Origin of the sequence: Streptomyces sp. NPDC101393 (genome assembly GCF_044767385.1) — a bacterium.
GTDB lineage: Bacteria > Actinomycetota > Actinomycetes > Streptomycetales > Streptomycetaceae > Streptomyces.
Window position 1 is genome coordinate 113538 of record NZ_JBIWNU010000011.1, and the last position, 55792, is coordinate 169329.

A 55792-nucleotide genomic window follows, 5' to 3' on the forward strand; every position below is an offset into this window, starting at 1 on the left:
CTGACCTGGGGCATGGCCTTCTTCCTCGTCGCCTCGCTCGTCTTCGGCATCATGGCGCAGGTGCGCGGCGACGAGGCCGAGCGCCGGCGCAAAGAGGCTGACGGGCAACGGCGGTTGGCCACGGTGCGTGCGCTGCTCGCCGAATCGCAGAGCCGTCTGGCGGACGACCCGCGCACCGCCGTCCGGCTCGGCCTGACCGCGTACAGCGTGCGTCCCACCACGGAGACCCGCGCGGCTCTGGTCGACGTCCTGCGGCGCACGCCGTACGCGGGTACGTCCCAAGGGCCGGACGAGAGCGGCATGGTCGTCCGGCGGTTCTCGGACGACGCGGGCGTCCTGGCCACCGCGGAAGAGGGCAAGCTGACGCTCTGGGACGTGTCGCAGCCGGGGCGGCGCCGACTGCTGCACCGCCTCACGCCCCCGCGCGGGGACATCAAGGACGTCACCTTCAGCCGGGACGGCCGTACGCTGTTCGTGGCGGCCACCAAGGGTCATGCCCTGTGGGACATCTCCTCCCCCGGCACGCCGCGGGCCTTGCCGGCCCTGCCCGGAGCGACGGGCCTGGACGGCGGCGGATTCGGCGACGGCGACCGGACGCTGGCGACCGTGCGCGACGGCAAGGGCAGCAGTGGCCGGCTGGACCTGTGGGATGTGGCGGGCCCGGACCGGCCACGTCGCCTCGGCTCGGTGACCGGTATCTACGACGCTGCGGAAGTCCGGATGAGCCCCGACGGCAGGACCGTCGTGAGCGCCACCGGCAAACTCATGGTCGAGGAGGCGGACAGCGGGAAGGTCACCATTGAGCACGGCAGTGGGATGACCGCGTGGGACACCTCCGACCCGACCCGTCCGCGCCGCATGGGGCGTGACACCCCCTGGGGCGGGGTCCTCGACTTCAGTCCCGATGGCCGCACCCTGATCAGCAGTAACACCAGGACCGCCTACGTCTGGCGCATCCGCCCCGGACACGCACCACAACTGCTCAGCAAGCTCCGCGGCCACCGGGGGGTCGTGAACGCGGCCGCCTTCGGGCCCGACGGCACAGCAGCGGTCACGTTCGACGGCAGCGGAGGCGCGGTGCGCTGGGACCTCTCGCGCCCCGGCACACCGCGTGCCCGGGGGAAGCTGCTCGACGGCGAGCTGGGTTCGGGTGAGGATGTCGCCTTCACACCTGACGGACGGCAGATCCAAGAAGTCGACAGCCGCGGCACGGTCGCCAGCTGGCGCATGGACTCCGGACCCGGTCCGTGGCAACGCGCCGAGGCAGCCGCCGACCCGGTGGGCGTGGCAGCCGTGGCCGTCTCCCCGGACGGGCGGACCGCGGCGACCGCAGGGGCACGCGCCTTGGTGCTGTGGGACATCACCGACCCCGACCGGCCACGTCAACTGTCCACTCTGCGCGGCTTCTCCGGGCTCATGACGGACGTGGCGTTCTCCGCTGACGGCCGCTATCTGGCCGGCGGCGACAGCGCCAGCCGGGTCATCCTGTGGGACGCGTCGGAGCGGCGCCACCCCCGCAGGACCGCCACCCTGCGCACCCGGGGCCCGGTGGCATCACTGGCCTTCAGCCCACATTCCCCGCTCCTGGTCACGTCCGGGAACGAGCCCATGCTCACCCAAGGGATCGAAGGCTGGGCGACGTTGTGGAACGTCAAGGGCGGACGGGCCGTGGAGAGCCGCTCATACACCCTCAAGAGCTTCACGCATGCGGGGGCGGTGTCCTTCAGCCCGGACGGCCGCCTGCTCGCCCTTCCGGGGGCGGGCAGTGGCCTGTTCGACATGCGCGACCCGGGCCGGCCCCGTCACCTCAAGTGGGACCCGGTGGCGGTGTTGCAGCAGGACACAGCGTTCAGCGTGAAGCGCGGGCTGCTGGCCGTCGGCGAGAGCATCTACCGGGTCAACGGCACGTCCCTGTCCGATCCCGCCGTCACACTCACCGATCCGCCCGAGCGTGGGGGGCATACGGCCTTTCACCCTGAGAGCAACCTGCTGGCCGAGGCGGACGATCGGGGCACGGCGGTGCTGTGGGACATCGGCGACCTCCAACGCGCCCATATCGCGGGCAAGTTGCCGTCCCTTGACGAGAGCGTCGACGACGTGGCGTTCACCCCCGACGGCCGTACGCTGCTGACGGGCGGCGGCGACGGCAGGCTGCGCCTGTGGGACCTGGGGCCGCTGCCCGCCGCCGCCCGCGACCCGAAGCGCCTGGCCTGCGAGGTAGCGGGCGGCAGCCTGGACCGCACGCAGTGGCTCCTGCACGCGCCGGGGCTGGCCTATCGAGACCTGTGCCGCTGACGGCGTCGAGCATCAGGGACGGCGTGCGGTGCACGGCTTCCGCTCGGTGGACGACCTCAGTGCAAAGGGAGTGCGAACTTGATGCCCAGGTGGTGCTGGAGCCCTTCGCGCTGCTCGGCCGTGGCCAGGACCATGATGTCGTCGTGGGTTCCGAGGGGATCCGTGGAGCCGTGGTCGACGCGGCGGAAGTCGCGAGGGTCGTCGTGGGGGCTGATCGCTTCGATCGCGGCCTGGGCGGCTCCCATGTCCAGGTAGTCGTTCGACTCCTGCTCCACCTGGAAGGACAGGGGCGTGCCGTTGCTTTCGAAGTGCATGACACCCGGTCCGCTGTCCTCGTCGTCCTCGTCCCTCCTCTCGAAGCGGTAGTTGGTGACGGTGACGTGCCCGCCGGTGACGTCGGCTGCCTCACCCAGAAGCCATTCGTAGTGGTCGTCGGCGAAGTCAACGTCGTCGGCGTGGATGGAGACGGCCACGCCAAAGGATTCGAGGGCGGCGGCGACCTCGTGGCCCGGAGCGATCGGCTCGGTCGCGTAGGTGGCGGCCTCCTCCAGTGCGCTCCGGGCCTTCTCTTCGGTGATCATTTTGAGGCCGGTAAGGACTTCGGCTATCCGCACGTACGTGATCGGCTGGGTATGCGACATACGGACATCGTGTCAGGTGGCACGGCGTCGACGGGCGCGATGACGTTCGCTCAGATCTCTGGAGCTGCCCGGTGATCGACCGTCACGGACTCTCGATGAAGCGGACGGACCAGGCATAGCCGCTCAAGCTGTCGTGCGGGACCTTCCTGACCTCTCTGACCTGGCAACCGTCCTGGGCATACTTGCGGGCGAACCGGTCCAGTCGCTGCGCGTCGGTGAGATCCTCCATGGACAACGGCGCTCCGACGACGAGGTCTTCGTGAAGGGCTGTGTCGAGTGCGGCACCGTCCGAGCAGGCTGAGCAATGATGCGTTTGCGGTAGGGCCATACGGTCAGTGTCCTCCTCATCCGGGTTCCCGTCGTTCACCGCGCGCGTTCTCGCGCAAATGGCGGCGCTGCTGAGCGCCTTGGCAAGGGCGGACTGCGTGCGCCTCCTGCCGTCCGCAGCGCAGCGCCTGTGGGCAATCAACCGCAACGGGAGACCGCCCCTCCAGGACCCACGCGTCCTGCGTCTCCCTGACGAAAGGTGAACCCACGGCAAGAAGGCGAACACACGTGGTGATCCGTGAGGGAGTGGGAGCGCCGGTGCGGGCCTGCGGCCGGCCGTCGACGGTCCCGCCGGTTCGACGGGTGCCTGATCGGCGCGGACAATGAGTCGCAGGACAGGCGCGCCGGTGGCGCCCTGCCGGCGAGGTGGTGCCGATGCCGACGTGGCGATTGCGGGACTATCACGACGATGACCTGGACCGGGCCATCCAGATCTGGGATCAGGACCGCCAGGAGGACGACTCGCCTCCTGTCTTCCCCATCTCGGAGGTCGTGGCCGTGGCACGGTCCGGCGGGCCCGCTGTGGTTGCCGTGGTCGGCAAGGAACTCGTCGGCATGGCGGTGGCGCAGGTCCAGGACGAACGAGCCTGGATCACGTTGGTCGCGCTGGCCGGGGCGTGGCGTCATCGCGGGATCGGCAGCGCCTTGATCGGCGAACTCGAACGGCGGTTGCGGGTACGGGGCGTACGCAGGATCAATGCCCTGCTCGCCCCGGGAGCCACGGGTTCCACGGCCCTGGAGAACTCCGGCTACCGGGCGCGGAACGGACTCGTCTTCTACGAGAAGGTCAACCACCTCGCCACCAGCGACGCGGGGCTGCTCGCAGAGCTCGGCGGCCGGGTGTTGCCGCAGGGGCTGTGGGGTGGCGTATCGGGGATGGACGGGGAGAAGGACGCCATCGAGCGTCGGATCGTGCTGCCGTTGGCCGAGCCCGTTCTGGCCGAGAAACACGGAGTGACGCCCCCCAAGGCGGTCATCCTCTTCGGCCCGCCGGGCACCGGCAAGACGAGCTTCGCCAAGGCTGTCGCCTCCCGGCTGGAGTGGCCGTTCGTGGAGCTCTTCCCTTCCCGGCTCGCGGCCGCCGGAGCGGGAGGTCTGGCCGCCTCACTCCGGGACACGTTCGCCGACCTGGCCAACCTGGACACCGTTCTGCTGTTCATCGACGAGGTCGAGGAGATCGCCGGTATCCGGTCCGGCCAGGCCATCGACCCCGGTCACGGGGTCACCAATGAGCTGCTCAAGCTGATTCCCGGCTTCCGCGATGACGACAACCGCCTGTTGATCTGTGCGACGAACTCCGTCCGCTCCCTTGACCCGGCGTTCCTGCGCCCCGGCCGCTTCGACTACGTCATCCCGGTCGGCCCGCCCGACCAAGCCGCCCGTGCGGCTATCTGGCGGCGCTACCTCGGCGCGGTGGCCGGCAGCGTCGAGCTGCCCCGGTTGGTGGCGGCCAGCGAGATGTTCACCCCGGCCGACATCGAGTTCGCGGCACGGAAGGGCGCCCATGCCGCGTTCGAACGCGAGGTCGCCGACCGGCAGGGCGCACCGGCCAACACCGGTGACTACCTGGCCGCCATCGCCGACACCCGCCCCGCACTCACCGACGAGGCGATCACCGCCTTCCGGGAGGACATCGAGCGCTACGCCCGCATGTGACGGCACGGCCTCACGGCGTGGTGACCACACGGGCGTGGTGACCACACGGGCGTGGTGTCCACACGGGCAGTCGGCACCCTGCGAGGCCGGTGGGGCCGTATCCGTCGCAGGGCGCAATCAGTCCTCCTCGTCCCTGGAGCGTCGAGGCATGATCGCTACGGGGCAGTGGGAGTGGTGCAGCAATGCGTGAGGCACGCGCCCCAAGCCCGCACTGCTGCCGGTGAGGGATCGATGCGCGCCCATGATCAGCACATCGGCGTGGCGGCTGGCCTCGACGAGGACGGCGGCGGTGGATCTGCCCGCTACCACGTCCGTGGTGATGTCGAGGCCGGGAAAGTCGGCTCGGACGCGGGACGCGAGAGCCCCTTCGAGGTCTTCCCGTCGGCGCACGATCTCGGGGTCGTCGTCAGGCGTCGGCGCCGCGGAACCGAGATGGGGAAGGCGCTTGCGGACACTCAACAACCGCAGGGATGCCTTGCGTACCTGGGCCTCCTGTGCGGCCCGGACCAGCCAGTCGGCATCGGCCGGGCCGGCTACAGCGGCCGTGACCACTGCCGTCTCCGGCCGCTCGCTCTCGCCGCGCACCACGATGACCGGCACGGCGCTTCCGGTCGCCACGCCGAGACTCACCGAGCCCAGCATGAGCTCGCGGAAGCCACCACGGCCACGGCTGCCGATGACGATGGTGTCCCCTGGTCCGGTCGATGTGTGCAGCGCGGACACAGGTTCCTTGGAGCTGAACTCCCTGGTCATCGTGAGGTGAGGAAACCTCTGCTGTATGACGGCGGTGGTTTCGAGAAGGAGGACACGTCCCGTCTCGCGGAGGTGATCGATCGCCTCGTACGTCGCGAACCGCATCAGTCGATCGAGGTCCGCGCCGAGCACGATCCGCAGCGGCTGACCGTGCCGGTCCGCCTCGGCAGCTGCCCAGAGGGCCGCCGACCTGGCATGTTCCGATTCATCGACGCCTACGACGATCTTCCCGGACTTCGGGCCGTCGGGAGTGTCACTGGTCATGTCTCCTCCTCAGGCCGTTGATCGGTCGTTCCTCACGCTGCCACCGACGGGCGCCGCGGCGGCAGGGCCGCGAAGGTCCCGGATAGGGCCAAAGGACCCTGGTTCCGGCGTGCCGATGCATCGCGCGCGCTGCCTGCACCACGCGGAGAGGGAGGGCAGTGCCTGTACCGCAGCGAACCGGGCACTGTGCCCCGTGCCCCGTGCGAGGCTGGGGCGCATGACAATCGAACGATTTGAAGTACAACGGGAGATCGCGGCGTCCCCTGGCGAGGTGTTCACGATGCTGTGCGACCCCAACGGGCATGTGACGATCGACAGCTCCGGGATGCTTCAGTCAGCCGAAGGCGCGCAGGTGCAGCGCGCGGGCGACGAGTTCGTCGTGCACATGGACCGGGAGGCGCTCAATGACTATCCGATGGGCAAATACAGCGTCACGGTGATCATCACCAAGTTCGAGAAGGACGCACTTATCGAGTGGACCATCTCCGGGACGATCCAGCCCCCGATCAAGCATCTGTACGGCTACCGGCTCCAGCCCAGCGAAACCGGGACCCTCGTGACGTCCTACTACGACTGGAGTCAAGTCGCCGACGCCTACCGGGAAAAGGGCATCTTCCCCGTCATCCCCGAAGCCTCCCTGCGCGCCACCCTCGGCATCCTCGCGCGGAACGTGGAATCCCGGGGAATTGACCCCAATTGGCGTCCCGCGCGCTGCCGTTGACGGTGTGCGCCCTGTCCTCGCATCGACCTCGCACCCGCCTCATATCGGCGTCGGCCATGAGGCCGCCGGTGGTTGATGAGACTCCCCCACGCTTCGCGGGCCTCCCCCAGGCCGCTCCGTGGGCCTCCCCCAGGCCGCTTCGACCGGGAAGGGCCCTCGTCTGTCCGGGAACGTCGACGCGAGGAACAGGGCGCGTACACAGTGTTGTTGACGGGCCGGACACCGGCCGCCACCCACCCTTCGGGGCCCCCGGGTCAGTGACGGATGCCGGCTCCCCTCCGCATCCCGGGCCGGGCCTGCTGCCCGATGCCCGCGAGCCGCCCCGGCCGCCCTCCGCTCGCCGAGCCCTCCCCCGCGTTCCGTGGCCGGCGCCATCGCCGTCGACAGCCCCACCCCTCCCACAATGTGACCCACGTCATAGTGCGGCGGCTCACATCCGCAGGTCATCATATGACCCGATCGCCGCACGGACGCGGAGCCGGGCCACGCCCGGACGGGACAGCGAGACGAGGATCGGCATGAACGACCAGGACAGGGCAGGGCCACCGCGCGTGGGCGTGGTGGGCCTCGGGGCCATGGGGCTCGGCATGGCCCGCAGCCTGCGGAACGCGGGCTTCGACGTGGGTGTCCACGATCTGCGCCCCGAGGTGGCCGCGGCCTTCGCCGAGGACGGTGGCACGGCCTTCGCCTCCGCCGGTGAGCTGGCGGCCGCGGTCGACATCCTGGTCGGTGTCGTGGTCAACGCGGCGCAGGTGGAGTCGGTGCTGTTCGGCACCGAGGGCGCGGCCGGGCGACTGCGTCCGGGCTCCGTCTACGTCATGTGCTCCACGGCCGACCCCAACTGGTCCGCCGAGCTGGAGAAGCGGCTCGCCGAGCAGGGTGTGCTCTATCTGGACGCCCCCATCTCCGGTGGCGCCGCACGCGCCGCGAACGGCGAGCTCACCATGATGACGTCGGGCGCCCCCGCCGCGTACGCGAGCGCCGACCCGGTGCTGGAAGCCATGAGCAGCACGGTCTACCGCCTGGGCGACGAGGCCGGGATCGGCTCCAAGGTCAAGATCGTCAACCAGCTGCTCGCGGGCGTGCACATCGCCGCGGCGGCCGAGGCGATGGCCCTGGGCATCAAGGCGGGCGTGCCCGCCGAGGCGCTCTACGAGGTCATCACGCACAGCGCCGGCACCTCGTGGATGTTCGAGAACCGCATGGCGCATGTGCTCGCCGGGGACTACACGCCGCTGTCGGCGGTCGACATCTTCGTCAAGGACCTGGGACTGGTGCTCGACGCGGCCCGGCCGGAGACGTTCCCGCTCCCGCTGGCGGCCACCGCGCACCAGATGTTCCTGCAGGCGTCGGCGTCCGGCCTGGGAGCCGAGGACGACAGCGCGGTGATCAAGATCTTCCCGGGGATCGAACTCCCCGAGCGGGCCGAGAAGTCGGAGGGCTGACATGGGAATCCGACTCGGCTGCCTCGCCGACGACTTCACCGGCGCCACGGACCTGGCCAACAACCTGGTGCGCGCGGGCATGCGCGTGGTCCAGCTGACCGGTGTACCGCAGGCCGGGACCGAAGGGCCGGTCGACGCGGACGCCGTGGTCATCGCGCTCAAGTCGCGGACCACCCCCGCGGCCGACGCCGTCGCGGCCTCGCTGGAGGCGCTCGACTGGCTGCGGTCCGCGGGCGCGGAGCAGATCTACTTCAAGTACTGCTCGACCTTCGACTCGACGCGGGCCGGCAACATCGGGCCCGTCACCGAGGCCCTGATGGACGCGCTGGGCACGGACTTCACGGTCGCGACACCGGCGTTCCCGGACAACGGGCGCACCGTCTTCAAGGGCCATCTCTTCGTCGGCGACGTGCTGCTCGGCGAGAGCGGTATGCGCCATCATCCGCTGACGCCGATGACCGACTCCAATCTGGTGTCCGTGCTCGGTGCGCAGACCACGCGCCCCGTCGGCCTCATCGACCACACCGTGGTCGCCGCGGGTGCCGAGGCGATCCGGGAGCGCGTCGACGAGCTGCGCAAGGAGGGCGTCGGCGCCGCCATCGTGGACGCCGTCTCCAACGACGACCTCGTACGGCTGGGTGCGGCGGTCAAGGAGCTGCCGCTGGTGACCGCCGGGTCGGGCCTGGCGATCGGTCTGCCCGCGAACTGGGGGTTCGAGCCGTCCCCCGCGGCCGCCCAACTGCCGCTGGCCGGCGGCCATCAGGCCATCGTCTCGGGATCGGTGTCCACCGCCACCAACGGTCAGGTCCAGGAGTTCCTGCGCGGCGGGCGGCCCGCGTTCCGCGTGGATCCGCTGCGGATCGCGGCCGGCGAGGACGTGGCCGGACAGGCCCTGGCCTTCGCCGGCTCCCACCTCGCGAAGGGGCCGGTCCTCGTCTACTCCACCGAGGCGCCTGACGCGGTCAAGGACGTGCAGGGCCGGCTCGGCGCCGCCGCGGCCGGTGAACTCGTCGAGCAGACCCTGGCCCGCGTCGCGCAGGGACTCGTCCAGCTCGGTGTGCGTCAGCTCGTCGTCGGCGGCGGCGAGACCTCGGGCGCCGTCGTCCAGGCGCTCGGCCTCACGGGCCTGCGCATCGGACCGCAGATCGACCCCGGTGTGCCATGGTGCGCGGCGGCCCTCCCCGACGGGGACACGCTCCACATCACGCTGAAGTCCGGCAACTTCGGCAGCCCCGACTTCTTCGCGGCGTCCTTCGCCCACCTCGACCGGGAGACCGCATGAGCCGGCTGCCGACCCCTGCCGCGGGTACGGTCGCTGCCGCGGACGCGCCCCCTGCCGTGGACGACGTGGACACCGCGCGGGCCGATATCGTCCGCGTGGGGACCAGCCTCTTCGCCCGCGGCTACGTCCACGCCAGCGCGGGCAACATCAGCGCGCGGGTCGGCGATTCCCACCTGATCACGCCCACCGACGCCGCTCTGGGCTTCCTCGCCCCCGAGCATCTCGCCCTGGTCGACGCCGGGGGCGAGCACATCGCGGGCGACCGCGCCAGCAAGACCCTGACGCTCCACCGCCGCATCTGTGCCGCCGACCCCACGGCACGGTTCGTCATCCACACCCACTCCACGCATCTCGTCGCGCTCACCCTGGCCGGCGTGTGGACCCAGGGCGATGTGCTTCCGCCCCTCACGCCGTATTACGTCATGAAGGTCGGGCACGTCCCGCTCATCCCCTACCACCGGCCCGGCGATCCGCGCGTGGCCGACCTGGTGACCGCTCATATCGCTGATCGCGCGGCGCGCCACACGCCGATCCGGGCCGTCCTGCTCGACCGGCTCGGCCCCGTGGTCTGGGGCCCCGACGCGGCCACCGCCCTCGCCGTACTCGAAGAACTCGAGGAGACGGCACGTCTCTGGCTCCTGACCGACCGTCGACCCGAGCCGCTCCCCTCCCCCGCTCTCGACGAACTCAAGGCCGCGTTCGGCGCCTCTTGGTGACGCTCACGGCCCGTCCGAGAATCCCCTGAGCCGCAGTAAGGATTCCGCATGCCCACGTCCACCGCGACGGCCGAGACCCCTGACCTCGCCCGTGAGAACGCCGTATTCCGCAAGGTCGTTCTCCGTATCGTCCCCTTTCTGATCCTCTGCTACGTCTTCTCGTACCTGGACCGGGTCAACGTCGGCTTCGCGAAGTTGCAGATGTCCGACGAACTCGGCCTGAGCGAGGCGGCGTACGGCCTCGGCGCCGGCCTGTTCTTCATCGGCTACTTCCTCTTCGAAGTCCCCTCGAACCTGATGCTGCAGCGCGTCGGAGCCCGTACCTGGATCGCCCGGATCATGATCACCTGGGGGCTGGTCTCGGGGGCGTTCAGCTTCGTCACCAGCGAGACGATGTTCTATGTGCTCCGCTTCCTCCTCGGCGCCGCCGAAGCCGGGTTCTACCCGGGCGTGATCCTCTACTGCACGTACTGGTTCCCGTCCCACCGCCGGGCCCGCGTCATCGCGATGTTCATGTCGGCGATCCCCGTGGCGGGCATCTTCGGCAACCCGCTCTCCGGCTGGATCATGGACCGCTTCCACGGGGTCAACGGCTGGCAGGGATGGCAGTGGATGTTCCTGCTCGAAGCGATCCCCGCGCTCCTCATCGGAGTCGCCACGCTCTTCTACCTCGACAACGGCGTCCGCGGTGCCAAGTGGCTCTCCGACGAGGAGAAGAACATCGTCGAGGCGGCCATCGCCCAGGACACCGCGCACCAGAAGCACGGCCGGATCCTGGACGGCTTCCGCGACCCCAAGGTGTGGCTGATGTGCCTCATCTACTTCTGCTTCGTGATGGGCCAGTACGCCCTGACCTTCTGGATGCCCACCTTCGTCAAGTCGACCGGCATCAAGGACAACCTCACAATCGGCGTGCTCAGCGCCGTGCCGTTCCTGTCCGCGCTGGTCGCGATGAACCTCTTCGGACGCTCCGCGGACAAGCGCCGCGAGCGCCGCTGGCACCTGATCGTCCCCAGCCTCATGGGCGCCGTCGGCTTCTCCCTCGCCGCCGGCTGGAGCGGATCCACCGTGCTGTCCCTGATCGCCCTCTCCTTCGCCGCGGCCGGCGTGCTGACCTGCGCCCCGCTGTTCTGGTCGCTGCCCACCGCATTCCTCAGCGGGCCCGCGGCGGCGGCCGGACTCGCCGTGATCAACTCGGTGGGCAACCTCGCCGGCTTCGTCAGCCCGTACATGATCGGCGGGCTCAAGGACGCCACCGGCTCGACCTCCCTCCCGATGTACGTCCTGGCCCTGAGCCTCGTCGTCGGCGCGGGGGCCGTGCTCACCACCAAGAAGCAGGTCGTCAACCGATGACCGGGTCCCGACCGGGCCCGAACACAGGAGCAAGCATGCCGAGGTTCGCCGCGAACCTGTCCATGATGTACACCGAGCACCCCTTCCTCGACCGCTTCGCCGCGGCGTCGGCGGACGGCTTCGAGGCCGTCGAGTACCTCTTCCCGTATGACCACACGGCCGGCGAGCTGCGCCGTCGGCTCGACGACCACGGCCTGCGGCAGGTGCTGTTCAACGCGCCTCCCGGTTCATGGGAGGCCGGGGAGCGGGGCCTGGCCTCGCTCCCCGGCCGCGAGTCCGAGGCCCGCTCCGGAATCGACCGGGCGCTGGAGTACGCCGCGGCGCTCGGCTGCGGCCAGGTGCACGTGATGGCCGGCCTCGTAACGGCGGACGCGACGCCCACCCAGCTCGCCAGGCACCGCGACACCTACCTGGCCAACCTGGCCTGGGCCGCGGCGCGGGCCGCCGCCGTGGACGTCGACCTCCTGATCGAGCCGATCAACGGCCGCGACATGCCGGGCTACTTCCTGCGCCGGCAGGACGAGGCGCACGCCGTCGTGCAAGAGGTGGGTACCCCGCGTCTCAAGGTGCAGCTCGACCTGTACCACTGCCAGATCGTGGAGGGCGACCTCACCACGACGCTGCGCCGGGACCTTCCGACCGGCCGCGTCGGCCATCTGCAGATCGCGGGCGTGCCCGACCGCCACGAACCCGACCGGGGCGAGCTCGATATCCGCCACCTGTTCGGCGTCGTCGACGAGCTGGGCTTCGACGGGTGGATCGGCTGCGAATACCGCCCCCGCGCCGGTACGAGCGAGGGGCTCGGCTGGATCAAGGACTACCGAGGAGAGCGCGCATGAGGATCGTCATCACGGGTGGCTTCGGCTTCCTGGGCCGGCAGGTCGCCGAGGCCTTGCTCACGCGGCGGACCCTGTGCGGTGCGCCCATCGACCGCCTGGTGCTCGCCGACCGGTTCGTCCCGGCCGATGCGCCGGTGACGGCCGACCCGCTGGTGGACGTCGTACGGGGCGATCTGAACGAGCGGCTCGGCGAGATCTTCGCGCAACCGGTGGATGTGGTGATCCACCTGGCCTCCGCGGTCTCGGCCGAGTGCGAGGCCGACTTCGACCTCGGCATGAGCGCCAACCTGGACACCACCCGCGCCCTGCTGGAGGCCGCCCGCGCGCAGTCCGCTGCCGGCGGGCCGCCGCCCCGGGTGGTGTTCTCCAGCAGCGTCGCCGTCTACGGTTCCGACCTCGCGCTGCCACTGCCGCCCGTGGTGAGCGAGTCGACCCTGCCCACCCCGCGGTCGAGTTACGGGACGCAGAAGCGCGTCTGCGAGCAGTTGGTCGCCGAGTACACCCGGCGGGGCTTCCTCGACGGACGCGTCGCGCGCCTGATGACCGTCTCGGTGCGGCCGGGCAAGCCGAACGCGGCCGCCTCCGGCTTCCTGTCCGGCATCATCCGCGAACCGCTCGCGGGCCTGCCTGCCACCTGCCCGGTCCGCCCCGACCTGCGGGTCGCGCTGGCCTCGCCGCGACGCACCGTCGAGGGCATCCTGCGCATCGCCGAGGCCGGGCGCGGCCCCGGCGGACTCGACGGCGATCTTCCCGTCAACCTGCCGGCGCTCACGGTCACGGTCGCCGAGATGCTCGACACGCTGCGCCGGGTGGCCGGCGACGCCGTCGCCGACCTGGTGACCCTCGCGCCGGACCCCACCGTCGAGGCCCTCATGGGCTCTTGGCCCGCCGCCTTCGACAACGCGCGCGCCACGGCGCTCGGCCTCGGGCCCGACGAGAGCTTCGAGTCGGTCGTACGGGCCTACGCCGAGGACCACCCCGAAGCCGTCACGGCCGGTGCGCTGGCCGCGGCCGGTGCGGTCAGGCCCTGACGGATAGACTGACAAGCATGTTCTCCAAGGTGAGTGGTCCTGTTCGGCTCGCGGACCGGGTCGCCGCGATCCTCTCCGAGGAGATCGAGTCCGGGCGTCTGGCCGAGGGCGACAAGCTGCCGACCGAGGTCGAGTTGGTCAAGCAGCTGGGCGTCAGCCGCACCGTGATCCGCGAGGCCGTTTCGCGGCTGCGCAACGCGGGCCTTGTCGAACCGCGCCAGGGCCGGGGCGTCTTCGTCCTGGCCCGGCGCACCCGCCCGCTCGACCTCGAAGCCGAGGCGTCCGACACCAAGGGCAAGGTGCTCCAGATCGTCGAGGTCCGCCGCGCCATGGAAGGCGAAGCGGCCTCGCTCGCCGCCACCCGTGCCACACCGGACGACGTCGCCCGTATGCGGCAGTGCCTGGCCGCGATCGACGAGGCGGTCGCGGCCGGCGGGGACGGCGTGGACGAGGACCTGGCATTCCACCAGTCGATCGCCGAGTCGACCGGGAACGCGGTGATGGTCTCGACCGTGCGCTACCTCGGTGAGGTGCTGCGCAGCGGCATCCGCGTCACGCGGGCCAACGAGGCGCGGCGGAACGACTTCATCGAGGCCGTCCGGGTCGAGCACCACGCGATCCTGGCGGCCATCGAGTCCGGCGACGCCCAGGCGGCCGGCACCGCCGTACGCCGTCATATGAAGCACGCCGCCTCCCGGCTCCAGGACGCGGACGAGGGCTTCTGGACGGACACGGACGACCTCCAGGTGGACTTGGACACGGCGCCCTGACCTGCACGCATACGCCTGGACATGGACCGGGTGGCCACCACGGTCGGAGCGGTCGGGGCACCGGCGTCTTCTTCGCGGGCTGCGGCACCGTCCAGCACACCTGCTCACCGCGGCGATCGCCCTGACAGTGCGGCCGCTGCGTACGTCCCGGCTCTGACGCGCGATACGCGGTCACCGCACGCGGGCACCGCACGTGCCGGCCCACGGCGGCGCCGCCGTGCCGCTGGGGCCCGCCCACGGTCAACCCGGGTTCCTGATCGACCGGTTCCTGATCGACCCGTTCGTCTTCGCGGCACGCGGAGGCACCACCGTGGAGGGTGCCGACCGCAGGCCGCCGGGGAGACCGCGCATCATCGCCAGGGTCGCTGTGACGCGGCGGAGATCAGGAGCCCGGCTTCTCGCCGAAGCCGCCCTCGCGGTACCGCCCTCGCGGTACCGCCCTCGCGGTACCGCCCTCGCGTCGTCGCCCTTCAGGAGGAGACGTGGCGCGAAACGGGACTGGCTGCGGTGAGGGCGCCGGACGGCATCAATGACGCCACACTCGGCACCCGAGTGGCACCTCCGTGACATCACCATGGCGCCACCGCAGCCAAATCCCCCACGCGAACGGCACCACGCCGCGCCAAGAAAGCGAGAAAACTCCAGCTCAGAGGCCCACGCACCACAAAAGCGCCACCATGGCTCGCCATGGCGCCATTGTTGTGCCATGATGGCGTCATGGACCTCACGCCCTACGTGGACCACCTCCGGCAAGAACTCGCCGTCGCAGCGGACGCCGGCGGTGACGAAGCCCGCGCCCTGGCCGAGCGGCTCACCGCCCCCCTGGAGTCCGCCACCCGGCTCACCTTGCTCAACGCGCTGTCCGCAGCCATGGGCGAGGTCACCCGGGACCTGGCACCCGGCTCGGTCGACGTGCGGTTGCGCGGGCTCGACCCCGAGTTCGTGGTGACGCCGCCACCCACACCCGAACCGTTCCAGGAGACGCAGGCACCGAGCGCGGCCCCCGCCGCACCCGCGCCGCCACCGCCGCCCGCGGACGCCGAAGACGGCACCATGGCGCGGATCAACTTCCGCCTCCCCGCGCACCTCAAGGGCCGCGCCGAGAACGCCGCGGCAGCGGAGGGCCTGTCGGTCAACGCCTGGCTGGTGCGGGCCGTGTCCACCGCCCTTGACGGCGGGGAGCGCGCAACCCCGCCGAGCCGCGGCAGGGACTCGGGCGGCCGGGGCTTCACCGGCTGGGTCCGCTAGGGCCGCCGGCCCGGCCCACCACCACTTTCACCGGCGGATCGCCGATCCGGCCGACGTTCACTCCTCACCCGCCTCACCGGCGGGATCACCCACCCGAGCCAAGAGAACGGGACAGCCATGCCTACTTTCGAGACCCCCGAACCGATCTCCGTCACCTTCGAGTTGGAGGTCGGCACCGCCCGCATCACCGCGGGCAAGCGCCTCGACACGGTCGTGGAGGTGCTGCCGCGCAACGGATCCGACGACAACGACGTACGCGCCGTGCAGCAGACCCAGGTCAGCTGCTCGGGCGGCCGCCTGACGGTCAAGACGCCCAAGAAGCGGTCCCTGTTCGGCAAGCCGGGCGCCATCGAGGTGAGCGTCGAACTGCCCGCGGGGTCGGATGTCCGGGGCACCTCGGCCATGGGCAACTTCCTCTGCGAAGGCCGCTTCGGGGAGGTCACACTCAAGACCTCGCTCGGCGACCTCCAGGTGGACGACGTGGCGGGCGGCGGCCTCAAGACCGACCACGGCGACATCCGCCTGACCCGCTCGACCGGCGACATCGAAGTCATCGGCGCGGGCCGGATCGAGATCGGCACGGTCGACGGCGCGGCGACCGTCAAGAACGGCAACGGTACGACCGAGATCGGCGAGGTCACCGGCGGCCTGAAGACCAACGCGGCCAATGGCGACACCTCCGTGGGCATCGCGCACAGCGACGTAGGCGCCAAGTCCGCCAACGGCCGGATCGAGGTCGGCGTCGCCCACGCCGGGGTCGACGCGATGTCTTCCAACGGCCGCATCCGCGTCGGCGACGTGACCCGCGGCCGCATCGACCTGCGCACCTCCGTCGGCGACCTCGAAGTGGGCATCCACGAGGGCACCGCGGCCTGGCTCGACGTGAACACCAAGTACGGCACGGTACGCAACGCGCTCGGCTCCTCCGCGGGCCCGGCGGACTCGGACGAGACCGTCGAGGTGCACGCGCGGACCGCGGCCGGCGACATCATCATCCGCCGCGCCTGACCCGCATACCCCCAACTCGCCATCCTCGAAAGGAAAGCGGCATGACCGCCACCCAGGCATCCGCGCCGATCTCCGCGAACACGACGGCGTCGGCGATCACCGTCACCGGACTGCGCAAGTCCTACGGCGACAAGCTCGTGCTCGACGGCATCGACCTGAACATCGCGGAAGGCACCGTCTTCGCCCTGCTCGGCCCCAACGGCGCCGGCAAGACCACCACGGTGGAGATCCTCTCCACACTCATCGGTGCCGACGCGGGCGAGGCCTGGGTCGCGGGCCGCCATCTGACCCGGGACGCCGACGCGGTGCGCTCCGCGATCGGCGTCACCGGCCAGTTCTCTGCCGTCGACAACTTGCTGACCGCCGAGGAGAACCTTCTCCTCATGGCGGATCTGCACCACCTCGACCGGCGCGAGGGCAAGCGGCGGGCCACGGAGCTGCTGCGCCGCTTCGAGCTGTCCGAGGTGGCGGGCAAGACCGCCGTCACCTTCTCCGGCGGCATGCGGCGCAAGCTCGACCTGGCGATGACCCTGGTCGGCGATCCGCGGATCATCTTCCTCGACGAACCCACCACGGGACTCGACCCACGCAGCCGGCGCACCATGTGGGAGATCATCCGCGCCCTCGTCGCGGACGACGGCGTGACCATCTTCCTGACCACCCAGTACCTCGAAGAGGCCGATCAACTCGCCGACCGCATCGCCGTGTTGGACCACGGCAGGCTGATCGCCGAGGGCACCGCCGACGAGTTGAAGCAGCGCATCCCCGGCGGCCATATCCGGGTGCGGTTCGCCGACGCCCAGGGCCTGGACGCCGCCGCGGGCATCTTCGGCATCGCCACCCGCGACGACGACTCCCTCACTCTGAAGATCCCCAGCGACGGCTCCCTCCCCAACCTGCGGGCCGTCCTCGATGCCCTGGAGGTCACCGCCGTCCAGGCCGAGTCGCTCACCGTGCACACCCCCGACCTCGACGACGTCTTCCTGACCCTCACCGGTCAGCCCCGCCCCGCCGACACCGTCGCCTTGACTGAGGAGAACGCCTGATGGCCACCATGTCCTACGCCGCCAAGGACTCCAGAACGATGCTGCGGCGCAACCTCAAGAAGGCCCTGCGCTACCCGTCCCTGACGGTCACCGTCGTGGCGATGCCCGTGGTGATGCTGCTGATGTTCAACTACGTCTTCGGCAGCGCCCTGGGCACCGGCATCAGCGGACTGCCCACCGGCAGCGGCGACTACATCGACTACTTGGCGCCCGGCATCATCCTGATGGCCGCCACCTCCGGCGCCCTGACCACCGCGATCAGCGTGTGCGTCGACAAGACCGAGGGCATCGTCAACCGTTTCCGTACGATGCCGATCTCCCGGGCCTCGTTCCTGACCGGCCATGTCGTCGGCAGCGTGATCCAGACGATGGCCAGCATCACGCTCGTCATCGGCATCGCCCTCCTGATGGGCTTCCGGCCCAGCGCCACGCCCGTCGAGTGGGTCGCCGCCATCGGCCTGCTCACCCTGCTCACGCTCGCACTCACCTGGCTCTCCGCGGGCATCGGCCTGGTCGCCAAGAACGTGGAGACCGCCAGCAACATCCCGATGCCGCTGACGTTCCTGCCGTTCGTCGGCAGCGCCATCGTGCCGACGGAGTCCATGCCCACCGGCCTGCGCTGGTTCGCCGAGTACCAGCCCTTCACTCCGATCATCGAGACGCTGCGCGGTCTGTGGCTCGGCACCGAGATCGGCTCCAGCGCCTCCATCGGCCTCACCTGGTGCGTGGCACTCTCCCTGGTCGGTTACGTCTGGGCGCGCCGCACCTTCAAGACCGGCACCAAGCGGTAACCACCGCTCCCCCCAGGCCACTTCACCGATGCCCACCCTCCACACCCCGCCCGACTATCACAGGAGGAACCATGTCTGACGACTCGACAGCCGCCGGCGCCACCGCCGACGACACCGTGCCCGATGAGCCGCCCACCCTCCCCACCGACCGGCGTACCGGCTGTCCCTTCGACCCGCCCGCCGAACTCACCGCGCTGAGCGATACGCCGATACGCCGCATGCGCTACGCCGACGGCCACCTGGGCTGGCTGGTCACCGGCCATGCCACGGCCCGCGCGATCCTGGCCGACCCGCGCTTCAGCTCACGCTACGAATTCCTGCATCTGCCGATGCCGATGGAGGGCGTGCCTGGCGAGTTGCTCCCGGCGCCGGTCGGCGACATCATCGGCCTCGACGCCCCCGAGCACACCCGCTACCGGCGCCTGCTCACCGGTAAGTTCACCGTCCGCCGGATGCGTCAACTCGCCGAGCGCGTCGAGCAGTTCACCACCGAGTGCCTGGACGCCATGGAGCAGGCCGGGCCCACGGCCGACCTGGTGGAAGCCTTCGCCCAGCCCGTTCCCGCGCTCATGATCTGCGAGCTGCTCGGCGTGCCGTACACCGACCGGGAGCGCTTCCAGAGCCAGGTGGCGACCCTCTTCGACCAGACGGCGGACATAGGGGCGAAGGGCGAGGCCTATACGGCGCTGCTCCAGTATCTGGGCGAACTCGTCCTCGCCAAGCGCGCCGAGCCCACCGACGACCTGCTCAGCGATCTGACCACCTCCGACCTCACCGAGGAGGAACTTTCCGGAATCGGCGGGATGCTGCTCGCCGCCGGACTCGACACCACCGCGAACATGCTCGGCCTCGGCACCTTCGCCCTGCTCAGCAACCCCGACCAGCTTCAGGCCCTGCGCGCCGACCCAGGCCTCGCCGAGCAGACCGTCGAGGAACTGCTGCGCCACCTCAGCGTGGCCGACCCGCTGCTACGGTCGGCCCTCGAGGACGTCGAGGTGGCGGGCCGGATCATCAGGGCGGGCGAGACGGTGACCGTGTCCGTGCAGGCCGCCAACCGTGACCCGCAGAAGTTCCCCGACCCCGACCGGCTCGACATCCACCGCAAGGCCACCGGGCACCTGTCCTTCGGCCACGGCGCCCACCAGTGCCTGGGCCAGCAGCTCGCCCGCGTCGAAATGACCGTCGCGTTCCCCGCGCTCTTCGCCCGCTTCCCCACCCTGCGCCTCGCGGTGCCGCCGCAGGAAGTACCACTGCGCGACCGCGCCAACATCTACGGCGTGGTCAGCCTGCCCGTCACCTGGGACGAGGAGTAGCCCCATGAGCGACCCACGAGATCCGCTGCGCCTCATCGTCGACCGTGACCGCTGCGCCGGCGCCGGCATGTGCGCCCTGACCGCTCCCGAGGTCTTCGACCAGGACGACGAGGAAGGCCTGGTGATGCTCCTGCACCCCGCGCCGGCCCCCGAGCACCGGGCCGCCGCCCGGATGGCCGTCAACCTCTGCCCCGCCGGAGCCATCTCCCTCAACTCCCCGGATTCCACGGACTCCTAGCGACCCGCGGCACGTCCCGGGCCGAGAACCCGCACCGCACACCGGTGGGGGCTCTCGCGCGTGCGGGCCCCACCCGCCACACGGCCCCCGCCCCGGCCCGCAGACCTACCTCTACAACCTTCACGCTGCTCCGCCACCTCTGTGACGAAGCACCGGCCCAGACGACGGCCGCCCCGTCGGACAGCGCAGCCCCGACAGGCACCTCCTGGCCGCCGGGAACCCAGCAGGCCGGAACGACCACCCGCCACACCCAGGACTACGGCAGGCCCCCGCGTGTCCCAGCCGGCGAGAGGGGGATGGCCTTCCCGCCCGTCGACATGCCCGCCGCGGTAGGTGCCGGCCGGAGTGACCCACCCTCAGTTCCGGCGCCGGCGTGGAGCATCGGCGCGGCATCGACCACTGGCCCATTGGGTGACTCATTGATCTTGGCCCTGTCGCTACCGTCTATATGAAAAACATTCGGTAGGTTCATAGGGCAGGGCCTCCGACCCCGGCAAACCTCCGAGGCCGGGGTCGGAGGTCTACCTGCGCCCCCGGCGTCAGCCCGCAGATGTTCCGAGCGGCGCCAGCGTCGGAAGGGTCAGACGAAGGCGGCAGCGACAGCACCCGGGCGCCGCTTTCCGGACTCCACCCGGACCCCCACGTGGGGCCGGCCGTACCGGACCGGAAGCCCCGACCGCGCGCCTCGTCTCGCGTGGCCGGCGGAGTCCGCCGGTCGTCGGGCGGACCGGGGCTTCTGGCCTCTCCGCCGGTCCCGTGATCCGTCCGTTCGGCGATTAGGATGGGGGTGTCAGACCGTCCAAGACTCTTTTGGACATAGTTGAGTCCCGCGAGGTCTACCTCATGCTTGATTTGCGTCAGCTGCGCTACTTCATCGCCGTGGCCGAGGCCGAACACGTGGGCCGCGCTGCTGAGCAGCTCCAGATCTCGCAATCCCCGCTCAGCCGGCAGATCGCCCAGTTGGAGAAGAAGCTCGGCCTCACGCTGTTCGAGCGCACCCACCAGCGCATCCGCCTGACTCGCGATGGCACGGTGTTCCTGAGCGAGGCCAGGGCGCTCCTGCGGCACGCCGACCGGCTGGAGAATCTGGGCCGCCGCCTGGGCCGCGGAGAAGAAGGCGGCCTGTGCATCGGCTACGTATCCGACGCCATGCACACCGGAGTGCTGCCGAGTGCGCTGCGCCGCCTGCAGGAAGAGCGGCCCGGCATACACGTCGCCCTGTACAGCATGTCCGCGTCGCAGCAGTTCGAGGGTCTGCGTCAGCGCAGCCTGGATATCGCCCTGGTACGGGAACCACCGGACCGCGCCGATCCCGTTCTCCGGGCCGCATCCCTGTTGGAGGACCCGTTGCTGCTCGTCCTCCCCGCCGGCCATCCGCTGGCCGCACAGGACGTGGTCAAGGCGCAGGACCTGGACGGGCAGGCGTGGATCGCGGTCGAGGACGAGGGCGATCCGGCATGGCGAGACGCATTCATCGCCTCATGTGTGGCCTCGGGCTTCACTCCGGACATCCGGCTCGACGCCGCGGAGCCGCTGACCGCGCTGGGACTGGTTGCCTCTGGACTCGGTCTGGCGCTGATTCAGAAGAGCATGTTGCAAGGCGGGAAGGATGGTGTGGTGGTGCGCGAACTGCCGTGGCACGAGGCATCCATTCGCCTGTGGGCCGTCTGGCACCACATCGACCTGCGCCCGATCGTCACCTCGTTCCGTGAGACGGTGCTGTCGGATGAACGGACGCGGAGCGAAGAGGCGTCCCCACGTAGGTCACGTAGGTGACGTCCTCACGTAGGTGACGTCCCCGCATAGGTGACGTGAGAACGGTGACCTGCTGCCCGCCGCGACCCACATATCGGAGCTGGGCCGCAAGCGGGTGAGTGCGCGCTGCCGGGCACGTCCTCTGCGCGGCCTGTGGGCGGTCGCCAGGGGCCTGTTCCTCCTCGGCGAGGCGGCGAAACTGCGGAGTTTGCGCAGGTCAAAGCGGTTGAGACCTCCAGGGACTCAAGTGCGTCCAAATCCGTCTTGGACAGTCTCAAGTTCCGCTTCTAGTGTCGAACTCACGCGGCCGGCAAGTGACGCCTTTGCTCGCATTCCCGGCACGCGCGGCCATCACGGTCCTCACCATCCACCGCACTGCAAGGAACTCCGCCATGAGCATCAAGTCTCTGCTGCCCGGACGTCTCGGCTTCGGCACGGCGCCGCTGGGCAACATGTTCCGTGACATCCCGGAGGAGGAGGCGGCCGCGACCGTCTCCGCTGCCTGGGAGCACGGCATCCGCTACTTCGACAGCGCCCCGTTCTACGGAGCCGGGCTCGCCGAGCTCCGCCTGGGTGAGGTGCTCTCCCAGCACCCGCGCGACGCGTACGTGCTGAGCACCAAGGTCGGCCGGGTCATCCATGACGAGGTCGAGGACCCCACCAGCCGCGATCTCGGCGAGAAGGGCGGGCTGTTCGAGTTCGGCCGCCCCAACAAGATGGTCGACGCCTACACGGCGGACGCCACCCTGCGCTCGATCGAGGACAGCCTCAAGCGGCTCAAGACGGATCGGCTGGACATCGTGTGGGTCCATGACGTCGCGCAGGACTTCCACGGCGACGAGTGGCTGTCCGTCTACGAGTCCGCACGCACGGGGGCGTTCCGCGTGCTGACGAAGCTGCGCGAAGAAGGCGTCATCAAGGCCTGGGGCCTCGGCGTCAACCGCGTGGAGCCCATCGAGCTGACTCTGGATCTGGACGAGCCCCGGCCCGATGCCTTCCTCCTTGCGGGCCGGTACACCCTCCTTGACCACGAACACGCTCTTGAGCGGCTGCTGCCCACGGCCGACCAGCAGGGCGTGGACATGGTCGTCGGCGGACCGTACAGCTCGGGCGTACTGGCCGGCGGCCGGCACTTCGAGTACCAGCAGGCAACACCGGAAATCCTCGCCAAGGTCGAGCGCATCAAGAAGCTCGCCCAGCAGCACGGCATCAGCATCAAGTCCGCGGCGCTGCAATTCGCCCTGGCCCACCCCGCGTCCGCCGCGGTCATACCCGGCGCCACCAAGCCGAGCCGCATCGTCGAGGACGTCGCCGCCCTCGACGAGAAGATCCCCGCCGCGTTCTGGACCGCCCTGCGCGAAGAGAAGCTCATCTCCCCCGTCGCGCCCCTGCCCACCACCTGACCAACTGCCTGACCGGCACCGCACCACCCAGGAGAAGACCATGGCCACCACCGCCGCTCACCTTGACGTTCCGGTCTCCCCCGACCGTGTATGGCAGCTCATCGGCGGCTTCGACTCGCTGCCCGACTGGCTCCCCTACATCCCCGTCAGCACGCTCAGCGAGGGCGGACGCGTCCGCAGCCTCACCAACGAGGACGGCGGCGTCATCGTCGAACGCCTCGAAGCCTTCGACAACAAGGCCCGCTCCTACACCTACTCCATCCTGAGCGCCCCCTTCCCGGTCACCGACTATCTCTCCACGCTCACCGTGCACGGGGTGCCCGGAGAAGGCAGGTCCCGTGTGGAGTGGTCCGGCGCCTTCACCCCGGTCGGTGTCACCGACGACGAGGCCGTGGCGCTGTTCCAGGGCATCTACGCGGACGGTCTCGACGCGCTGAAGCAGGCGCTCGGCGCCTGAGGCTCTCCGGACTTCTGTCCGTTGGCCTCAACGAGTCGGGGGAGACCCGCCCGCAGCCCCGCAGCCCCGCAGCCCGTAGTGGATTTCCCGGACCTCCCGGATCCCCCGGCTTTTCCGGCTCTTCCGGCTCTGCCGGCTTTTCCGGCGCGGGGCTGCCCCGCGCACCGCGGCGCCTCCCGGCAGGGGATTGCCGGCGCCCGTGCGAACAGGGTGCGATGGTTCATCTTCCGCGCCGTGGCGGTCAGTTCGAGCGGACGGCTCAGGCCAGTTCATGGCGGTGAAGCTGCCCCCACCTCCCCCACCTCCCCCCCCCCGGGCCAACGCCCTTTGACGGCACCGCCCTGTGCTGGGCAGTGCCGTCAAAGGGCGTTGGCCCGGGCGAGCGCTCAGCGTGCCGACAAGGCCGGTGCGTCGTCAGGATGCTGGTGGATGGCGCCGATCTCGTTCAGTTCGCTGCCTCGGCGGTCGGGGGCAAACGCGATCGCCGCCATCGCGATCAGCGTCGTCACGATCACGAAACCGATCACCATCCACAAGCTGCCGTCGGCCCAGAGGACCATCGCGCCGGCCAGTGCCGGGGTGAAGCCGGCGAGCAGGATCGAGGCCATCTGGTAGCCGATCGAGATGCCGGAGTACCGCACCGCCGTGGGGAACATCTCGCAGTACAGCGCGGGCAGCGGGGCGTACACCATGGCGTGCCCCAGGGCGAGGAACAGCACCACCCCGCCCACGATCGCCCACAGGTGTCCGGTGTGCACCAGGGCGAAGACGGGCCAAGTGGTGGCCACGATCAACGCGCCGCCGATGAGGAAGGTCCGTACGCGTCCGACGCGGTCGGACATCGCCCCGAATACGGGGATCATCACGATGTTCACGGCCGCGCCGATCATCGACGCGGTCAGACCGTAGCTCTTCGGCGTATGGAGGGTGGTGGTGACGTAGGACAGGATGAAGGTGGTGAACAGGTAGTAGTTCCCGGCCTCGGCGAACCGTCCGAAGACGGTGATGAGCAGCGGCTTGCGGTGATCGCGGAAGAGGATCGCCGCGGGCGCCTTGCGGCGTTCGAGCTCGGCGTCCATCTTGGCCTTCTCGGCGAGGAAGGCCGGGCTTTCGGTGGCGCGCAGCCGGATGAAGAAGCCGATGCCCGCAAGCACGACGCTGAGCAGGAACGGCACCCGCCAGCCCCACTCGTCGAAGGCGTCGCCCGAGATCCACGAGGCGAACGACACGGCGGCCGTGCCCAGCAGCAGTCCCGCGGAGACCCCGATCTGCGGCCAGGAGCCGAAGTATCCGCGCCGGGCCCGCGGCGCGTTCTCCACCGCGACGATGGCCGCCCCGCCCCACTCGCCGCCGACCGCGAAGCCCTGTGCCAGCCGCAGCGCGCACAGCAGCAACGGCGCCGCCACCCCTATCTGGTGATAGGTCGGCACGAAACCGATCGCCGCGGTCGCCACCGTCATGACCGAGAAGGTGAGGATCAGCGTGGACTTGCGTCCGATCCGGTCCCCGAGATGCCCGGCGACGAACGCGCCGATCGGGCGGGCCAGGAAGCCGACGCCGAACGAGGCGAGCGAGGCGAGCGAGACGATCTGGCCGACGCCGGGCGCGAGGTTCGGGAAGAACAGATCCCCGAAGACCAGTGCGGCGGCGACACCGTAAATCGTGTACTCGTACCACTCGACGATCGCGCCGATGGTGCCGGACTGCAGTGATCGGCGACGGATCTGCTCCGGCGTCGGGGTGGCGGCGGTGGGCATGTGATCTCCGTTGATCGGGGCGTGAGGCGGGGCGGTGACGTCAGGCGCGGACGGTCTCGAAGTGGTCCGTCCACGGCAGCGGGACACCGGCGTACTTGGCGGCGCGGACATCGCCCGAGCGGGCATGTCCCTCGAACAGCTCGACGCGGGCCGCCCGGCCGCACAACACCCCGAGGTCGGCCGACGACTTCGGCTCGCGCACCTCCTGGTAAGTGACGGTGCGCAGGTACATGCCCACCCACAGGCCGCCGGTGTAACGGGCCGCACCACGGGTCGGCAGCACGTGGTTGGTGCCGATCACCTTGTCGCCGTACGAGACGCAGGTCCCTTCGCCGAGGAACAGGGCGCCGTAGGCGTGCATCTTGTCCAGCGCTTCACGGGGGTTCCCGGTGAGGATCTGGACGTGCTCGTAGGCGAAGTCGTCGGCGACGCGGTAGGCCTCTTCGAGGTCATCGACCAGGAGGATCTGGCCGTGGTCCCGCCAGGCCTGGCCTGCGATGTCACCGGTCCGCAGGCCGGGCAGGATCGCGTCGATGTGCCGCTGCACCTCACCGGCGACGCGCTCGCTGGTGGTCACCAACACGGCGGGAGAGTCCGGGCCGTGCTCCGCCTGCGAGAGCAGGTCGACGGCGACGACGAACGGATCGGCATCGTCATCGGCCACGATCAGGATCTCCGTGGGGCCGGCGAACAGGTCGATGCCGACCTCACCGAAGAGCTGGCGCTTGGCCTCGGCCACATAGGCGTTGCCCGGACCGGCCAGCATGTCCACCGGCGTCACCGTCTCGGTGCCGACGCTCATCGCGGCGATCGCCTGGACACCGCCCAGGATGTAGATCTCGTCCGCGCCGGCCAGGTGCATCGCGGCGACGGTCGCGGCGGGGATCTTCCCCCGGATCGGCGGTGTGCAGGCGATCACGCGCGGCACGCCGGCGGCCTTGGCGGTCACGATCGTCATGTGCGCGGAGGCGGTCAGCGGGTAGCGGCCGCCTGGGATGTAGGCACCGACGGACTGGATCGGCACGTGGCGGTGGCCGAGGAACACGCCCGGGGCAGTCTCGATTTCCACCTCCGACATCGACTCCCGCTGCGCGTCGGCGAAGCGGCGGACGTTGGCCTGGACCGTCTTGATGTCCTCGATGACCTGGGGGTCGAGCGTGCCGATGATCTCGGCGAGCTCCTCTTCGCCGAGGCGGAAGGACTCCGGCTCCCAGCGGTCGAAACGCGCCGACAGCTCGCGGACTGCTCGGTCGCCACGGCTCCGAACGTCGGCGATCAACTCACGGACGACCTGCCCGACCGTGTCGTTGCCGGACGGCGCGGTGGACGAGGTGGTGGCGGCCTTGAGGGTGCGGGACACGCCCAGCTCCTTTGCTCGCAGAATGGATACGTATCCATTGGATACGTATCCACAGCATGAACAGCGAACGACGGAGCCGTCAAGAGGTGTCTCAGAGGCCGTTCAGAAGCAGGTCGGAAGCAGGCCGGAGGCCGCGCAGGGGTCGGTTCATGCCGGAGCGGTGGTGGAACGGTCGATGAACTCCACCGGCAGGACCTCGTGCCGGAGCGGCGCGTCCGGATTCTCCAGCCGCTCCAGCAGCAGCTCGACGCCGACCTGCGCGATCCGCTCCAGCGGCTGACGCACCGTCGTCAGATCGATGCGCTCCCACGCCGACAGCGGCACATCGTCGCAGCCCACCACGCTCAGCTCGCGCGGCACGGCCACCCCCGCCGCCGCGGCCGCGTTGAGCGCCGCGTACGCCATGACGTCGTTGTGGCAGAACAACGCGGTGGGCGGCTCGGCGCCGGCGAGCAGGGTGCGCACCGCCTCATAGGCGGTGTCGTAGTCGTAGGCTCCGTCGATTTCCGTCACGGTGACGCCTTCGCCCGTTCGCACCCGCTCACGGAATCCGCGGCCGCGCTGTTGCGCCGTGCTCGCCCCGGCCAGACCGCAGACCACCGCGATGCGGCGATGCCCCAGGCTCAGCAGGTGCTCCGCCGCCAGCCGGCCGGCCGTGTCGTTGTCGGCCTCCACCTGGTCGGCCGGGAAGTCTTCGAGAGTGCGGTGACACAGCACCACGGGGATCCCGTGGCCGAGCATGCGATGTGCCAACGGCTCGTCCCGCACCGCCGCGGTGAACACGACCCCGTCCACGCCCTCGCGTCGCAAAAGCGCCAGGCCCTCGTCCGCCGTCATCACGTCCGTGACCAGCGACAGGCGCAGACCCTGCTCGTGCAGCACCCGTTCCATCGCCTTGACCATCACCGGATAGAACGGGTTCGTCAGATCCCGGATGACCACCCCGATGAGCCCCGAGCGAGCGCCCACCAGACTCCGCGCCGCCTGGCTGGGCTGAAAGTCGTACTTGGCAACCGCGTCGAGGACCCGCTGCCGGGTATCGGGGGCCACACTCCCGCCGTTGAGCACACGGGAGACGGTCGACTGCGCCACACCCGCTTCGCGGGCGATCTGCCTGCTCGTGACGGTCGGCCGCCGCGCCATGGGTCCTTACCTCCGGGTCGTATTCGGAGGTAAGGATACGGATCCACGCGGGGCAGGAGGATCCGGTGGACCCGCCGGACCTGGGGGACCCGGTCCGGCGCTACCGAACCGCCGGCGGCCAACGGCCAACTGCCCGCCCAAGACTGGGCCTTCAGGGCTGATGCAGCTCAATCCGTCAGTCGTCGCGGGAGCCTGTCACGCCGCCCTCGGAATCGTCCTGTGCCCGCCAACCGTGGATCAGCAGGTCGAACACTGTCTCCACGGCCGCGCGTGGATCCTCCCGCCCCTTGGCCAGGGTGGGCAGCTCCAGGACGAATCGCGCGAGTGCTGAGCACGCGAGATCGTCCTTCTCCCGGCCGAGTTCCTCCGCGATCACGGCGCCGAGGGCGCCCGCATGGCGCCTCCACATCCGCTCCGCGTACTCGCGCAGCGCGGGCGTTCGGTCCACCAGCGCGGTGAACTGACTCATCCGGGGATCCGACGCGATCGGCACCCAGGAGTTCAACGCGCGGGCGCGGAGCGCCTCGACCACGCTCTGGCCCGTGGGCCGTTCGCGGATGGCGGAGATCAGCTCTGCCTCGACGTCCGCCTCGCGGTCGAAGACCAGCGCCTCTTTGCTCGGGAAGTGCGCGAAGAGGGTCGTCGTCGATACGTCGGCCCGGTCGGCGATGTCACGGACGCTCACGCGGTCGAAATCGTGCTCCAGGAACAGTTCCAGGGCGGCGTCGGCGATGGCCTGCCGCGTCGCGGCCTTCTTGCGCTCGCGACGACCAACGGTCGGAGAGTCGGACATGGCGTCACTGTACCCCATAGCTGGAACGAAGCAGAAACTGGAACTGTTGCACTTTTGGACTCACTTCTGCTTTGGTGGTCTCCGTAGGGGTTGCCGCCCCGTGGGGGTCGCGGCACCGGTCATCGCCGCGCCACGGCGCCGCCGGGAACCCCACCCGACGAAAGGTGTCCACCGTGGACTCTCCGACGCCCGCACATGCGCGGATCGGCATCATCGGCGCCGGCCCGGGAGGCCTCACCTGCGCACGCATCCTGCAGCAGCACGGCATCGCAGTGACGGTGTACGACCGCGATCCGGACGTGCACTCCCGGAACCAGGGAGGCTCGCTCGACCTGCACGAGGACGACGGTCAGCTCGCACTCCGTGAAGCGGGCCTGCTGGAGGAGTTCTTCGCGCTCGCCAGGTCCGAGGGGCAGGAAATGCGCCGGCTGGAACCTGCGGGAAGCGTCCTTGCCCACCACCTGCCGGCCGAGGGCGAAACGGTCAGTCCCGAGATCGACCGCGGGCAGCTTCGCGACCTCCTGCTGCGCTCGCTCACCGCGGGGACGGTTCAGTGGGGACGTACTCTCGCATCGGTGAGCGGACCCGCCAACGGGCCGCGAACGCTGACATTCACCGACGGGACGGCAGTTGAGGCGGATCTCGTGATCGGTGCGGACGGCGCCTTCTCCCGCGTCCGCGCCGCCGTGTCGCCGGCGACACCGCGCTACACCGGGTTCAGCTTCCTCGAGGCCTGGTTCGACGACATGGAGAACGCGCACCCCGAGATTTCCGCACTGGTCGGGAAGGGCAGTGCCCACATCGCCGACGGGAAGCGCGGCCTCTTCGCACAGCGGAACAGCGGCGGCCACATGCGCGTCTACCTGATGCAGCGCGTCCCCGTGGACTGGATCGCGGCGAACGGGCTTCGCCTTGACGACACCGAGGGCATCCGCGCGCATCTGCTCGGCGAGTACGCGACCTGGTCACCGCGGATACTCCGGATGATCACCGACAACGACGGCGCCTACATCGACCGTCCGCTCTTCGCCCTGCCGGTGCCGCACACATGGGAGCACTCGCCCAGCGTGGCGCTCCTGGGAGACGCCGCACACCTCATGCCGCCGCTCGGCGTCGGCGTCAACCTCGCCATGCTCGACGCCTGCGAACTCGCGCTCGCACTCGCCCGCTCCTCCACCATCGACGACGCCGTACACGACTACGAACAGTCGATGCTCCCGCGCTCGGCCGAGATGGCCCGGATGCTCGAAGGCGGCGCCGCGCATCTGCTGTCCGCGCACGACCCGGACGAGTCCGCGCGACGCGAACAGGCCCAGCACTGACATCGCGCACGGCGACGAGATCGGGCCGCGTTCGCTCGCCGGGACCGAGGCAGAAGACGAGGCGTAGCCAGGAGCTGAGGCAGAGGCGGACGCGGACGTAGACGCTGCGCAAGCGGCACCGCCCCGGCCCGAGCAGACCGGACGCCAGGCACCATCATGAAGTTGCCTGGCGTCCGGTCGTCCAGTCGTCCGGTCCTCCGTCGTTGGACCTCCCACGGTGTCGCCTCGGGTTGCCCCGCGTCGGCTCAGGCCTCCGCGAGGAGGCCTTCGCGCAGGGTGGCGTAGGCACCGGAGAGCAGGCGCGAGACGTGCATCTGGGACAGGCCCAACTCCTTGCCGATCTCGGACTGCGTCATCTCCGCACCGAAGCGCAGCTCCAGCAGAGTGCGCTCACGATCGTCGAGCTGCGCCAGGTGCGGCTTGAGGGCCTGCAGATCCTCGGCCAGGGCAAGGGCGGGATCCTCGCTGCCGATCAGGTCGGCGACGAGGCCGGTCTGCTGCTTGCCGCCACCGCCGGCCTCGATGGGCCGGTCAAGGGAGCCGGCGTCATAGCCGTTGCACGCCACCAGACCCTCGACGACCTCGTCCTCCCCCAGCTCCAGGTGCGCCGCGTAGTCAGCGACGGACGGCTCAGGGATGCCGCGTCCTTCCAGCTCCTCGCGGGCGCGTGCGAGGTCCACGCGCAGCTCCTGGAGCCGGCGTGGGACGTGCACGGACCAGGTGGTGTCGCGGAAGAAGCGCTTGATCTCCCCGGTGATGTAGGGGATGGCGAAGGTGGTGAACTCGTTCTCCAGCAGCACATCGAAGCGGTCGATGGCCTTGATCAGACCGATCGTGCCGACCTGCAGGAGGTCTTCCATCTCCTGCCCGCGGCTACGGAAACGGCGCGCCACATAGCGCACCAGCGACAGGTTCATCTCGATGAGCGTGTTGCGCGCGTACTGGTACTCCGCGGTGCCTTCCTCCAGGACAGTCAACCGCTCGAAGAACAGCTTCGACAAACGGCGCGCATCCTGTGGCGTCACGCGATGGGTCTCCTCCACCAGCGGCAGAGAAGCCTGAGCAGGCTCAGGCGTTGCACCCGCGCCCGAGCGGGTCACCGATGTGTGATCCTTCGTCGCTGCCGTCGCCATGACTGCTCCTCCCTGTTCCCCGTCAATCCGTCAATCCGCCGCCTACCCCCTGACCCCTCCCAAAACGTATTCCACGAGGAAACTATTTTCGCGAGGCAACATAGCGCCGGACACCCCTCCCGCAGTCCGCTCGCTCTCCACGGTGCGCAGCCCCCTGGCGGGCCCGGTGAGTGCACAGTGCACGTACCCTGATCGGTCCCCTCCCGCGCCGGCGCGCCCCGCCGTCGGCGCGCAGAAGCCCTTGTCCGTGGTCGGCGCCGGGGCTCAGTCCCGGTGGTGCACGATGTTGACGACGTTGCCGTCAGGTGCCCGGACGAGGAACCGGCGCACGCCCCAGGATTCCGTGGTGAGCGGGCGGACGATCTCGAAGCCCCGTTCCTGTGCCTCCGCATAGGCGGAGTCAACGTCGTCCGTGAGCACGGAGACGACCGAGTCCTCGGATGCGGTGGCGTCCCGCGTGACGAGCTGGATGTTCGCCCCGGTCTCGGGGGAGGTGTAGCGGGCCACCCACCCCATGTTGAACTCCTCGGTACTCAGCCCGAGATAGTCGGCGTAGAAGCTCTTCGCCGCGTCGACGTCGGCCACCCGAAGGTTGGCCATGATGTGGTGGGCGCGCATAAGAGATCTCCACTTTCCTGTCCATGGCGGCCATCGCGAGTGCCGCTTGGCCCGACGGACGGCCGGCAGCACCCGGCCCCCGACTCCAGCGGCCAGGGCCGACCCGGCCTCACCTCTACCAGCTCGGGTCATCTACCAGCTCCGTCCCAGCGGCAGCCAGGGGTGCGCCACTGTGCCCACCGCTCACAGGATGAACGGACAACCAGCGGAGCCCGACTCCATCCGACGGCACTGCCAGCCCCCCGAGAACCGAGCCGAGGCAGGTACAAGGCCTGACAGGTCGTCCCGGCGCAGGCAGCCGCCACGGAGAAAGACGGCTGCCCGCGGGGCCGAGGGACCCAACCCGACTCTGCACGTCTACAGCCCCCACCACCTCGCGCCACCCCGGCGGCGCGACGAAGACGACACGATCAGCACACCGGAGACCGCGAAAAGTCAGGAACATGACACTGGACACAACACCTGTCGACGGGCCGGTCGGCAGCCGCCGCGATGCCGGCGCCGACCTCGGCAATCAGCGTCTGGGCGGCCCGCGTAACGGACAGGTTCACGTGCGAGCTGCAGCCCATCGATTCTCGGTCGAGTTCAGCGTGGCGATCGGAGGAGGCTGGAAACGCCTGGCAGCGGTCCTCGCGGCGGGACCGGCCGGGGTGTTCGCATACCGGCGGGAAGCCCCGGCCCCTCCCCCACGCCGGAGAAGTCGCTGCGGGCTGCGCCGTGCGAGGCACCGCATCGGACGCCGTTCGCGGCCCTCTCGAGGGACCGCGCAGGGCTCAGTATCCGCCGCCGCCGCTACTCTTCGACGGCTGACTCGTGGCCTTGCCGGTGATCTTGTTTCCGGCGGCATCCAGGACATACCACTTGGCGCCGAACTGGTTGAGGCCCTGGCCATTGACGTCGCCGGCCGCGTGGTCGCCCTGGTACGTGTACAAGGGATGGCCGTTGTAGGTGACGATCCTGGTGCCATCGCCGCGGGTGGTGGTTCCCAGCAGACTGCTCTTCACTCCGCTGCCCGCGGCCGCCTTGCCTTTGACGGTCAGGGGCGGCCACGCCTGCGCGCACGCCCCTGAACAGGTCGACTGGCCGGATTTATCCGCCTCGAACAGGTAGAGGGTCCGCCCCTTCCCGTCGACCAAGACCTTCCCGAGAGGGCCGGAGCTGACGGCCACGGCCCCCGCAACGGCTGTGCTCGCCGACGCGGACTTCGAGGGAGCCCCCCCACTACTACTGCTGTCGGAACACCCACCGACGGCCACAGCGCAGAAGCCGGCCACCACCAAAGCAGCGGCGGTTCTGGTGCCAATCCTCATCAAGACCTCCTGCGGTCCGGCCGTATCGGGCAGCACACGACCCGCGCGAGACAGGGCCGCCTGCCCTACTCGACAACAGGCCATCGCATCGGGCCACCCGGCACACCCATCCGGGGGCGCGCCCATGGCGTTCGATCCGCCGCCTGGGATGGCACAGGGAAGCCGCTGTCCCTGCGGCGGCTACGCGGCCCTGGCACTGCCCCTGACGCCGACCAGGGCCGCGTAGCCGCCGTAGGAACCGCCGAAAACGGGCGACGCGGTCCCGGTCCGCGTACCCGTTGCCGACGCCCGGTCGACGGCGTCGATGAGGTCGTCGTGCATCCTTGCCGCAGGTTCGCCGATGCCGGCCGACGGATAGCGCGTGCCCACCCCACACGCCTGGGGCGTCAGCTGCTCCCGACATCGCTGCGCCGGTCGCCACGAATCGGATGCGGCCACGAGGATCGCGGAATCCGGGAATCCAGAGAGACCCGGGAATCAATTACAGAATTCCCTGTCGCCATTCGTGGATCAGGAGGTAGCCGAGATAGACGCCGCCGAGGGCCATCGTGTAAATGCCGACGGGCAAGTCGTCGAAGAGCGGCAGCTGTTGTGAGCACAGGTCCGCGAGGGTCAGGAGAAGTGCGCCGACCAGGGTGGAGAGTGTCAGGTGGGGGCCGGTGCCGCGGGTGATGCGCTTGGCGATCTGAGGGGCGGTGAGGGCGATGAAGGCGATCGGGCCCGCGACGCTGACGGCGCCCGCCGAAAGCACGATCGAGAGGATGACCGCGAAGGTTTTGGTGGCCCGCGGCGCGGAGCCGAGACCTTGGGCGAGGTCGTCGCCCATCTCGCCGATTTCCAGGCGCCGCGCGATGAGCACGGTGAGCGGGACCGTGACGAGGAGGACCAACCAGATAGTGGTGGCGTGGCCCCAATCGCGTGCTGCCAGGCTGCCGTTGACGTAGGCGGTCAGTGCGGTGGCCTTGTCGCGCTCCACGGCGTAGACGACGTACTGGGTGACCGCGGTCGCCATGGCGGCCGTTCCGATGCCGGCGACGACGAGGCGTCCGGGGTTGCGGAATCCGGTGCCGGTGGAGACGTACACCAGGGCCATGGCGAGTACGGCGCCGGCGAGAGCGCCGAGGGACGCCGGGACGGTGTCGGGGAGGAAGAGCGCCACGGCCGCCGCTCCGGCGCCGGCGCCGGAGGCGAGTCCGATCACGTCGGGGCTGCCGAGCGGGTTGCGGGTCACGGACTGGAAGAGCGCCCCGGAGAGGCCAAGGGCGGCGCCGGTGCCGATACCGACGACGAGCCGGGGGCCGCGCAGACGGTTCATCACGAAGGTGTCGGTCCCCTGGCCGTGGCCCGTGATCGCGGGCACGAGGTCGGCCACCGGGATGCCGATCCGGCCGATCGAGAGCGTGGCGACCGCCGCGACCACGATCAGGACCGTCACGACCGCAGCGGCGATGAACGCTACCCGCCGGACGGGGAGCGCCACCGCACTGCCGATAGTGACGAGGTGCCTCTTCGGCGTGTGCGGGGTGGGCAGTTGCCGGGAGGGCAGTTGCCGGGAGGTCATGTGTTTCCCCTCATCTTGCGTACGGCCAGCAGCAGCGCGGGCGCTCCGACGAAGGCGGTCACGACACCGACCATCAGTTCCTGCGGGCGCAGCACGACGCGGCCCCCGACGTCTGCCAGCAGCAGCAACGAGGGCCCGGCCAGGCAGGAGAAGACGATCTGCGACCGGAAGTCGATGCCGACGAGTGCGCGCACCGCGTGCGGGACGGCCAAACCGACGAAGGCGACGGGGCCTACCGCGGCGGTCGCCGCCGCGCTCAGCAGGGTGGCGGCGAGCAGGCCGGTACCGCGTGTCAGGGCGGGCCGCGAACCGAGGGCCGTCGCCTGATCGTCGCCCAGCGCCAGGGCGTTGAGGCCCGGTCCGAGGAGGAGGGCGAGCAGCAGCCCTGTCAGGGCGAACGGCAGCACGGCGTACAGGACGGAGAAATCCCGGCCGCCGAGCGCGCCGACGACCCAGTACCGGTAGCTGTCGAAGACCTGCGGTTTGCTGAGCGTCACGGCCTGGATGTACGCCGTGAGGATCGCCGAGAGGACCGCGCCGGCCAGTACGAGCCGCACCAGGCCCGTGCCGGAGCCGGCCGATCCGATGACGTGGACGAGGAGGCCGGCGAGGAGCGCGCCGGGCAGCGCCCACCAGACGGCATCGGCGGTGCCGGACGCCCCCAGGAAGGCGGTCGCGGTGACGATGCTGGCGGAAGCGCCGGCGTTGATACCGAGCAGCCCCGGGTCGGCCAGGGGGTTGCGGCTGACGCCCTGCATGAGGGTTCCGGCGACGGCCAGGCACACTCCCGCGAGGACGCCCAGTGCCGTTCGGGGGTAGCGGCTCTCGATGATCGTGGTGATGTTCGCGTCGGCGGTGCCGGAGAGCACATCGAGGACGTCACGGAAGGACGTGACCCGGCTGCCGAACATGACGCTCGCGAACAGGGCGAGCGCGAGTACGACGAGGCCGATGAGCAGGCACAGGGCCCACCGGGCGGTACGGACACGCGAGGTGGCCGTACCGCCCGGTCGAGGACGGCTGAGGGTCGTCATGGTGTGCGGTGCCGTCAGCGGTCGGCCTTGGCAAGGGCCTTGTCGATCATCGGCAGATAACGGTCGATGGTCCAGGGGACGGTCAGCGGGTTGATCATCGACGAGGCGGTGACGAACGCGTTGTTGTCACTGGCGACGACCGCACCGCGCTTGATGGCGGGGATCGCCGCATACAGCGGCTGCTTCTCGATCTCCTTGCGGTTCTTCGGGTCGGAGTAGAACGTGAAGGCCAGGTCGCTGTCCTTGAGCTTCTCGGCGTTCTCCAGGCCGATCAGCGCGGAGTCGGTCCCCTTGGTCTCCTTGAACGTCTTCACCACCGGGTCGACGGTCAACCCGAGGGAGCGCACCATCTGCACCCGCTGTTCCTCCGGCTTGAACACGCCGAGCGTGCCCGGCCCGGAGTTGTAGAGGTAGGAGAAGGTGACGTTCTTGTACTTGGGGCGGGACGCGGCGGCCGTGGCGAGCTGCTTCTTGATCTTCGCGATCAGGGTCTTCGCCTTGTCCGGCTGACCGAGCGCCTTGGCGACGATAGTGATCTGCTGGTCCCAGTTCGTGCTCCACGCCTGGTCGGGATAGGCGACGGTCGGTGCGATGTCCGACAGGATGGAGTACTGCTCCTTGGTGATGCCCGACCACGGGGCCAGGATGACGTCCGGCCGGAGTTCGGTGATCGCCTCGAAGTCGATGTCGTCGCCACCGGCGAACTGCTGGGGCAGCTTGCCCCCGGCCTTGGTCACCGCCTCATGGATCCACGGCAGGTAACCGCTCTTGTCGCTGCCCCACTTGTAGCTCTCCATGCCCACCGGGGTGCGGCCGAGGGCGATGGCGGTCTCGGCCGAGCCCTGGCCCAGGGTGACGACTCGTTCGGGGCTCTGGGGGATCTCCGCCGTTCCGAGTGCGCTCTTGATCTTGACGGGGAATCCCTCGCCGCTCTTCCCCGACGCCCCGGACTTCTCTCCCCCGTCCGAGGAGCATCCGCTGAGGGCAAGGGCGAGCGCCGCAACGGCGGCGGAGACAGTGAGGGTTCCACGACGTGCGCGAAGGGACCAGGACGACATCGAATTCCTTTGCTCTGGGGCCGGCGCGGCTTTTCCCACGACCGTGGGCAGGGCGAGACCACAGAGCGGCCCCACGCCGATTCCGCCAGCGATACTTAGGTTAGCCTAAGTTACGTTAATCTCCACTTCAACTGGTTCGGCTGCGGACGGCTCAGGCGTGATGCGCCTCGACCAGGCCGCAGGAAACAGCCGGTTCGATGCCCATGACGTCGATATCGGTGACGACGGCGATGACGGCGATGCGCGATCCGCTCTCGGTGTCGTCGAGGCGGAACCGGAGCCGTCGACATGCACGGACGCGACGGCGTGGCGCAGATGGCGAGGCGTAGATGGCGAGGCGTAGATGAAGCCCGACTCGACCACGACCACCACGACCATGACGACGACCACGACGGCGTCGGCGCAGGCCAGTGTGATGTTCTTGATACGCAGGGCGGCTTCGGGCCGGCCGACGACGAGTGTGCGGCCGACACGGGCCGGCATGAGTGGACTCGGCGCGCAAGGGGTCGAAGTCGTGCGGTCGCCGGGCCACTTCCGCGGTCGGAGGCGGCACTCCACAAAGCCGGCAGGAGCGCACGAGGGAGAAGGGGAGCGCAGTGGGAGCGCAACGACAGGAACAGCGGACGCGGTCGGGAGTCAGGCTGCGCAGGGTCGCCTCGGGTGCCGGGCGGTGGAACTGGCTGTTCCTTCCCGGCGGTCCGGGGCTGGGGTCGCAGTCTCTGCAGAGCCTGGTGGAGGTGGTCCAGGTCCCGGGGTCGGTCTGGCTGGTCGACTTGCCCGGTGACGGTTCCCACCGCGACCTCCCCGGCGTCCCCGACCCCTACGCCCACTGGCCGGATGTGCTGGTGGAAGCCGCGCAGGCCCTGGACGACGTGGTCATGGTCGGCCACTCGACCGGGGGGATGTTCATGCTCTCCGTCCCCGAGCTCGAAGAGCACCTGGCGGGCATGGCCCTGGTCAGCAGCGCTCCGCACGCCGGCTGGCGGACCGCGTTCGCCCGGTACGCCCAGGACCACCCGATCCCCGCCGTCGACACGGCAGCCGAACGCTACGCCGCGCACCCGAACGACCAGAACCTGCGGGATCTGACGCTGGCGGCCGCACCCTGGAACTTCAGCGAGGCGGCCCTCGCCGAGGGCCGGTCCCTCCTGGAGGGACTGCCCTACCACCACGCCGCGGTGGCGTGGGCCGACGCCCACTTCGACGACACCTACCAGGCGCGCTGGAGCCCGCAGGCCCTTCCGACCTTGATCGTCAGTGGCGCCCAGGACCAGGTGGTCACCCAGCACCTCTGGCAGACGGAACCCGCCTTCACCGGCCCGCACATCCTGCGGCGCCGGATCGAAGGCGGCGGCCACTTTCCCTGGATCGAGAACCCGGAAGCGGTCCGGGCATCCTTCACCGACCTGACCGAGCACCTCGACAACGGAACGACGTGACAAAGGCCGGAACGCTTCACGGGGCATGTCGGTCCCCGTGCCACGGTCCAGCCGACGTGCACTACCGCCCCTCCCCGCCCCGGGCACGGGGTTCGCGATGTCCTTGCCCGCTACGCTCGGCCGTGCCGGTACGTCATCACGCACGGAGGGACAGCCACGGCCCAACTCACAACAAAACGACGACTCTTCAGGGAGATTCCCCGGATTCTCCAACGGGTTCCCATTTCCGGCAATCGCCTGATTCCGTACCCCGTCCGACTTTCCGGTGGCTTCACTCAGCACCTGTTCCGTATACGGCGCAGGCGGAAATCAGGCGGAAATTGAGCCCCACCGCGACAGAGGGCCGTTACCGTTCCACCCTTGCGGTCGAGCGAATTCCGGTACCCGTCCGCACCATGTGAGGGTTCGATCCGCACGCTGTCCGGCGTCCTCTCCACCGCCAACTGCCCACCCCCCTCCGAAGGAAGCAGGCCGACGATGACGAACGACGCACCCATACGAGCTTCCGGGAGAAGCCGGAAGCTGCGGCCGATCGGCGCTGCCGCGATGACGGCGGCGGTTGCGGTGTCGTTGCTCGCCGGATGTTCGTCCGGAGGCCAGGACGAGGAGCCGGGCCGGACACCGGCGCCCTCCCCCACCGAGAGTCAGCCCCGCTCCAGCGCACCCCCCACCAAGGCGAGCGAACCCCCCGCTCCGGAACCGCAGGCATTCGCGCCGTACGTGGACACGTCGCTCAAGCCCTCTTACGACCTCCTCCGGGGCGCCCAGGAGACCGGCGTGAAGGAGTACAACCTGGCCTTCGTCTCCCCCGGCGGCGGATGCACGCCCAAGTGGGGCGGCCGGCAGGAGCTGGGCGACAACCCGGTGGCGCGGCAGGCGGACGCGCTGCGCGCCAAGGGTGGCGATGTGCGGGTCTCCTTCGGTGGGCAGAGCGGTCACGAACTGGCCCGGGTCTGCGGCTCGGTGGACCAGCTGGTGCGCGCGTACGCCAAGGTCATCGACGCCTACGACCTGACGAAGGTCGACTTCGACATCGAGGGCCCCGCCCTGACGGACACCAAGGCCAACACTCTCCGCGCCCAGGCGATCGCCCGACTGCAGAAGCAGCACCCTGACCTGGACGTGTCCTTCACCCTCCCGGTGCTCCCCTCGGGCCTGAACCGGCATGCCGTCGCGGTGCTGAAGAACGCGAAAAGCGGCGGCGCCCGGGTCTCCGCCGTGAACATCATGGCCATGGACTTCGGCAGCTACTACGACGGCGACATGGGCGAGTACGCCATCGCTGCCGCCACCGCCACGCAGAAGCAGATCAAGCCCGCGCTCGGCATCCGGCGCGACGCCGAAGCCTGGAAGACCGTCGCCGTCACCCCGATGATCGGCGTGAACGATGTCGAGGTCGAGGTCTTCCGTCCTGCCGACGCCGTCGAGCTCAAGAAGTTCGCCGACAAGAAGGGGATCGGGCGGCTGTCGATGTGGTCGGCCGCCCGGGACAGGCCCTGCCCGGGAGGCGCCAACTCCAAGGCGATGGCTACCTGTTCAAGCACCGACAGGAAGACGAACGAGTTCATGCGGGCCTTCGCCGGCTGAGGCGCCGCTGCTGCGCGCCCGGCGCACCAGAGGGTGCCTCCGATGCCCGCGGGGGCGCACCCCGCCCTGGCGCGAGCGGGCAGAGAACGATGGGGTGAGCTGCGACACCGAACTGCCGGACGCGGGCCCCGTGCCCGGCACCGCCGCGCGGTGGCACCGGAGGGTTCGGACGGGAGCACGGCGGACGGGAGGGGTGTGGGCATGGAGCTGGAGCTTCGGCACCTGAGAGTGCTGTGTGCGATCGCCGATGCCGGGAGCGTGGGCCGGGCCGCCTCGGACCTGGGGTTCTCGCAGCCGGCCATGAGCACCCAACTCCAGCGGATCGAGCAGCACTTAGGCCATCCGCTGTTCGAGCGGAACCCCTCGGGTGTGGAGCTGACGCGGTACGGCACGGAGGTCCTGGCCCAGGCCCGGGACGTGCTGGCCCGTGCGGCTGCGGTCGGGCGCCGGCCGGCCGCGGACGGCGCGGGGCCGCGCGGGCCCCTCCGCCTGGCCGCGACCAACTCGCCGGTCCTGGCCGGCATGCTCATCCGGCTCCGGAGCCGGCTGCCCGATCTCGCGCTGACGGTGAGCAGCGTGTATCCGTCCTCGGAGATCGTCGAACTCCTGGAGCACGGCGAGGTGGACGCCGCGATTGCCGCGGACTACCCCGGGCGTGAGCTGCGGCACTCGGCCGCCGTGGCGCACCGCGGGATCGTCACCGAACCGTCCTTCGTCGCCCTTCCCGCCGGGCACCGGCTCCGGCACTGCGGGGAGGTGGCACTCGCCGATCTGGCCGACGACGCGTGGTTTCTGACTCCGGACGACGGGGCCGGCTGGCCGGGAGTGTTCTACGCCGCCTGCCAGGCTGCCGGATTCACTCCGGCCGCGGTCCATGAATTCCTGGGCGACCAGCAGCAGTTGCAGAACATGATCGCCGAGGGCATCGGGGTCTCCATCGTGCAGGCGACACTCCGGCCGACACCCGATGTCCTCATCAGGCCGCTGGTGGGCGCGCCCCTGTGGTGCCGCTATGTGCTGGCCTGGCGCCGCGAGAGCCTTGCCGACGAGCTGGCGGACACACTCTTCGGCTCGGCGGCCGAGGCATACCGGGCGCTCATCGCGCGGTCTCCGCACTTCCGCACCTGGGCCTCCCGAACGTGGAGCGTCGCCAAGCCGTAGCGAGGGATTCGGCCCCCTCTCTCCCTTTCTGGCCAACTGGGCCGTTCAGGGCGGGCGTTCGGTCATCACGTGCCGTTCACGGCCTTCCGCCGGGATGTTATGGCGCATCCGGTTCAGGTGCTATGTCACACCTCGTTGTCGCGGTCAGCCTGCGCTGAGAAGGTGCCCTTCACGCCTCAGCACGATCCCGAGGCGCATCTGTCCACCAAGGAGCATGGATGCGCTACCGCTTCCCCCTGCCCAGATGCGCGGCCGGACTGGCCGCCTGCGTCGCCACGGTCGGCCTGCTGGCCGCACCGGCGATGGCGGCGCCGCGCCCGTCGGCCGCCGAAAGGACCGTCACCGCGCCCCGGGCCACTCCCCACTCCGTACCACCGACCGGGCCGGCAGTCGGCGCGAACGAAAGGCCCGCGCTGCAGGGCCGACCACTCGGCAGCGCTCAACTTCCCCCGCTCAGCGCGAAGAATCCCCCCATTTCTTCGACGGCGGCGGCACCACATGAGGGCGCGGAGCACGGCGCCGCGGCCTCCTGCACCCCGTCCGACTTCGGCAGCCGGACCGGATCCGAACTGGTCGCGTTCGTCAAAGCGTCCACCACGGACTGTGTGAACACCCTGTTCAGTGTCACCGGGGACGACGCGTACCAGGTCTTCCGCGAGGAACAGATGGTCACCGTTGCCAACGCCTTCCACAGCGGAGCGACGACGTATCCCGGCGACAACGCGGAGAAGGAATGGCAGCTCACGCTGTTCCTGCGCGCCGGCTATTACGCGCAGTTCAACCATCCGGACGACGTCGGCAGCTACGGCCCGGCGCTGGCAACCGCCACCGAAGGCGGACTGGACGCCTTCTTCGCCAACTCGCACTCCAAGGACGTCACTTCGGGCAACGGTGATGTGCTGGGTGAGGTCATCATCCTCACGGACAGCGCCAATGAGCAGGCCCGCTACCTGCGCACCTACCAGCAGGTACTCAGCGGGTACAACAGCTCCTACGACGACATCCCCAGCATGCTGGCCGCCGTGAACGACGTCTACACCCCGCTGTGGCGCGGGAACTGGAACACCGACTACGTCAGCGCGGTGACGGCCGATCCGAGCATCATCGACACCCTCAGCACATTCGCACTCGACCACATGGACCTGCTGGGCACCGACAATTCCTACCTGGACTCCAACGCCGGGATGAACGTCGCGCGGTACGTCGAGCACACGGCCCTCCAGGACAAGGTCCGGCCGCTCATGAAGGGGCTGCTGGACGCCTCGAAGATCAGCGGCCCGACCGCGCCCCTGTGGGTGACCGTCGCGTCGCAGGCCGACTCCTACGACACGGCCAACTGCTCGTACTACGGCGTCTGCGACCTGTCCGACCAGCTGACCAAGGCAGCGCTGCCGATCACGCACACCTGCGACGCCACGCACACGATCAAGGCGCAGTCGCTGACGTCCGAGGAAATCGAGGCCGCCTGCGCCAGCATCCTGGGCCAGGGCGCGTACGTCCACGGCCTGGTGAAGGACGACGGCCCGATCCCCGGCCAATACGAATCGACCGTCCAGCTCGTCGTGTTCGGCAGTCGCCACGACTACCAGACCTACGCCGGGGCCATATTCGGCGTCGACACCAACAACGGCGGCATCACCATGATCGGGGACCCGACCCGTCCCGGCAATCAGCCGATGTCCCTCATGTACCAGCGGAGCGACGACAACGGCTTCCCTGCGCGGATCTGGAACCTCAACCACGAGTACACGCACTACATCGACGCCCGTGACGACATGAAGGGCGACTTCGGACAGCAGACCGCGGTCCCCGACGTCTGGTGGATCGAGGGTCTCGCCGAGTACGTCTCGTACAGCTATCGCGGGATCACCGACGACGAGGCGGTCACCGAGGCCGGCAGGCACACCTACGCGCTGAGCACGCTGTTCCAGACCACCTACGCCAACAGCAACGTGACCCGCACGTACCCCTGGGGCTATCTCGCTGCCCGCTACATGCTGGAGAAGCACCCCGCGGACGTCGCCACCATCCTCGAACACTTCCGGACCGGCGACTACGCGGGCGGCTACGCCGTCTACACCACCGGCATCGGCACGCGCTACGACGCCGACTTCGACTCCTGGCTCACCGCCTGCGCGGACGGCGCCTGCGCCGCCAACCCAGGGCCGGCGACCGCGCCTTCGGCACAGCGGCCTGCGGCCCGGCAGTCCACCTGACCGAAGACAGCTCCACCCGGCTCCTGTGTGCACACGGCCTGGCTCTCCGATCCGCCGGAGAGCCAGGCCGTGTGCGTACGCCCGCGGCGCGTGTGCGCCCACCTTTGTGGTGAGTGGGCAGGTGAACGCCGCCTCGGCGGTGGTGTCACCAGCTGATGGCGTCGTCCATCGACTGCTGCCAGTAGGTGACCTTGAGGGAGTCATCGATGTGGACGCCCTTGGCCGGAAGCGCGGGGCGGGCAGCCGTGCCGACGTTCTCCGTGCCGGAGGGGCCCTGGAAGTAGACCGCCAGGGACTTCTCCGTACGCCCGTGGGAGCCGCTGCCGTCGGCCGCGGACAGGTTCACGGAGGCGTAGCCGGCCTCGCCCGGGGCGAGCGTGACGACGGCCTGCGGATGCGAGTCCTGGATGGCCGGCGGCACGGACTGGGCATCGCCGAAGCGGACGGCAGGGTAGCCGTAGAGGTAGCAGGTGCTGCTGCCGGTGTTGGTGACGGTGAGCAGCAGGTGGTTCACGGGGCGCTTCAGAGGGGCCGCGACCACCTTGGTGTGGGAGCCCTCGCACGTGACGGCCTTGCCGCCGGTGCCGGACTTGCCGTTCCCCGAGGGCGCGTTCGCGGACTGCTTCGAACCGGAGGGCGCGGACTTCGCGTCCTGGGAGGAGGAGCCGGATCCCGACGATGTGGCGGCGGAGGGCGACTCGGTGGCGGAGGCGTTCGTGGGCGCGTCCTCGGCGCGGACACCCGAGCCGTCGTTGCACGCCGTCAGGGACAGGGCGGCGATCACGCCGGCCGCGGCGGCGGTCAGAAGGCGGGTGCGGGAGTTCCGGATACCGGACATGTGGCTGAGCCCCTTCGGTGGTGCGGTGAGTGGGGTGCTTGGATGACCAGAGCTTGTGGGGTGATCCGTCCCAGCCGCCACGCATGTCGGGCAGTTGGGAATGCTGGAACGCGAAAATGGGCTGTGACCAGGGGAATCGCAAGGGGCCTGGGACGCGGGAATGGGACGCGCCCGGCCACATGGGGAGGGGAACAACGGTGTCAGGGGCGAGAGGGGCGACCGGAGCGACGGGGGCCGCCGGGGACGCGGACGCGTTCGCGGAGCTGCTGCGGGGTCTCAAGGAACGCTCAGGGCTGAGCTACGGGGCGCTCGCCAAGCGGCTGCACATGAGCACGTCGACGCTGCACCGCTATTGCAACGGCAGCGCGGTGCCGGCCGACTACGCGCCGGTCGAGCGGCTCGCCCGGGTGTGCCGGGCGAGCTCCGAGGAGCTGGTCGAGCTGCACCGGCGGTGGATTCTGGCAGATGCGGCGCGGGGGCGTAAGGCGTCGGCGTCGGCGTCCTCGGCATCGGCATCGGCATCGGCATCGGCATCGGCATCGGACGGGATGGTGCGCGGCGCCGAGGCCGAGAAGCCCGAGGGGGCGCCGACGTCTGAGGCATCGGCGCCCGGTGCCGAGGGCCGCCTTGCGCACCTTGCCGCCCCGGACCGTCAGGTGCCCAAGGCGGCCGAGGACACTGCCGATTCGGGTGCCGGAGTGCCCGAGGTGAGGGGTGGGACGGACCCGGCGTCCGTGGGCACGACACGCCGCGAACCCGTCGGAAGGGGCGATTCGGTGACCGACGGCAGCGCCCCGTCCGCTCCCGTGCGGCCCCGACGGCGCCGTACCGTGCTGGTCGCCTCCGTCACCGCGGCCGCCTTACTGGGCGCCGTCGTGCTCGCCGTGAATCTGGCGTCCTCCGGAGGCGACAGCAGTGACCGGAAGGCGGCCGGGGCTACCGCTCCGGGCACCCACGCCGGCACCGACGCAGCATCCGGCCGAGCGCACCACAAGCGGCCGTCGGCGTCGGCCTCCCCTTCCCCGTCCCGGAGCGCGAAGACCGCCGAACCCTCCACCTCGGCATCGGAGTCCGCCGCCCACAACGGCGGGGGCGCCGCCGGCCACACCGGCGGCGTACCGGTCAATGTCGCCACCCGCCCCTACGTCTACGACAACCCGTGCAGCCAGCACTTCCTCGTCGACAGCGAGCCCGCACAGGTCGGCCCGCCCGCCGGCGAGCAGGACGCGCCCCGCTGGGCCGCCGCGTACGGTGCAGTCTCCTCGGGAGAGCAGCGTGTCGCCCTCACCGTGCAGGGCACCAGGAAGGAAACCGTCGTCCTGGAGGCGCTGCACGTCCGCGTCATCGCGAAGGGCGCCCCGCCCGCCTGGAACGACTACGCGATGGGCGTCGGCTGCGGCGGCAACGTCGAAACCAAGTCATTCGACATCGACCTCGACAACGGCAGCCCCTCCGTCACCGTCAAGAACGGCCAGCGCGACTTCCCGTACAAGATCAGCGAGTCCGACCCCGAGGTCTTCTACGTCACCGCCCACGCCAAGGCGCACGACGTCCGCTGGGACCTCACCCTGAACTGGTCCAGCGGCAACCGCCGCGGCACCGTGCACATCGACAACAACGGCACCCCGTTCCGTACCAGCGCCGGCGCCGGCCGCCCCGGCTACGACTACCCGCTGGGAGGCAGCGAGTGGATCAAGCGGCAGGAGCAGCAACCGTAAGGACACGCGTCGGCGGTCCGGTGCGGTGATCGGCCGGCACCGAGACGTCCGCTCGTGGTGACTTTGCGGAGCGGTGGGGTGGGGTGGGGTGCGGTGCGGTGCGGTCGGGTGTGATGCGGTGCGGTGCTGAGAGTCCTGTTCCGCACCGCCCCGGCGGGACCGCCTGCCGCGACGCGGCTGGACTCGCTCTCGGATTCCCCGTGCGCCACGACCGTGCGCGTCGCCCCGCTGCCCTGAACGGCGGAGCTGTCGTGGCCAGATGACCGGCAGCTCGCTGCGCCCCTGGATGACACCGGGTGGCGGTTCCTTCAGCCCGGCAGGACCCGGGTAGGAGCGACGGCGTTCGCCGATGGGCCTGGCGAACTCGGAAACCCCCTGCTCAGGGCACACCTCCAACAGGGCGAGCCCAAGCGACAAAACAGCTGAGTGCAGGGGGTGTTGCGTGGGAGTGCGTGGGCGCGGGGGCGTGTGCGCCGGGTATGGGGCGGTTGCGTATATGTCCATGTTTTGTAACACCAAAGTGGATTTCTGGTGTGGGGATGGGGTGGGGCGTCACTGTGTGGGGGCCCGGTCAAACCGGCCGGGTATCCGGTTTTCGGCACCCCCGCGGGGGATGCCTTGTGCAGGAGGTTCGATGTTCCGTAACGCTTCGCGTATCGCCGCAGCCGTGGTCGGCTCCGCGGCCTTGGCGGCCACCGCCGCCCTCCCGGCCGCAGCCGCCGGCCACCACCACCACGCCCCGGCTCCGCACCAGCGGTCCGCGGTGGTGCTGGGCGCGATCCAGTACGACAGCCCCGGACGCGACAACCACTCGAACCGGAGCCTGAACGCGGAGTGGGTCACGGTCAAGAACACCGGGCGCCTGCCCGTCAACCTCAAGGGTTGGACCCTGGCCGACAAGTCCGGCCACTCCTACCGCTTCGGCAACCTCCGCCTGAACGGCCGCCAGTCCGTCCGCGTGCACACCGGCGTCGGCCACGACAACCGGCGCGACGTCTACCAAGACCGCCGCACCTACGTCTGGGACAACAGCGACACCGCCACCCTGCGCAACGACCACCGCCGGGTCGTCGACGTCAAGCACTGGGGCCACCGCCGCTGACCTGACCCGTAAAGACCCGGAGGTCGGTGACCCAAGCCGCCACTGACCGGCCCCCGGACCACGGTGCGCCGCAGGCCCCCAGCCTGCGGCGCACTTCCACGTCCACAGCCTCGCGCGCGCCGACTTCGGGCGGTGGCCGCAGGGCCTTACCGGCTCGTCGCCCTCATGTGGGCGCAGCCGGCGGCGAGTTCGCGCCGTGTACAGCGCTCATCAGCGTCGGTGACCACAGGCCAACGGGGGCTGCGTCCCGCCGCGGCGCCCCGGCGTCCCTCAGAGTTCCGCCAGCGCCGGCAGGAGGCCCTCCGCGACGGTCACCTCCTGCGTCAGCGGGTGATCCTCCTTGATCATCGGCAGGGTCCGCTGCGCCAGCCGCAGCGCGTCCCGCACGGGTGCCTCGGGCAGCTCCGCTCCGCTCATGGTCAGGGCGCGTACGGCTCCGAGCAGCTCGCAGGCCAGGACCGTGCGGTACGACGCGATCGCGGCCGTCGTGGCGTGGGCCGCCTGGGTGGAGAAGCTGGCGTGGTCCTCCAGGCCCCGGGAGATGACGGCCGTGCCGAGTGTGACGGGGGCCGCCGCGTGCCGCATCTGGCTGAGGGCGTCGTGGGCCAGGTACTCCAGGATCATGATGCCGGAGCTGCCTGCCGGGCCGTCCGCGAGGAAGGGCGGCAGTCCGCTCAGGTCGGGTTCGACCAGGTCGCTCAGGCGCGCCGTGGAGAGTTCCGCGACGTGGTGGACGGCGGCCCGCAGGTGGTCCAGGTCGAGGGCGAGGTGGGAGGTGGCGAAGTGGCCGTGGTGGTAGACGTCGCCCGTCTCCACGTCGATGAAGGGGTTCTCCGCCGCCGCGTTGATGTCGACGGTCAGCGCCGTCTCCAGCGCATCGGCCGCCTCCAGCGCCGGCCCCTGGACCTGCGGAAAGGCGCGCAGTCCGAACGGGTCCTGGAGGCGCCGCCCGGGCTCCGGCTCCGTGTCCGCCCAGAGCAGCCTGCGCATCTCCGAGGCGCAGTGCACGGAACCGGGATGCGGGCGCTGGGCATGGACCCGCGCCGCGAAGGCCTCGGGTGATCCGCCCAGGGCGCAGTACGACAGGGCGGTGACGGTGTGGCTGGCGCGCAGCAGCGTCCGCAGGTCGCTCCAGGCGAGGACCGACCGCGCCAGGGTGGCCGCGTTGCTGGAGATGAAGGCGAGCGCGTCTCCGGGGCTGACCGGGACCGGTGCGATTCCGCCCGTGCCCCAGGGCCGCTCGCCCGCGAAGGTCAGCGCTATCTCCGCGAGCTGGCCCAGGTCGCCGGTGCCTATGGAGCCGCGGGTGTGCGTCACCGGTACCGCACCGACGCGCAGTGCCGTGGCGAGCGCCGTCAGCAGGCGCGGGTGGACGCCGCTCCCCGCCGCGGCGAGCTGGTTGAGGCGGATGACCAGGGTCGCCCGCACGAGGTCCTCGTCCGAGGCCTCGCCGGTGGTGCCCGCGTGGCTGCGCAGCAGGCGCAGGCCGTGCTGGTCGGCGGCGTGCGGGTCGACGACCTCGTGCCTGTTCGCCCCAACCCCGGTGGTGCGGCCGTAGACAGCCCGCTTCGTCTGGCTGTCGCGTGCCACCTCGTAGGCGTGCTCCGCCTGCTCCAGCGCCTTGCCGTCCAGCTCCAGGGAGGCCCTGCGCCGGGCCACGCGGACGACGTCGTCGCACCTCAGTCGGGAGCCGTCAATGCGGAGACGGTTGCTGTCGATCGCTGTTCACCCCTTGACACGTTTTCATTCATCGCTGAACCTACATGAAACTTGCTATTCACGGTGTTGGCAAGGGTGCGAAGCGGGTGAGGTCTCCGGCGCTCGCCGGCCCGGACCCTGATCGCACGTGGGCGGACGCCGGTAAAGACAATTTCCACGCGGATGGGACCTTAGTGGGACGATGCCTCAAAATAAGCTAGCCCCTGTTCCGACATCAGAGCCGACGCTCGTCCCCTTTGACGACGCACCCCTCAATAAATTCCACGTCAAGATCACCGCGCTCACCTTCGGGGCCAACTTCTCCGACGGTTATCAACTGGGCGTTATCGGTATCGCGTTGACGCTCATCAGGCCGCAGATGGGATTCGGTGCCGCCTGGGAGGGGCTGCTCGGAGCCTCGGCGCTCATCGGGATCTTCCTGGGCAGCATCACGCTCGGGTGGCTGGCCGACCGCATGGGGCGTCAGCAGCTCTACATGCTGAACTTCGCCCTGATCACCGTCGCATCGATCGCGCAGTTCTGGGTCAGCGGGCCGATGGAACTGTTCATTCTGCGACTCCTCATCGGCATCGGTATCGGCGCCGACTACGCCATCGGCCCGACGCTCGTGGCCGAGTTCTGCCCACGGCGGCACCGCGGCTTCCTGCTGGCCTCGCTCACCGCGATGTGGACGATCGGCTACATCTGCTCCTTCTTCTTCGGCAACTACCTCATCGACCAGGGCGGCGACGCCTGGCGGTGGCTGCTGGCGAGCAGCGCCCTGCCCGCCCTCGTGGTCCTGCTGATGAGAATCGGCACCCCGGAGTCCCCTCGCTGGCTGATCAGCAAGGGGCGGGTCGAAGAGGCCCGCGCCGTCGTGGAGAAGTACATCGGCCGGCACGTGGACTTCGCCTCCATCGCGGCCGAGCCCGGCACGGACAAGGCTCCCTCAGCCTCCTACCGGGGCCTGTTCAGCGCGGAGCAGTGGCGCAAGACCGCCTTCGGCGTCCTCTATTACAACTGTCAAGTCATCCCGTACTTCGCCATTTACACGTTCCTGCCGATCGTCATGGCCAAGTTCGGCTTGAAGGGGGGATTCCTCGGCGACGGAATGCTGAACGTATTCCTTCTGCTCGGCAGCATCGCCGGCCTCTGGTTCGTCTCCCGTTTCTCGCGCCGCGGATTCGTTATCGGATCCTTCGTGGTGATGGCCGTGGCGCTGGGCCCCATGGGCCTCTGGCCCGGTGCGCCGAAGCTTCTGCTCTTCGTTCTTTTCCTGGTCTTCACCTTCACGATGTCGGCCTCGTCCAATCTCGACCAGGTCTATCCGCCCGAGCTTTTCCCGACCGCTCTGCGCAGTTCCGGTGTCGGCCTGCTCAACGGTCTCAGCCGGGTCGGTTCCGCGGTGGGCACCTTCCTGCTGCCGACGAGCATCGACCATCTCGGGTTCTCGCTCTCCATGACGATCCTCAGCGTGTTCCTGGTCCTGGGCGCGGTGGTCTCCTTCGCCTGGGCACCCGAGACCTCCGGGACGACCCTGGACTGAGGGCACCGCGGTCCGGCACTCGGACCGACCGCCCCCCGGCCGGGCAGCGAACGCGTGACGCCACGGCCGGGGGGGGCGGGTCAGGCCTTCCCCTCGCGCGGGCCGACCCCTCCGCGCAGGCCGGCGCCGGCCGTGATCTCCCACCATGCCCGGCACCTCCGGCACCTCCGGCGCACCCGGCCCCTCCGGCACCACCGGCGCACCCGGAGAACGCGCCGTGCGGGGCAGCCCCTCTCCCCCGGCCGCGGGAGCATCTACCCGCCGTGCACGATCTGGATCAGGTTTCCGCAGGTGTCGTCCAGAACCGCAGTGGTGACCGGGCCCATCTCCAGCGGCTCCTGGGTGAAGCGCACACCGAGCTCACGCAGCCGGTTGAACTCCGCGGGTACGTCGTCCACGGCGAAGGCCGTGGCCGGGATGCCGTCCTTGACCAGCGCCGCCTTGAACGGCTTCACCGCCGGATGACCGTCGGGCTCCAGGAGCAGTTCGGTCCCGTCGGGGTCCTCGGGCGAGACCACGGTCAGCCATCGGTCCACACCCAACGGGACATCGGTCTTCTTCACGAAGCCCAATACGTCCGTGTAGAAGCGCAGGGCCTTTTCCTGGTCATCGACGGAGACGCTGGAGAGGTGGATCTTCATGGGGTGTCCTCCGGTGCATCGGGCCTGAGCCATCGGGTCACGATGCGCTCAAGGGGTTCGGCGTTCAGATCGTGGAACTTGTAGCGGCCCTGGCGCCGCGTCAGGACCAGGCCGGCGGATTCCAGTACGGCCAGGTGTTGGCTGACCGCCTGGCGGGACAGCCCCAGGCCGTGTTTGGTCACCAGCCGCGCGCATATCTCGAATAGGGTCTGGCCGTCCCGTTCCACCAGCTCATCAAGGATGCGCCGGCGCGTGGGGTCGGCCAGTGCCTTGAAGACATCCTCTGCCATGACCACACCATAGGCAAGCAAACTCTTGCCTATCAATTCAGGTGCTGCCGTCCCCTGATCGAAGAGAGGCCGCCCCGGTCCCCAAAGGGCCACGGAAATGGGCTGGAGGTACCTGTCTGCTCCGGCCGTGAGCGGAAAGAAGCCCGCTGTGGGCCGCTCTGTTGGTCAACCGCCGAGGCCCACCGCAAAGTTTCGCCGAACGGCACCCGCGCACCGGGCGCCGACCGTCGTGAGTCACATCCCTCTGCAGGAGATCCTCATGGACTACTTCGACCTCGGGACCTTCACCCGGCCGGTGTCGACGCATTCGCCGGAAGCACAGCTCTGGTTCGACCGCGGCCTCGCCTGGAGCTACGCGTTCCACCACGAAGAGGCCGTCACCTGCTTCGAGGCGGCGGCGGCAGCGGATCCCGGCTGCGCCATGGCGTACTGGGGCGTCGCGTACGCCCTGGGCCCCAACTACAACAAGCCCTGGGAGTCCTTCGACGACGCCGATCTGCGGCGCACGGTGGAACGGACGCACACCGCCGTCGAACGCGCCCACGCACTGCGCGACGGGGCCACGCCGACCGAACGCGCGCTCATCGAGGCGCTGCGCGAGCGCTACCCCGCCTCGCACGCCGCGGAGGACCGTGCCGTCTGGAACGCGCCGTATGCCGAGGCCATGCGCGCCGTATACGCACTCGCACCCGACGACCTGGACGTCGCCACCCTCTACGCGGACGCGTTGATGAACCTCACGCCGTGGCAGCTCTGGGACGTGCGCACGGGCGAGCCCGCCGTCGGCGCGCGCACGCTGGAGGCGAAGTCCGTCCTCGACCGCGCGTTGCTGACCGACGCCGGCACCGAGCACCCGGGCGCGCTGCACCTGTACATCCACCTGATGGAGATGTCACCGACGCCGGAGAAGGCCCTTTCGATCGCCGACCGGCTGCGCGGACTGGTCCCCGACGGGGGCCATCTGCAGCACATGCCCTCACATCTCGATGTGCTGTGCGGGGACTACCGGCGGGTCGTGTCGGGCAACAGCGACGCGATCAGGGCCGACGAGAAGTACCTGCGGCGAGCCGGCGCGATGAACTTCTACACGCTGTACCGCTCGCACAACTACCACTTCAAGATCTACGGCGCGATGTTCCTCGGCCAGTCCAGGACGGCACTGGAAACGGCGGCGCAACTTGAGGCGTCCATCCCCGAGGGGCTGCTCCGCGTGGAGAGCCCGCCCATGGCCGACTGGCTGGAGGGTTTCCTCGCCATGCGGGTGCACGTGCTGATCCGCTTCGGCCGGTGGACGGACATCCTCGCGCTGCCGATGCCCTCCGACCCGCAGCTGTACTGCGTCACCACGGCGATGCTGCACTACGCGCGCGCAGTGGCGTACTCCGCCACGGGGGCGATCACCGATGCCGAGGCCGAACGCGAACTGTTCCGCGACGCCGCCGAACGGGTTCCCGGGACGCGGATGCTGTTCAACAACACGTGCCGGGACATCCTGGCGATCGCCTCCGCCATGCTCGACGGCGAGCTCGAATACCGCACGGGCGCATACGACGTGGCGTTCGCCTCGCTGGAGCGCTCCATCGAGCTGGACGACAACCTGCCCTACGACGAACCGTGGGGCTGGATGCAGCCGACCCGCCATGCCTACGGGGCGCTCCTGCTGGAACAGGGCCGGGTCGAAGAGGCCGAGGCCGTCTACCGGGCCGACCTCGGACTCGACAACACCCTGCCCAGGTCCTCGCAGCATCCGGGAAACGTCTGGTCCCTCCACGGCTTCCACGAATGCCTCGTACGACTCGGCAGGACGGGCGAAGCCCGCATCGTCGCCCAACAACTCACCGTGGCCACCGCACTCGCGGACGTCCCCGTCGAAGCATCGTGCTTCTGCCGCCTCGACACCACGAGCGCGAAGAGCGGCTGCTGCACCGACTGACAGACCCCGGGCAACGACAGCCCTAGCGCACCTGCGCCGCCTTCAGCGTGGCCGCCAACAGCTGGGGGAAATCCGTCTTGCCCTTGCGAGCCGCCTCGTCCAGGTCCCCCAACAGCTGCCCCACCGCAGCGCCCTGCACGGCCGGAACCCACAAGGACAGCAGCTGCATCAGAGCGGGCACGCTCTCCGCGTACACCACTTCGTGACGCGGGGCCGTGCACACACAGATGCGGAACATCGGCTTCGTCTGCGAAGGCTGCTCATGCCGCGTGATCTCAAGCCTGATGGGCGTAGCTTCCTGCGCGGGGAAGCCGGCCCACTCCCCGTACCCAGCCCTGCCGAGCTCCTCGTCGAAGCCGGCGCCCGCCACGCCGGCCGGGGACACCGGGTCGACATCGAGCTCGACCCACTTACCGTCTGTGGTGAACATCATGTCTGCCATGCCCACAGCCTGCCCCGGCCCGGCCGCCCCCGAACCGAGCTCCTGGAGAGCACCAGGCCCATCGGACCTCAGTCGGCAGGAACTGGTTACCAGGCCTGACGTCGCCACCCCGCGACATCACGCCGGGTCGCCGCGTCCGTCCCGTGGGCCGAAGGCTGCGAGAACGTCGGCATCGGTTGCGTGTGCTCGGAGGAAGTAGTCGGCCCACTGGGTGATTTCGGGGTAGGAGGAGTTCCGGGTGACGTCGGTGATCGCGGCCTCGATATCGAAGTGCGTGGTCCGCAGTGCGAGGCCGGGGCCCAGGAGCGCCCAGTGCGCTCCGGTCCGCCCGTAGGGCATGCCGACGCTGCCGGGGTTGATGACGAGTCGACCGTGGACGAGGCGGACGAACGGCATGTGGGTGTGGCCGAGGACCACCGTGCGGACGTCGGCATCCAGCCCACTGAAGACGTCGTGCCAGCGCTCCAGGCGGGAGTCCACCAAGACGACTTCCTCATCGTCCCGGGGAGTGGCGTGGCAGAACAGGACCCTCCCCATGCCTTCCAGGTCCAGGGAGAGCGATTGCGGCAAGCCGGCGAGGAGTTCGAGGTGATCGGTGCGCAGTTGCTCGGCGGCCCAAGGAGCGATCGGATCCGGGATGGTGTCGCGAAGGCCGCGACGGTATTCGAGAAGCTCACGGTCGGCGTTCCCGCTGACCCAGGCGACACGGTCTCCGAGCGCGGTCAACAGGTCCAGTACCTCGGCTGGTTGCGGGCCGGCGCTGATGTCGCCGGTGAGCACCACGCGGTCCGCGGCACGCACCTCCGGTTCGTCGAGCACTGCCTCCAGAGCGGGCAGGACCCCGTGAATGTCGGACAGGACAGCTACGCGCTTCAGCATGGTCACCACTGTGGGATGACGCCCGCGCGGAGGAGTAGTCGTTCGCTTCCCGCGTAGCCCGTGTGGGCCAACTCAACTGGGCCGGCGGGATCACCGATTTGCTGTTGTCGGACGCGGGGGTGGCGCCAGACCGATGCATCCATCCAACTGCGGTCTGGCGCCACTGGGTTCTGCGTGATGTTTCGCTTCAGCGGGTTCGTCTCAACGGTTTCGCTTCAGCCGATTTCGCTTCAGCGTGTATCGAGATCTTCGGTGGTTCCGGACGAGAAGAGCATCGCGGTGAACCACGCGTCCTTGTCCGGCCCTTCGGCAGGAATGATCAGGCGTCGCCTGACCCAGGGGTCCTGCTTTCCCGGCAGATCAATGACGGCTTCCGCCCAGATCCCCTCTTCGCTTTCGGAGAAGGTGAACTGGCGCAGTGTGGCTCCGTATTCGGCGAGCTCTTCGGGCAGCCCGTTGGATACATCCGAGTACACCTCGTCGAGATACTCGCGATGCTGCTCAATCTTCGTCATGCGTCTCAGCAGCCGCAGTTGTAGTAGAAGGCGGTGATGATGCCGACGGGACGGTGGTCCTTCGACCGCGAATCCACGCGCTCGGTGAAGGCGGTCTTCATGCCGTTGGCGTGGACGTTGCGGAAGGTGTGGCTCTGGAGAACGCAGGTGGTCTTCCCGCTCTTCTCCGTGCACTTGCCCTGGTCCAGCGTCTTGTCGATGTCTGCCTTCATGTTCGACCAGCTCGAAATCTGGTCGCCGTGGCCCTCCAGGATGTGCCGCTTTCCGAATCCGTCCTTGGGGCCCGCGTCCTTCTGTCCAATGCGGAGGGGAAGGTCTTCCCCGTCGGGCCCGAAGTGTGTGGAGTCAATCTTCCAGTCGATCGGATGGGGGTTGGCCGCCGCCTGGGCAGGTGCCGCGGTGGCTCCGAAGAGACATACCGCGGCGGCTGCCGTTGCCAGAGCTGCGCGTGAGGTCCGGAAAGAGAGCATGATTTTCCCCGAGAATCGCATGTCAACCTGTCGCCCGGTCATGGCGAAGGTCATTCATTGATCATCCTCGGCATGGAGCTGCGGGCAAGTCAAGGACGTCCTCAAAGTGGGCCATGAAAAAGAGAGTTGACGCGCCGTCCGTTGGGAGACGCCATGGGACCCACCTCAGGGCGCGCCAAGGCTTACCCACGCTGAGCGGTGAAGCGGGCCCGTCTCAGGTCGCGGAGCAACGCGATCTCGGCCATGTGGTGGATGAATTCGAGGTTGGCTCCCGACAGCACGTCGATGAAAGGGTCGTCGGGGTGGGAGCCGTACGGGTACTGCGAGAAGCCGACCGTGTCGAGCTGCTCGTCGGTGACAGCGGCGACGCTGTCCCGCCAGCGGTCGATCAGCGCCCAGAACCGGTCGAGCGCCAAGGCGGCGGAGGGGGTGAAGTCGACAAGGAGCTTCGGCTCCTGCCGCCGTTCACCGAAGGTCCACTCCCATCCGCCCGCGAAACCGAAGTGCAGGTGCCCCAGCCGCCACGCGATGGTCGTGACCGGCGCTTCGTCGGGTTCCGGCTCACCGGTGTGGGCGAGGATCTGCTCGACCCGTTCGACGCTCACGCTCCAGTCATCGGCGATCTTGGCGGCGGTCATGCCGCCGGCGGACTGCCGGGCCACCTCGGCGTACTCGCTAGCCGGGATGTCCGGGGCGCCCAAGTCGAGCACCCACTCGCCCGGCCCGAACGCCCTGGGCGTCGTCGCCTCGCCCCGGCGCCGGATCGACCAGCAACCGGGCACCGGCTCCCACAGGTACTCCTCGTCACTGAGCCCCGTCAGCCGCACCTGCGCCATCTCCCTGGCGTGGTCGAACTGGTCGAGCAGGAGGCCCAAA

At 69.6% G+C, this 55792-nt stretch carries 52 protein-coding genes (2 of these 52 only partly in view); 28 read left to right on the forward strand and 24 right to left on the reverse strand.

What is annotated here, in order from left to right:
* Window positions 1-2295: the 3' portion of a TIR domain-containing protein gene (locus ACIRQ7_RS31110; RefSeq protein WP_404265949.1), read on the forward strand. 603 nt of this gene lie to the left of the window's left edge; only the last 2295 of its 2898 coding nucleotides appear in the window; the start codon falls outside the window, past its left edge; the stop codon is at window positions 2293-2295.
* A gap of 56 nt (window positions 2296-2351) precedes the next feature.
* Here the strand turns inward: ACIRQ7_RS31110 and ACIRQ7_RS31115 are convergent, their stop codons facing one another.
* Both ACIRQ7_RS31115 and ACIRQ7_RS31120 read right to left on the reverse strand, forming a co-directional pair.
* Complete coding sequence (locus ACIRQ7_RS31115; RefSeq protein ID WP_404265950.1) at window positions 2352-2936, reverse strand: hypothetical protein; 585 nt, start codon at window positions 2934-2936, stop codon at window positions 2352-2354.
* Between the two features lie 82 nt (window positions 2937-3018).
* The gene (locus ACIRQ7_RS31120) at window positions 3019-3165 is read right to left on the reverse strand and encodes a hypothetical protein (RefSeq protein WP_403668898.1); all 147 of its coding nucleotides are present in this window, start codon (window positions 3163-3165) and stop codon (window positions 3019-3021) included.
* 473 nt (window positions 3166-3638) lie between these two features.
* On the opposite strand from ACIRQ7_RS31120, the gene ACIRQ7_RS31125 reads away from it, so the two are divergent.
* On the forward strand, window positions 3639-4919 hold the full coding sequence (locus tag ACIRQ7_RS31125; RefSeq protein ID WP_404265951.1) for an ATP-binding protein: 1281 nt from the start codon (window positions 3639-3641) through the stop codon (window positions 4917-4919).
* 117 nt (window positions 4920-5036) lie between these two features.
* Here ACIRQ7_RS31125 and ACIRQ7_RS31130 read toward each other — a convergent pair whose 3' ends face one another.
* Window positions 5037-5936, reverse strand: coding sequence for a universal stress protein (locus tag ACIRQ7_RS31130; protein WP_404265952.1), 900 nt, complete (start codon window positions 5934-5936; stop codon window positions 5037-5039).
* A gap of 217 nt (window positions 5937-6153) precedes the next feature.
* Here ACIRQ7_RS31130 and ACIRQ7_RS31135 point away from each other — a divergent pair, with 217 nt between their 5' ends.
* From ACIRQ7_RS31135 to ACIRQ7_RS31215, 17 genes are all read left to right on the forward strand, one after another.
* Window positions 6154-6657 carry an SRPBCC family protein gene (locus ACIRQ7_RS31135; RefSeq protein WP_404265953.1) on the forward strand — a complete coding sequence of 168 codons (504 nt, stop codon included), beginning with the start codon at window positions 6154-6156 and terminating at the stop codon, window positions 6655-6657.
* Window positions 6658-7175: 518 nt separating this feature from the next.
* On the forward strand, window positions 7176-8102 hold the full coding sequence (gene ltnD / locus ACIRQ7_RS31140) for an L-threonate dehydrogenase (RefSeq protein ID WP_404265954.1): 927 nt from the start codon (window positions 7176-7178) through the stop codon (window positions 8100-8102).
* A 1-nt stretch (window position 8103) separates the two neighbouring features.
* Window positions 8104-9384 (forward strand): 3-oxo-tetronate kinase, encoded by a 1281-nt coding sequence (otnK, locus tag ACIRQ7_RS31145; protein WP_404265955.1) that lies wholly within the window; start codon window positions 8104-8106, stop codon window positions 9382-9384.
* Window positions 9381-10100 (forward strand): aldolase, encoded by a 720-nt coding sequence (locus tag ACIRQ7_RS31150; RefSeq protein WP_404265956.1) that lies wholly within the window; start codon window positions 9381-9383, stop codon window positions 10098-10100. The genes otnK and ACIRQ7_RS31150 overlap by 4 nt, the downstream gene beginning before the upstream one ends.
* A gap of 48 nt (window positions 10101-10148) precedes the next feature.
* The gene (locus ACIRQ7_RS31155; RefSeq protein ID WP_404265957.1) at window positions 10149-11453 is read left to right on the forward strand and encodes an MFS transporter; all 1305 of its coding nucleotides are present in this window, start codon (window positions 10149-10151) and stop codon (window positions 11451-11453) included.
* A gap of 35 nt (window positions 11454-11488) precedes the next feature.
* Window positions 11489-12292, forward strand: coding sequence for a 2-oxo-tetronate isomerase (gene otnI, locus ACIRQ7_RS31160; protein ID WP_404265958.1), 804 nt, complete (start codon window positions 11489-11491; stop codon window positions 12290-12292).
* Window positions 12289-13323, forward strand: a complete 1035-nt coding sequence (gene denD, locus ACIRQ7_RS31165; protein ID WP_404265959.1) for a D-erythronate dehydrogenase — start codon at window positions 12289-12291, stop codon at window positions 13321-13323. Before otnI ends, denD begins: the two co-directional genes overlap by 4 nt.
* A gap of 17 nt (window positions 13324-13340) precedes the next feature.
* Window positions 13341-14093, forward strand: a complete 753-nt coding sequence (locus ACIRQ7_RS31170) for a FadR/GntR family transcriptional regulator (RefSeq protein WP_404265960.1) — start codon at window positions 13341-13343, stop codon at window positions 14091-14093.
* 717 nt (window positions 14094-14810) lie between these two features.
* Entirely contained in the window at window positions 14811-15341 is a 531-nt protein-coding gene (locus ACIRQ7_RS31175; protein WP_404265961.1) for a hypothetical protein, read from the forward strand.
* A gap of 117 nt (window positions 15342-15458) precedes the next feature.
* On the forward strand, window positions 15459-16349 hold the full coding sequence (locus tag ACIRQ7_RS31180) for a DUF4097 family beta strand repeat-containing protein (RefSeq protein ID WP_404265962.1): 891 nt from the start codon (window positions 15459-15461) through the stop codon (window positions 16347-16349).
* A gap of 41 nt (window positions 16350-16390) precedes the next feature.
* Complete coding sequence (locus ACIRQ7_RS31185) at window positions 16391-17395, forward strand: ATP-binding cassette domain-containing protein (protein ID WP_404265963.1); 1005 nt, start codon at window positions 16391-16393, stop codon at window positions 17393-17395.
* Entirely contained in the window at window positions 17395-18186 is a 792-nt protein-coding gene (locus tag ACIRQ7_RS31190; protein WP_404265964.1) for an ABC transporter permease, read from the forward strand. Before ACIRQ7_RS31185 ends, ACIRQ7_RS31190 begins: the two co-directional genes overlap by 1 nt.
* A gap of 71 nt (window positions 18187-18257) precedes the next feature.
* Window positions 18258-19499 (forward strand): cytochrome P450, encoded by a 1242-nt coding sequence (locus ACIRQ7_RS31195; RefSeq protein ID WP_404265965.1) that lies wholly within the window; start codon window positions 18258-18260, stop codon window positions 19497-19499.
* 4 nt (window positions 19500-19503) lie between these two features.
* Window positions 19504-19737 carry a ferredoxin gene (locus tag ACIRQ7_RS31200; RefSeq protein ID WP_404265966.1) on the forward strand — a complete coding sequence of 78 codons (234 nt, stop codon included), beginning with the start codon at window positions 19504-19506 and terminating at the stop codon, window positions 19735-19737.
* An 843-nt stretch (window positions 19738-20580) separates the two neighbouring features.
* Entirely contained in the window at window positions 20581-21513 is a 933-nt protein-coding gene (locus ACIRQ7_RS31205; protein WP_404265967.1) for a LysR substrate-binding domain-containing protein, read from the forward strand.
* Window positions 21514-21884: 371 nt separating this feature from the next.
* Window positions 21885-22895, forward strand: coding sequence for an aldo/keto reductase (locus ACIRQ7_RS31210; protein ID WP_404265968.1), 1011 nt, complete (start codon window positions 21885-21887; stop codon window positions 22893-22895).
* Between the two features lie 40 nt (window positions 22896-22935).
* The gene (locus tag ACIRQ7_RS31215; protein ID WP_404265969.1) at window positions 22936-23352 is read left to right on the forward strand and encodes an SRPBCC family protein; all 417 of its coding nucleotides are present in this window, start codon (window positions 22936-22938) and stop codon (window positions 23350-23352) included.
* Between the two features lie 386 nt (window positions 23353-23738).
* On the opposite strand, the gene ACIRQ7_RS31220 is transcribed toward ACIRQ7_RS31215, so the two are convergent.
* The 4 genes from ACIRQ7_RS31220 to ACIRQ7_RS31235 form a co-directional block, all read right to left on the reverse strand.
* A complete protein-coding gene (locus tag ACIRQ7_RS31220) occupies window positions 23739-25109 on the reverse strand; it encodes an MFS transporter (RefSeq protein ID WP_404265970.1) in 1371 nt (456 codons plus the stop codon).
* Between the two features lie 40 nt (window positions 25110-25149).
* A complete protein-coding gene (gene hisD / locus ACIRQ7_RS31225) occupies window positions 25150-26469 on the reverse strand; it encodes a histidinol dehydrogenase (protein ID WP_404265971.1) in 1320 nt (439 codons plus the stop codon).
* 147 nt (window positions 26470-26616) lie between these two features.
* Window positions 26617-27612: a LacI family DNA-binding transcriptional regulator gene (locus ACIRQ7_RS31230; protein WP_404265972.1), complete on the reverse strand. Its 996-nt coding sequence runs from the start codon at window positions 27610-27612 to the stop codon at window positions 26617-26619.
* A 175-nt stretch (window positions 27613-27787) separates the two neighbouring features.
* Entirely contained in the window at window positions 27788-28405 is a 618-nt protein-coding gene (locus ACIRQ7_RS31235) for a TetR/AcrR family transcriptional regulator (protein WP_404265973.1), read from the reverse strand.
* Window positions 28406-28578: 173 nt separating this feature from the next.
* Between ACIRQ7_RS31235 and ACIRQ7_RS31240 the strand changes: the two genes are divergently transcribed.
* Window positions 28579-29727 carry an FAD-dependent oxidoreductase gene (locus tag ACIRQ7_RS31240; protein WP_404265974.1) on the forward strand — a complete coding sequence of 383 codons (1149 nt, stop codon included), beginning with the start codon at window positions 28579-28581 and terminating at the stop codon, window positions 29725-29727.
* 245 nt (window positions 29728-29972) lie between these two features.
* On the opposite strand, the gene ACIRQ7_RS31245 is transcribed toward ACIRQ7_RS31240, so the two are convergent.
* The 8 genes from ACIRQ7_RS31245 to ACIRQ7_RS31280 all read right to left on the reverse strand — a co-directional run bounded on the left by ACIRQ7_RS31245 (window position 29973) and on the right by ACIRQ7_RS31280 (window position 36924).
* Window positions 29973-30860, reverse strand: coding sequence for a SigB/SigF/SigG family RNA polymerase sigma factor (locus ACIRQ7_RS31245; protein WP_404265975.1), 888 nt, complete (start codon window positions 30858-30860; stop codon window positions 29973-29975).
* Between the two features lie 264 nt (window positions 30861-31124).
* Window positions 31125-31478, reverse strand: coding sequence for a glyoxalase superfamily protein (locus tag ACIRQ7_RS31250; protein WP_404265976.1), 354 nt, complete (start codon window positions 31476-31478; stop codon window positions 31125-31127).
* A 773-nt stretch (window positions 31479-32251) separates the two neighbouring features.
* The gene (locus ACIRQ7_RS31255) at window positions 32252-32914 is read right to left on the reverse strand and encodes a hypothetical protein (RefSeq protein ID WP_404265977.1); all 663 of its coding nucleotides are present in this window, start codon (window positions 32912-32914) and stop codon (window positions 32252-32254) included.
* A 54-nt stretch (window positions 32915-32968) separates the two neighbouring features.
* Window positions 32969-33109: a hypothetical protein gene (locus ACIRQ7_RS31260; RefSeq protein ID WP_404265978.1), complete on the reverse strand. Its 141-nt coding sequence runs from the start codon at window positions 33107-33109 to the stop codon at window positions 32969-32971.
* 160 nt (window positions 33110-33269) lie between these two features.
* Complete coding sequence (locus ACIRQ7_RS31265; RefSeq protein WP_404265979.1) at window positions 33270-34349, reverse strand: FecCD family ABC transporter permease; 1080 nt, start codon at window positions 34347-34349, stop codon at window positions 33270-33272.
* Complete coding sequence (locus ACIRQ7_RS31270; RefSeq protein WP_404265980.1) at window positions 34346-35383, reverse strand: FecCD family ABC transporter permease; 1038 nt, start codon at window positions 35381-35383, stop codon at window positions 34346-34348. Before ACIRQ7_RS31270 ends, ACIRQ7_RS31265 begins: the two co-directional genes overlap by 4 nt.
* 14 nt (window positions 35384-35397) lie before the next feature.
* Window positions 35398-36441 (reverse strand): iron-siderophore ABC transporter substrate-binding protein, encoded by a 1044-nt coding sequence (locus ACIRQ7_RS31275; protein WP_404265981.1) that lies wholly within the window; start codon window positions 36439-36441, stop codon window positions 35398-35400.
* Between the two features lie 105 nt (window positions 36442-36546).
* Window positions 36547-36924: a hypothetical protein gene (locus ACIRQ7_RS31280; RefSeq protein WP_404265982.1), complete on the reverse strand. Its 378-nt coding sequence runs from the start codon at window positions 36922-36924 to the stop codon at window positions 36547-36549.
* Window positions 36925-37037: 113 nt separating this feature from the next.
* On the opposite strand from ACIRQ7_RS31280, the gene ACIRQ7_RS31285 reads away from it, so the two are divergent.
* The 4 genes from ACIRQ7_RS31285 (at window position 37038) to ACIRQ7_RS31300 (ending at window position 42844) form a co-directional block, all read left to right on the forward strand.
* Window positions 37038-37880: an alpha/beta fold hydrolase gene (locus tag ACIRQ7_RS31285; protein ID WP_404265983.1), complete on the forward strand. Its 843-nt coding sequence runs from the start codon at window positions 37038-37040 to the stop codon at window positions 37878-37880.
* 477 nt (window positions 37881-38357) lie between these two features.
* Window positions 38358-39467 (forward strand): chitinase, encoded by a 1110-nt coding sequence (locus tag ACIRQ7_RS31290; RefSeq protein WP_404265984.1) that lies wholly within the window; start codon window positions 38358-38360, stop codon window positions 39465-39467.
* A 201-nt stretch (window positions 39468-39668) separates the two neighbouring features.
* Window positions 39669-40628, forward strand: coding sequence for a LysR family transcriptional regulator (locus ACIRQ7_RS31295; RefSeq protein ID WP_404265985.1), 960 nt, complete (start codon window positions 39669-39671; stop codon window positions 40626-40628).
* A 218-nt stretch (window positions 40629-40846) separates the two neighbouring features.
* Window positions 40847-42844 (forward strand): collagenase, encoded by a 1998-nt coding sequence (locus ACIRQ7_RS31300; RefSeq protein ID WP_404265986.1) that lies wholly within the window; start codon window positions 40847-40849, stop codon window positions 42842-42844.
* A gap of 145 nt (window positions 42845-42989) precedes the next feature.
* Here ACIRQ7_RS31300 and ACIRQ7_RS31305 read toward each other — a convergent pair whose 3' ends face one another.
* A complete protein-coding gene (locus ACIRQ7_RS31305; RefSeq protein WP_404265987.1) occupies window positions 42990-43682 on the reverse strand; it encodes a DUF4232 domain-containing protein in 693 nt (230 codons plus the stop codon).
* 179 nt (window positions 43683-43861) lie between these two features.
* Here ACIRQ7_RS31305 and ACIRQ7_RS31310 point away from each other — a divergent pair, with 179 nt between their 5' ends.
* Entirely contained in the window at window positions 43862-45400 is a 1539-nt protein-coding gene (locus ACIRQ7_RS31310) for a helix-turn-helix domain-containing protein (RefSeq protein WP_404265988.1), read from the forward strand.
* Window positions 45401-46034: 634 nt separating this feature from the next.
* Window positions 46035-46502: a lamin tail domain-containing protein gene (locus tag ACIRQ7_RS31315; protein ID WP_403668998.1), complete on the forward strand. Its 468-nt coding sequence runs from the start codon at window positions 46035-46037 to the stop codon at window positions 46500-46502.
* 270 nt (window positions 46503-46772) lie between these two features.
* Here ACIRQ7_RS31315 and ACIRQ7_RS31320 read toward each other — a convergent pair whose 3' ends face one another.
* Complete coding sequence (locus tag ACIRQ7_RS31320) at window positions 46773-48221, reverse strand: aromatic amino acid ammonia-lyase (protein WP_404266118.1); 1449 nt, start codon at window positions 48219-48221, stop codon at window positions 46773-46775.
* A gap of 181 nt (window positions 48222-48402) precedes the next feature.
* On the opposite strand from ACIRQ7_RS31320, the gene ACIRQ7_RS31325 reads away from it, so the two are divergent.
* Window positions 48403-49746, forward strand: coding sequence for an MFS transporter (locus ACIRQ7_RS31325; RefSeq protein ID WP_403669000.1), 1344 nt, complete (start codon window positions 48403-48405; stop codon window positions 49744-49746).
* A gap of 254 nt (window positions 49747-50000) precedes the next feature.
* On the opposite strand, the gene ACIRQ7_RS31330 is transcribed toward ACIRQ7_RS31325, so the two are convergent.
* Both ACIRQ7_RS31330 and ACIRQ7_RS31335 read right to left on the reverse strand, forming a co-directional pair.
* Window positions 50001-50387: a VOC family protein gene (locus ACIRQ7_RS31330; protein ID WP_404265989.1), complete on the reverse strand. Its 387-nt coding sequence runs from the start codon at window positions 50385-50387 to the stop codon at window positions 50001-50003.
* Window positions 50384-50677: an ArsR/SmtB family transcription factor gene (locus tag ACIRQ7_RS31335; RefSeq protein WP_404265990.1), complete on the reverse strand. Its 294-nt coding sequence runs from the start codon at window positions 50675-50677 to the stop codon at window positions 50384-50386. The genes ACIRQ7_RS31330 and ACIRQ7_RS31335 overlap by 4 nt, the downstream gene beginning before the upstream one ends.
* A 259-nt stretch (window positions 50678-50936) precedes the next feature.
* Between ACIRQ7_RS31335 and ACIRQ7_RS31340 the strand changes: the two genes are divergently transcribed.
* Window positions 50937-52610, forward strand: coding sequence for a hypothetical protein (locus ACIRQ7_RS31340; protein ID WP_404265991.1), 1674 nt, complete (start codon window positions 50937-50939; stop codon window positions 52608-52610).
* A 22-nt stretch (window positions 52611-52632) separates the two neighbouring features.
* Here ACIRQ7_RS31340 and ACIRQ7_RS31345 read toward each other — a convergent pair whose 3' ends face one another.
* From ACIRQ7_RS31345 to ACIRQ7_RS31365, 5 genes are all read right to left on the reverse strand, one after another.
* Window positions 52633-53052 (reverse strand): hypothetical protein, encoded by a 420-nt coding sequence (locus ACIRQ7_RS31345; protein WP_404265992.1) that lies wholly within the window; start codon window positions 53050-53052, stop codon window positions 52633-52635.
* A gap of 117 nt (window positions 53053-53169) precedes the next feature.
* The gene (locus ACIRQ7_RS31350) at window positions 53170-53931 is read right to left on the reverse strand and encodes a metallophosphoesterase family protein (RefSeq protein WP_404265993.1); all 762 of its coding nucleotides are present in this window, start codon (window positions 53929-53931) and stop codon (window positions 53170-53172) included.
* Window positions 53932-54161: 230 nt separating this feature from the next.
* Window positions 54162-54446, reverse strand: coding sequence for a hypothetical protein (locus ACIRQ7_RS31355; protein WP_404265994.1), 285 nt, complete (start codon window positions 54444-54446; stop codon window positions 54162-54164).
* A gap of 5 nt (window positions 54447-54451) precedes the next feature.
* On the reverse strand, window positions 54452-54970 hold the full coding sequence (locus tag ACIRQ7_RS31360; protein WP_404265995.1) for a hypothetical protein: 519 nt from the start codon (window positions 54968-54970) through the stop codon (window positions 54452-54454).
* A gap of 128 nt (window positions 54971-55098) precedes the next feature.
* Window positions 55099-55792: the 3' portion of a DinB family protein gene (locus tag ACIRQ7_RS31365; protein WP_404265996.1), read on the reverse strand. It continues 29 nt past the right edge of the window; only the last 694 of its 723 coding nucleotides appear in the window; its start codon lies beyond the right edge, outside the window; its stop codon occupies window positions 55099-55101.

Excerpts from the sequence above, each read along its gene's own strand:
- ACIRQ7_RS31310 (WP_404265988.1), top strand. The coding sequence starts at position 43,862 with ATGGGGAGGGGAACAACGGTGTCAGGGGCGAGAGGGGCGACCGGAGCG.
- ACIRQ7_RS31315 (WP_403668998.1), top strand. The coding sequence starts at position 46,035 with ATGTTCCGTAACGCTTCGCGTATCGCCGCAGCCGTGGTCGGCTCCGCG.
- ACIRQ7_RS31305 (WP_404265987.1), bottom strand. The coding sequence starts at position 43,682 with ATGTCCGGTATCCGGAACTCCCGCACCCGCCTTCTGACCGCCGCCGCG.
- ACIRQ7_RS31325 (WP_403669000.1), top strand. The coding sequence starts at position 48,403 with ATGCCTCAAAATAAGCTAGCCCCTGTTCCGACATCAGAGCCGACGCTC.
- otnK (WP_404265955.1), top strand. The coding sequence starts at position 8,104 with ATGGGAATCCGACTCGGCTGCCTCGCCGACGACTTCACCGGCGCCACG.
- ACIRQ7_RS31255 (WP_404265977.1), bottom strand. The coding sequence starts at position 32,914 with ATGGGCGCGCCCCCGGATGGGTGTGCCGGGTGGCCCGATGCGATGGCC.
- ACIRQ7_RS31250 (WP_404265976.1), bottom strand. The coding sequence starts at position 31,478 with ATGCGCGCCCACCACATCATGGCCAACCTTCGGGTGGCCGACGTCGAC.
- ACIRQ7_RS31300 (WP_404265986.1), top strand. The coding sequence starts at position 40,847 with ATGCGCTACCGCTTCCCCCTGCCCAGATGCGCGGCCGGACTGGCCGCC.
- ACIRQ7_RS31360 (WP_404265995.1), bottom strand. The coding sequence starts at position 54,970 with ATGACCTTCGCCATGACCGGGCGACAGGTTGACATGCGATTCTCGGGG.
- ACIRQ7_RS31275 (WP_404265981.1), bottom strand. The coding sequence starts at position 36,441 with ATGTCGTCCTGGTCCCTTCGCGCACGTCGTGGAACCCTCACTGTCTCC.
- ACIRQ7_RS31235 (WP_404265973.1), bottom strand. The coding sequence starts at position 28,405 with ATGTCCGACTCTCCGACCGTTGGTCGTCGCGAGCGCAAGAAGGCCGCG.
- ACIRQ7_RS31210 (WP_404265968.1), top strand. The coding sequence starts at position 21,885 with ATGAGCATCAAGTCTCTGCTGCCCGGACGTCTCGGCTTCGGCACGGCG.
- ACIRQ7_RS31200 (WP_404265966.1), top strand. The coding sequence starts at position 19,504 with ATGAGCGACCCACGAGATCCGCTGCGCCTCATCGTCGACCGTGACCGC.
- ACIRQ7_RS31215 (WP_404265969.1), top strand. The coding sequence starts at position 22,936 with ATGGCCACCACCGCCGCTCACCTTGACGTTCCGGTCTCCCCCGACCGT.
- ltnD (WP_404265954.1), top strand. The coding sequence starts at position 7,176 with ATGAACGACCAGGACAGGGCAGGGCCACCGCGCGTGGGCGTGGTGGGC.
- ACIRQ7_RS31190 (WP_404265964.1), top strand. The coding sequence starts at position 17,395 with ATGGCCACCATGTCCTACGCCGCCAAGGACTCCAGAACGATGCTGCGG.
- ACIRQ7_RS31195 (WP_404265965.1), top strand. The coding sequence starts at position 18,258 with ATGTCTGACGACTCGACAGCCGCCGGCGCCACCGCCGACGACACCGTG.
- ACIRQ7_RS31115 (WP_404265950.1), bottom strand. The coding sequence starts at position 2,936 with ATGTCGCATACCCAGCCGATCACGTACGTGCGGATAGCCGAAGTCCTT.
- ACIRQ7_RS31150 (WP_404265956.1), top strand. The coding sequence starts at position 9,381 with ATGAGCCGGCTGCCGACCCCTGCCGCGGGTACGGTCGCTGCCGCGGAC.
- ACIRQ7_RS31230 (WP_404265972.1), bottom strand. The coding sequence starts at position 27,612 with ATGGCGCGGCGGCCGACCGTCACGAGCAGGCAGATCGCCCGCGAAGCG.
- ACIRQ7_RS31120 (WP_403668898.1), bottom strand. The coding sequence starts at position 3,165 with ATGGAGGATCTCACCGACGCGCAGCGACTGGACCGGTTCGCCCGCAAG.
- ACIRQ7_RS31265 (WP_404265979.1), bottom strand. The coding sequence starts at position 34,349 with ATGACCTCCCGGCAACTGCCCTCCCGGCAACTGCCCACCCCGCACACG.
- ACIRQ7_RS31180 (WP_404265962.1), top strand. The coding sequence starts at position 15,459 with ATGCCTACTTTCGAGACCCCCGAACCGATCTCCGTCACCTTCGAGTTG.
- ACIRQ7_RS31205 (WP_404265967.1), top strand. The coding sequence starts at position 20,581 with ATGCTTGATTTGCGTCAGCTGCGCTACTTCATCGCCGTGGCCGAGGCC.
- ACIRQ7_RS31220 (WP_404265970.1), bottom strand. The coding sequence starts at position 25,109 with ATGCCCACCGCCGCCACCCCGACGCCGGAGCAGATCCGTCGCCGATCA.
- ACIRQ7_RS31175 (WP_404265961.1), top strand. The coding sequence starts at position 14,811 with ATGGACCTCACGCCCTACGTGGACCACCTCCGGCAAGAACTCGCCGTC.
- ACIRQ7_RS31335 (WP_404265990.1), bottom strand. The coding sequence starts at position 50,677 with ATGGCAGAGGATGTCTTCAAGGCACTGGCCGACCCCACGCGCCGGCGC.
- ACIRQ7_RS31290 (WP_404265984.1), top strand. The coding sequence starts at position 38,358 with ATGACGAACGACGCACCCATACGAGCTTCCGGGAGAAGCCGGAAGCTG.
- ACIRQ7_RS31350 (WP_404265993.1), bottom strand. The coding sequence starts at position 53,931 with ATGCTGAAGCGCGTAGCTGTCCTGTCCGACATTCACGGGGTCCTGCCC.
- ACIRQ7_RS31330 (WP_404265989.1), bottom strand. The coding sequence starts at position 50,387 with ATGAAGATCCACCTCTCCAGCGTCTCCGTCGATGACCAGGAAAAGGCC.
- denD (WP_404265959.1), top strand. The coding sequence starts at position 12,289 with ATGAGGATCGTCATCACGGGTGGCTTCGGCTTCCTGGGCCGGCAGGTC.
- ACIRQ7_RS31280 (WP_404265982.1), bottom strand. The coding sequence starts at position 36,924 with ATGCCGGCCCGTGTCGGCCGCACACTCGTCGTCGGCCGGCCCGAAGCC.
- ACIRQ7_RS31270 (WP_404265980.1), bottom strand. The coding sequence starts at position 35,383 with ATGACGACCCTCAGCCGTCCTCGACCGGGCGGTACGGCCACCTCGCGT.
- ACIRQ7_RS31245 (WP_404265975.1), bottom strand. The coding sequence starts at position 30,860 with ATGGCGACGGCAGCGACGAAGGATCACACATCGGTGACCCGCTCGGGC.
- ACIRQ7_RS31340 (WP_404265991.1), top strand. The coding sequence starts at position 50,937 with ATGGACTACTTCGACCTCGGGACCTTCACCCGGCCGGTGTCGACGCAT.
- ACIRQ7_RS31260 (WP_404265978.1), bottom strand. The coding sequence starts at position 33,109 with ATGCACGACGACCTCATCGACGCCGTCGACCGGGCGTCGGCAACGGGT.
- ACIRQ7_RS31155 (WP_404265957.1), top strand. The coding sequence starts at position 10,149 with ATGCCCACGTCCACCGCGACGGCCGAGACCCCTGACCTCGCCCGTGAG.
- ACIRQ7_RS31355 (WP_404265994.1), bottom strand. The coding sequence starts at position 54,446 with ATGACGAAGATTGAGCAGCATCGCGAGTATCTCGACGAGGTGTACTCG.
- ACIRQ7_RS31295 (WP_404265985.1), top strand. The coding sequence starts at position 39,669 with ATGGAGCTGGAGCTTCGGCACCTGAGAGTGCTGTGTGCGATCGCCGAT.
- ACIRQ7_RS31170 (WP_404265960.1), top strand. The coding sequence starts at position 13,341 with ATGTTCTCCAAGGTGAGTGGTCCTGTTCGGCTCGCGGACCGGGTCGCC.
- ACIRQ7_RS31130 (WP_404265952.1), bottom strand. The coding sequence starts at position 5,936 with ATGACCAGTGACACTCCCGACGGCCCGAAGTCCGGGAAGATCGTCGTA.
- ACIRQ7_RS31125 (WP_404265951.1), top strand. The coding sequence starts at position 3,639 with ATGCCGACGTGGCGATTGCGGGACTATCACGACGATGACCTGGACCGG.
- ACIRQ7_RS31185 (WP_404265963.1), top strand. The coding sequence starts at position 16,391 with ATGACCGCCACCCAGGCATCCGCGCCGATCTCCGCGAACACGACGGCG.
- ACIRQ7_RS31345 (WP_404265992.1), bottom strand. The coding sequence starts at position 53,052 with ATGGCAGACATGATGTTCACCACAGACGGTAAGTGGGTCGAGCTCGAT.
- ACIRQ7_RS31135 (WP_404265953.1), top strand. The coding sequence starts at position 6,154 with ATGACAATCGAACGATTTGAAGTACAACGGGAGATCGCGGCGTCCCCT.
- otnI (WP_404265958.1), top strand. The coding sequence starts at position 11,489 with ATGCCGAGGTTCGCCGCGAACCTGTCCATGATGTACACCGAGCACCCC.